Origin of the sequence: Neobacillus bataviensis LMG 21833 (assembly GCF_000307875.1) — a bacterium.
In the GTDB taxonomy this organism is placed as follows: domain Bacteria; phylum Bacillota; class Bacilli; order Bacillales; family Cytobacillaceae; genus Neobacillus; species Neobacillus bataviensis.
In genome coordinates this window covers 1-57,671 of the sequence record NZ_AJLS01000041.1, presented here as the reverse complement: position 1 = coordinate 57,671, position 57,671 = coordinate 1, and the positions used below count along the sequence as shown (strand labels likewise).

63 protein-coding genes and 1 riboswitch (1 of these 64 running past the window's edge) are annotated in these 57,671 nt (G+C 38.6%); of the genes, 28 read left to right on the top strand and 35 right to left on the bottom strand.

Annotation, left to right across the window (positions count from 1 at the left end; all coding sequences use genetic code 11):
• Positions 1-90, top strand: partial view of an antibiotic biosynthesis monooxygenase family protein gene (locus BABA_RS06150; protein WP_007084277.1) — the final stretch only. It extends 396 nt beyond the left edge of the window; only the last 90 of its 486 coding nucleotides appear in the window; its start codon lies off the left edge, out of view; its stop codon occupies positions 88-90.
• Positions 91-122: 32 nt separating this feature from the next.
• Here BABA_RS06150 and BABA_RS06145 read toward each other — a convergent pair whose 3' ends face one another.
• From BABA_RS06145 to BABA_RS06125, 5 genes are all read right to left on the bottom strand, one after another.
• Positions 123-1,550 (bottom strand): HAMP domain-containing sensor histidine kinase, encoded by a 1,428-nt coding sequence (locus BABA_RS06145; RefSeq protein WP_007084276.1) that lies wholly within the window; start codon positions 1,548-1,550, stop codon positions 123-125.
• The gene (locus BABA_RS06140) at positions 1,547-2,221 is read right to left on the bottom strand and encodes a response regulator transcription factor (RefSeq protein ID WP_007084275.1); all 675 of its coding nucleotides are present in this window, start codon (positions 2,219-2,221) and stop codon (positions 1,547-1,549) included. Before BABA_RS06140 ends, BABA_RS06145 begins: the two co-directional genes overlap by 4 nt.
• Before the next feature lie 13 nt (positions 2,222-2,234).
• Positions 2,235-2,765, bottom strand: a complete 531-nt coding sequence (locus BABA_RS06135) for a hypothetical protein (RefSeq protein ID WP_007084274.1) — start codon at positions 2,763-2,765, stop codon at positions 2,235-2,237.
• 15 nt (positions 2,766-2,780) lie between these two features.
• Positions 2,781-3,278, bottom strand: a complete 498-nt coding sequence (locus BABA_RS06130) for a phosphatase PAP2 family protein (protein WP_157273121.1) — start codon at positions 3,276-3,278, stop codon at positions 2,781-2,783.
• 785 nt (positions 3,279-4,063) lie between these two features.
• A complete protein-coding gene (locus tag BABA_RS06125) occupies positions 4,064-4,537 on the bottom strand; it encodes a hypothetical protein (protein WP_007084272.1) in 474 nt (157 codons plus the stop codon).
• Positions 4,538-4,841: 304 nt separating this feature from the next.
• On the opposite strand from BABA_RS06125, the gene BABA_RS06120 reads away from it, so the two are divergent.
• Both BABA_RS06120 and BABA_RS06115 read left to right on the top strand, forming a co-directional pair.
• Positions 4,842-6,239 carry a hypothetical protein gene (locus BABA_RS06120; RefSeq protein ID WP_007084271.1) on the top strand — a complete coding sequence of 466 codons (1,398 nt, stop codon included), beginning with the start codon at positions 4,842-4,844 and terminating at the stop codon, positions 6,237-6,239.
• Positions 6,240-6,347: 108 nt separating this feature from the next.
• Positions 6,348-7,523, top strand: a complete 1,176-nt coding sequence (locus tag BABA_RS06115) for a M20 family metallopeptidase (protein ID WP_007084270.1) — start codon at positions 6,348-6,350, stop codon at positions 7,521-7,523.
• A gap of 22 nt (positions 7,524-7,545) precedes the next feature.
• On the opposite strand, the gene BABA_RS06110 is transcribed toward BABA_RS06115, so the two are convergent.
• The 3 genes from BABA_RS06110 to BABA_RS06100 form a co-directional block, all read right to left on the bottom strand.
• The gene (locus BABA_RS06110; RefSeq protein WP_007084269.1) at positions 7,546-8,268 is read right to left on the bottom strand and encodes an EcsC family protein; all 723 of its coding nucleotides are present in this window, start codon (positions 8,266-8,268) and stop codon (positions 7,546-7,548) included.
• Positions 8,269-8,370: 102 nt separating this feature from the next.
• Positions 8,371-9,582 carry an ABC transporter permease gene (locus tag BABA_RS06105; protein ID WP_007084268.1) on the bottom strand — a complete coding sequence of 404 codons (1,212 nt, stop codon included), beginning with the start codon at positions 9,580-9,582 and terminating at the stop codon, positions 8,371-8,373.
• On the bottom strand, positions 9,575-10,315 hold the full coding sequence (locus BABA_RS06100) for an ABC transporter ATP-binding protein (protein WP_007084267.1): 741 nt from the start codon (positions 10,313-10,315) through the stop codon (positions 9,575-9,577). Before BABA_RS06100 ends, BABA_RS06105 begins: the two co-directional genes overlap by 8 nt.
• 591 nt (positions 10,316-10,906) lie before the next feature.
• Here BABA_RS06100 and BABA_RS06095 point away from each other — a divergent pair.
• The gene (locus tag BABA_RS06095) at positions 10,907-11,326 is read left to right on the top strand and encodes an HIT family protein (protein ID WP_007084266.1); all 420 of its coding nucleotides are present in this window, start codon (positions 10,907-10,909) and stop codon (positions 11,324-11,326) included.
• Positions 11,327-11,475: 149 nt separating this feature from the next.
• Positions 11,476-12,003 (top strand): tryptophan transporter, encoded by a 528-nt coding sequence (locus tag BABA_RS06090; protein WP_007084265.1) that lies wholly within the window; start codon positions 11,476-11,478, stop codon positions 12,001-12,003.
• A 70-nt stretch (positions 12,004-12,073) separates the two neighbouring features.
• On the opposite strand, the gene yhzF is transcribed toward BABA_RS06090, so the two are convergent.
• Complete coding sequence (gene yhzF / locus BABA_RS06085) at positions 12,074-12,265, bottom strand: membrane protein YhzF (RefSeq protein ID WP_007084264.1); 192 nt, start codon at positions 12,263-12,265, stop codon at positions 12,074-12,076.
• A 235-nt stretch (positions 12,266-12,500) separates the two neighbouring features.
• Between yhzF and BABA_RS06080 the strand changes: the two genes are divergently transcribed.
• Positions 12,501-13,076: an HTH-type transcriptional regulator Hpr gene (locus tag BABA_RS06080; RefSeq protein WP_007084263.1), complete on the top strand. Its 576-nt coding sequence runs from the start codon at positions 12,501-12,503 to the stop codon at positions 13,074-13,076.
• An 8-nt stretch (positions 13,077-13,084) separates the two neighbouring features.
• On the opposite strand, the gene BABA_RS06075 is transcribed toward BABA_RS06080, so the two are convergent.
• Positions 13,085-13,423, bottom strand: coding sequence for a DUF1878 family protein (locus BABA_RS06075; protein ID WP_007084262.1), 339 nt, complete (start codon positions 13,421-13,423; stop codon positions 13,085-13,087).
• Between the two features lie 204 nt (positions 13,424-13,627).
• Here BABA_RS06075 and BABA_RS06070 point away from each other — a divergent pair, with 204 nt between their 5' ends.
• A complete protein-coding gene (locus tag BABA_RS06070) occupies positions 13,628-13,807 on the top strand; it encodes a hypothetical protein (RefSeq protein ID WP_007084261.1) in 180 nt (59 codons plus the stop codon).
• A 108-nt stretch (positions 13,808-13,915) separates the two neighbouring features.
• Here BABA_RS06070 and BABA_RS26380 read toward each other — a convergent pair whose 3' ends face one another.
• The gene (locus tag BABA_RS26380) at positions 13,916-14,008 is read right to left on the bottom strand and encodes a YjcZ family sporulation protein (RefSeq protein WP_083865293.1); all 93 of its coding nucleotides are present in this window, start codon (positions 14,006-14,008) and stop codon (positions 13,916-13,918) included.
• Between the two features lie 216 nt (positions 14,009-14,224).
• Between BABA_RS26380 and BABA_RS06065 the strand changes: the two genes are divergently transcribed.
• A complete protein-coding gene (locus tag BABA_RS06065; RefSeq protein ID WP_007084260.1) occupies positions 14,225-15,100 on the top strand; it encodes a peptidylprolyl isomerase in 876 nt (291 codons plus the stop codon).
• 81 nt (positions 15,101-15,181) lie between these two features.
• Here the strand turns inward: BABA_RS06065 and BABA_RS06060 are convergent, their stop codons facing one another.
• The 6 genes from BABA_RS06060 to BABA_RS06035 form a co-directional block, all read right to left on the bottom strand.
• Positions 15,182-15,370 (bottom strand): sporulation YhaL family protein, encoded by a 189-nt coding sequence (locus tag BABA_RS06060; RefSeq protein ID WP_007084259.1) that lies wholly within the window; start codon positions 15,368-15,370, stop codon positions 15,182-15,184.
• A 114-nt stretch (positions 15,371-15,484) separates the two neighbouring features.
• Positions 15,485-16,429: a 3'-5' exoribonuclease YhaM gene (yhaM, locus tag BABA_RS06055; RefSeq protein ID WP_007084258.1), complete on the bottom strand. Its 945-nt coding sequence runs from the start codon at positions 16,427-16,429 to the stop codon at positions 15,485-15,487.
• Positions 16,430-16,480: 51 nt separating this feature from the next.
• Complete coding sequence (locus tag BABA_RS06050; RefSeq protein WP_007084257.1) at positions 16,481-19,483, bottom strand: ATP-binding protein; 3,003 nt, start codon at positions 19,481-19,483, stop codon at positions 16,481-16,483.
• 15 nt (positions 19,484-19,498) lie between these two features.
• Positions 19,499-20,719 (bottom strand): metallophosphoesterase family protein, encoded by a 1,221-nt coding sequence (locus tag BABA_RS06045; RefSeq protein ID WP_007084256.1) that lies wholly within the window; start codon positions 20,717-20,719, stop codon positions 19,499-19,501.
• Positions 20,720-20,830: 111 nt separating this feature from the next.
• Positions 20,831-22,084: an ABC transporter permease gene (locus tag BABA_RS06040; RefSeq protein WP_007084255.1), complete on the bottom strand. Its 1,254-nt coding sequence runs from the start codon at positions 22,082-22,084 to the stop codon at positions 20,831-20,833.
• Entirely contained in the window at positions 22,077-22,976 is a 900-nt protein-coding gene (locus BABA_RS06035) for an ABC transporter ATP-binding protein (protein ID WP_007084254.1), read from the bottom strand. Before BABA_RS06035 ends, BABA_RS06040 begins: the two co-directional genes overlap by 8 nt.
• A 124-nt stretch (positions 22,977-23,100) precedes the next feature.
• Between BABA_RS06035 and BABA_RS06030 the strand changes: the two genes are divergently transcribed.
• The gene (locus tag BABA_RS06030; protein WP_007084253.1) at positions 23,101-23,286 is read left to right on the top strand and encodes a YhzD family protein; all 186 of its coding nucleotides are present in this window, start codon (positions 23,101-23,103) and stop codon (positions 23,284-23,286) included.
• 38 nt (positions 23,287-23,324) lie between these two features.
• On the opposite strand, the gene BABA_RS06025 is transcribed toward BABA_RS06030, so the two are convergent.
• The 5 genes from BABA_RS06025 to BABA_RS06005 all read right to left on the bottom strand — a co-directional run bounded on the left by BABA_RS06025 (position 23,325) and on the right by BABA_RS06005 (position 29,048).
• Complete coding sequence (locus BABA_RS06025; RefSeq protein ID WP_007084252.1) at positions 23,325-24,116, bottom strand: enoyl-CoA hydratase; 792 nt, start codon at positions 24,114-24,116, stop codon at positions 23,325-23,327.
• Between the two features lie 146 nt (positions 24,117-24,262).
• The gene (locus BABA_RS06020) at positions 24,263-25,882 is read right to left on the bottom strand and encodes a long-chain fatty acid--CoA ligase (protein WP_007084251.1); all 1,620 of its coding nucleotides are present in this window, start codon (positions 25,880-25,882) and stop codon (positions 24,263-24,265) included.
• Positions 25,883-26,019: 137 nt separating this feature from the next.
• A complete protein-coding gene (locus tag BABA_RS06015; RefSeq protein WP_007084250.1) occupies positions 26,020-27,522 on the bottom strand; it encodes a coproporphyrinogen III oxidase in 1,503 nt (500 codons plus the stop codon).
• Between the two features lie 125 nt (positions 27,523-27,647).
• Positions 27,648-28,517: a Cof-type HAD-IIB family hydrolase gene (locus tag BABA_RS06010; RefSeq protein WP_007084249.1), complete on the bottom strand. Its 870-nt coding sequence runs from the start codon at positions 28,515-28,517 to the stop codon at positions 27,648-27,650.
• Between the two features lie 183 nt (positions 28,518-28,700).
• Positions 28,701-29,048, bottom strand: a complete 348-nt coding sequence (locus BABA_RS06005) for a YlbF/YmcA family competence regulator (protein WP_007084248.1) — start codon at positions 29,046-29,048, stop codon at positions 28,701-28,703.
• Between the two features lie 153 nt (positions 29,049-29,201).
• On the opposite strand from BABA_RS06005, the gene BABA_RS06000 reads away from it, so the two are divergent.
• The 9 genes from BABA_RS06000 (at position 29,202) to BABA_RS05955 (ending at position 37,689) form a co-directional block, all read left to right on the top strand.
• Positions 29,202-30,587 (top strand): YheC/YheD family endospore coat-associated protein, encoded by a 1,386-nt coding sequence (locus BABA_RS06000; protein ID WP_007084247.1) that lies wholly within the window; start codon positions 29,202-29,204, stop codon positions 30,585-30,587.
• A complete protein-coding gene (locus tag BABA_RS05995) occupies positions 30,584-31,687 on the top strand; it encodes a YheC/YheD family endospore coat-associated protein (protein ID WP_007084246.1) in 1,104 nt (367 codons plus the stop codon). The genes BABA_RS06000 and BABA_RS05995 overlap by 4 nt, the downstream gene beginning before the upstream one ends.
• The gene (locus BABA_RS05990) at positions 31,665-33,029 is read left to right on the top strand and encodes a YheC/YheD family endospore coat-associated protein (RefSeq protein WP_007084245.1); all 1,365 of its coding nucleotides are present in this window, start codon (positions 31,665-31,667) and stop codon (positions 33,027-33,029) included. The genes BABA_RS05995 and BABA_RS05990 overlap by 23 nt, the downstream gene beginning before the upstream one ends.
• Positions 33,026-34,087, top strand: a complete 1,062-nt coding sequence (locus BABA_RS05985) for a YheC/YheD family endospore coat-associated protein (RefSeq protein ID WP_007084244.1) — start codon at positions 33,026-33,028, stop codon at positions 34,085-34,087. Before BABA_RS05990 ends, BABA_RS05985 begins: the two co-directional genes overlap by 4 nt.
• 62 nt (positions 34,088-34,149) lie before the next feature.
• Positions 34,150-34,359, top strand: coding sequence for a YheE family protein (locus tag BABA_RS05980; RefSeq protein WP_007084243.1), 210 nt, complete (start codon positions 34,150-34,152; stop codon positions 34,357-34,359).
• Positions 34,360-34,437: 78 nt separating this feature from the next.
• Positions 34,438-34,629: a hypothetical protein gene (locus BABA_RS05975; RefSeq protein ID WP_007084242.1), complete on the top strand. Its 192-nt coding sequence runs from the start codon at positions 34,438-34,440 to the stop codon at positions 34,627-34,629.
• Between the two features lie 127 nt (positions 34,630-34,756).
• Positions 34,757-35,665 (top strand): PucR family transcriptional regulator, encoded by a 909-nt coding sequence (locus tag BABA_RS05970; RefSeq protein WP_007084241.1) that lies wholly within the window; start codon positions 34,757-34,759, stop codon positions 35,663-35,665.
• 106 nt (positions 35,666-35,771) lie between these two features.
• A complete protein-coding gene (locus tag BABA_RS05965) occupies positions 35,772-36,884 on the top strand; it encodes an ABC transporter ATP-binding protein (protein WP_007084240.1) in 1,113 nt (370 codons plus the stop codon).
• A gap of 598 nt (positions 36,885-37,482) precedes the next feature.
• Entirely contained in the window at positions 37,483-37,689 is a 207-nt protein-coding gene (locus BABA_RS05955; protein ID WP_007084238.1) for an alpha/beta-type small acid-soluble spore protein, read from the top strand.
• 78 nt (positions 37,690-37,767) lie between these two features.
• Here BABA_RS05955 and fumC read toward each other — a convergent pair whose 3' ends face one another.
• Positions 37,768-39,147 carry a class II fumarate hydratase gene (gene fumC, locus BABA_RS05950; RefSeq protein ID WP_007084237.1) on the bottom strand — a complete coding sequence of 460 codons (1,380 nt, stop codon included), beginning with the start codon at positions 39,145-39,147 and terminating at the stop codon, positions 37,768-37,770.
• 306 nt (positions 39,148-39,453) lie between these two features.
• Here fumC and BABA_RS05945 point away from each other — a divergent pair, with 306 nt between their 5' ends.
• A complete protein-coding gene (locus tag BABA_RS05945; RefSeq protein WP_007084236.1) occupies positions 39,454-40,074 on the top strand; it encodes an NAD(P)-dependent oxidoreductase in 621 nt (206 codons plus the stop codon).
• A gap of 98 nt (positions 40,075-40,172) precedes the next feature.
• Here the strand turns inward: BABA_RS05945 and BABA_RS05940 are convergent, their stop codons facing one another.
• The 9 genes from BABA_RS05940 to thiT all read right to left on the bottom strand — a co-directional run bounded on the left by BABA_RS05940 (position 40,173) and on the right by thiT (position 47,328).
• Positions 40,173-40,409 carry a hypothetical protein gene (locus tag BABA_RS05940; protein ID WP_007084235.1) on the bottom strand — a complete coding sequence of 79 codons (237 nt, stop codon included), beginning with the start codon at positions 40,407-40,409 and terminating at the stop codon, positions 40,173-40,175.
• Positions 40,406-40,753, bottom strand: coding sequence for a YxlC family protein (locus BABA_RS05935; protein ID WP_007084234.1), 348 nt, complete (start codon positions 40,751-40,753; stop codon positions 40,406-40,408). Before BABA_RS05935 ends, BABA_RS05940 begins: the two co-directional genes overlap by 4 nt.
• On the bottom strand, positions 40,707-41,264 hold the full coding sequence (gene sigY, locus BABA_RS05930; protein WP_007084233.1) for an RNA polymerase sigma factor SigY: 558 nt from the start codon (positions 41,262-41,264) through the stop codon (positions 40,707-40,709). Before sigY ends, BABA_RS05935 begins: the two co-directional genes overlap by 47 nt.
• Positions 41,265-41,434: 170 nt before the next feature.
• Positions 41,435-43,510, bottom strand: a complete 2,076-nt coding sequence (locus BABA_RS05925; RefSeq protein ID WP_007084232.1) for a transglycosylase domain-containing protein — start codon at positions 43,508-43,510, stop codon at positions 41,435-41,437.
• A 128-nt stretch (positions 43,511-43,638) separates the two neighbouring features.
• Positions 43,639-44,094 carry a helix-turn-helix transcriptional regulator gene (locus BABA_RS05920; RefSeq protein ID WP_007084231.1) on the bottom strand — a complete coding sequence of 152 codons (456 nt, stop codon included), beginning with the start codon at positions 44,092-44,094 and terminating at the stop codon, positions 43,639-43,641.
• 112 nt (positions 44,095-44,206) lie between these two features.
• Positions 44,207-44,362 carry a FeoB-associated Cys-rich membrane protein gene (locus tag BABA_RS05915; RefSeq protein ID WP_007084230.1) on the bottom strand — a complete coding sequence of 52 codons (156 nt, stop codon included), beginning with the start codon at positions 44,360-44,362 and terminating at the stop codon, positions 44,207-44,209.
• Between the two features lie 16 nt (positions 44,363-44,378).
• Complete coding sequence (gene feoB / locus BABA_RS05910; RefSeq protein WP_007084229.1) at positions 44,379-46,382, bottom strand: ferrous iron transport protein B; 2,004 nt, start codon at positions 46,380-46,382, stop codon at positions 44,379-44,381.
• Entirely contained in the window at positions 46,382-46,606 is a 225-nt protein-coding gene (locus tag BABA_RS05905) for a FeoA family protein (RefSeq protein WP_007084228.1), read from the bottom strand. Before BABA_RS05905 ends, feoB begins: the two co-directional genes overlap by 1 nt.
• 143 nt (positions 46,607-46,749) lie before the next feature.
• Positions 46,750-47,328 (bottom strand): energy-coupled thiamine transporter ThiT, encoded by a 579-nt coding sequence (gene thiT, locus BABA_RS05900; protein WP_007084227.1) that lies wholly within the window; start codon positions 47,326-47,328, stop codon positions 46,750-46,752.
• A gap of 120 nt (positions 47,329-47,448) precedes the next feature.
• A riboswitch (TPP riboswitch) is annotated at positions 47,449-47,556 on the bottom strand.
• A 200-nt stretch (positions 47,557-47,756) separates the two neighbouring features.
• Here thiT and BABA_RS05895 point away from each other — a divergent pair.
• The 5 genes from BABA_RS05895 to BABA_RS05875 all read left to right on the top strand — a co-directional run bounded on the left by BABA_RS05895 (position 47,757) and on the right by BABA_RS05875 (position 53,043).
• Positions 47,757-48,875, top strand: coding sequence for a histidine kinase N-terminal domain-containing protein (locus BABA_RS05895; protein ID WP_007084226.1), 1,119 nt, complete (start codon positions 47,757-47,759; stop codon positions 48,873-48,875).
• A gap of 120 nt (positions 48,876-48,995) precedes the next feature.
• Positions 48,996-49,547, top strand: a complete 552-nt coding sequence (locus BABA_RS05890) for a GNAT family N-acetyltransferase (RefSeq protein WP_040345462.1) — start codon at positions 48,996-48,998, stop codon at positions 49,545-49,547.
• Positions 49,548-49,732: 185 nt separating this feature from the next.
• Positions 49,733-51,040 (top strand): hemolysin family protein, encoded by a 1,308-nt coding sequence (locus BABA_RS05885; protein ID WP_040345457.1) that lies wholly within the window; start codon positions 49,733-49,735, stop codon positions 51,038-51,040.
• A gap of 187 nt (positions 51,041-51,227) precedes the next feature.
• Entirely contained in the window at positions 51,228-51,629 is a 402-nt protein-coding gene (locus BABA_RS05880; protein ID WP_268870146.1) for a MerR family transcriptional regulator, read from the top strand.
• A 61-nt stretch (positions 51,630-51,690) separates the two neighbouring features.
• Positions 51,691-53,043 (top strand): hemolysin family protein, encoded by a 1,353-nt coding sequence (locus BABA_RS05875; RefSeq protein ID WP_007084222.1) that lies wholly within the window; start codon positions 51,691-51,693, stop codon positions 53,041-53,043.
• 47 nt (positions 53,044-53,090) lie between these two features.
• On the opposite strand, the gene BABA_RS05870 is transcribed toward BABA_RS05875, so the two are convergent.
• The gene (locus BABA_RS05870) at positions 53,091-53,387 is read right to left on the bottom strand and encodes a hypothetical protein (RefSeq protein WP_007084221.1); all 297 of its coding nucleotides are present in this window, start codon (positions 53,385-53,387) and stop codon (positions 53,091-53,093) included.
• 124 nt (positions 53,388-53,511) lie between these two features.
• Positions 53,512-53,799, bottom strand: a complete 288-nt coding sequence (locus BABA_RS05865) for a CGCGG family putative rSAM-modified RiPP protein (RefSeq protein WP_476703715.1) — start codon at positions 53,797-53,799, stop codon at positions 53,512-53,514.
• Positions 53,800-54,045: 246 nt separating this feature from the next.
• Between BABA_RS05865 and BABA_RS05860 the strand changes: the two genes are divergently transcribed.
• From BABA_RS05860 to BABA_RS05845, 4 genes are all read left to right on the top strand, one after another.
• The gene (locus tag BABA_RS05860) at positions 54,046-54,357 is read left to right on the top strand and encodes a HesB/YadR/YfhF family protein (protein WP_007084219.1); all 312 of its coding nucleotides are present in this window, start codon (positions 54,046-54,048) and stop codon (positions 54,355-54,357) included.
• 245 nt (positions 54,358-54,602) lie between these two features.
• Positions 54,603-55,361: a F0F1 ATP synthase subunit A gene (gene atpB, locus BABA_RS05855; protein ID WP_420805980.1), complete on the top strand. Its 759-nt coding sequence runs from the start codon at positions 54,603-54,605 to the stop codon at positions 55,359-55,361.
• Positions 55,362-55,384: 23 nt separating this feature from the next.
• Positions 55,385-55,780 (top strand): ATP synthase F0 subunit B, encoded by a 396-nt coding sequence (locus BABA_RS05850; RefSeq protein WP_007084217.1) that lies wholly within the window; start codon positions 55,385-55,387, stop codon positions 55,778-55,780.
• A 3-nt stretch (positions 55,781-55,783) separates the two neighbouring features.
• Positions 55,784-56,749, top strand: a complete 966-nt coding sequence (locus BABA_RS05845) for an AtpZ/AtpI family protein (RefSeq protein ID WP_007084216.1) — start codon at positions 55,784-55,786, stop codon at positions 56,747-56,749.
• A gap of 101 nt (positions 56,750-56,850) precedes the next feature.
• On the opposite strand, the gene BABA_RS05840 is transcribed toward BABA_RS05845, so the two are convergent.
• Positions 56,851-57,671, bottom strand: an 821-nt coding sequence (locus BABA_RS05840; protein WP_007084215.1) for an LPXTG cell wall anchor domain-containing protein, incomplete at its 5' end; no start/stop codon positions are given.

Below are 57,671 nucleotides of genomic sequence, written 5' to 3'. Positions count from 1 at the left end.
TTATTTATTAAGGCAGGTACAGGTTTAGATGCACAGCAAACGATTTTCGCTAGTGCCCCTTATGTAAGCAAATATTCGATAACGAAATAGGCGTAAATCACTTGAGGAACTTAACAGTTACGTTAAGTTCCCTCTTCTTCATTTTTATAAACCGGAAAGGACAGGGATACCGTTGTACCTTTCCCCTCCGTACTCTCCAAGGAAATCGAACCATTATACTTTAAAACAAGTCTTTTGGCAATCGCAAGGCCGAGACCGTTTCCACCTTGCTTGCGTGTCCGCGCCTTATCCACCCGGTAAAAGCGGTTCAATACAAAAGGAAGATCTTCAGCCGGTATTCCAATCCCTTCGTCACGTAAGTGAATGGAAACTACCTCTTTTTCTTTAAGAGTTTCGACAGTTACCGCTGGTTGTTCTGTTCGTGAATACTTAATGGCATTATCCAATAAGATGATTAGAATTTGCTCCAAATAGTTTGCCGGTATATCAATTTGTACATCTTTTGGAAATAATTGCTGCTGTAAGGAGATGTTTGGATGCAACACCCTGAAATTATTGGATACACAGTCGATTACCTCATTTACATATGATGGATCTCCTGCCTGTGTGGGAAAATGCTCAGCTTCTGCACGTGAAAGCTCCAAAAGCTCCGTCACCAGTGTATTCAGGCGCTCTACCTCCTTTATGCTGGACTGAAGGGACTTCTCCAATACCTCAGGATCGTTTTTCCCCCAGCGATTGAGCATGGAAAGGTGGCCATGGATGATAGCGAGTGGTGTACGCAGTTCATGTGATGCATCTTCCACGAATTGCTTCTGTTGCGCAAATGCCTGTTCCATGTCATCCATTACTTCGTTGAATAATATACCGAGTTCAGCAAGTTCGTCCCGGTTCTTTGGAACAGGAACACGCTCAGTCATGCCATTTTGACGAATTCTATGCATGGTGTCGGTAACAACTTGAATCTTGCTTAACAATTGTTTGGCAATAATGTTACCACCCATAAAACTTAGTATAAGTCCTCCTACTCCTGCAGCAAGCATAATTAGAAAAATCGTATCAATAAATTCATCAAAAATATCCATACTGCGAATGACTTCAATTGTGCCGCTAAAGGAAGGAGACTTAACGGGAACACGTGCAACCAGAAATTTATCCTCCCAATGATTCACTGTCACATAATTTTTAGTGGAAGCAGATTTTGGCTGAACCAAGTTGTCAGGTATTTCACGGCTGGCAGATGCCATAATATGACCATTCTTATCCAGAATACGGATGAGTTGATGTTTCTCATTGATGCTGTTTAAGAAGGTAGTCATACTTATAGAATCCTGTGAAGAAAAGTCTGTTTGTGGATTGGTAATATAGGCATCCACTTCTTTAATGTAGCGCTCAATTTGGATTTTTTCATACCCAACGGTCCAATGGTTGATGATTACATACTGCATCACATTATAAGAAGCGAATAAGAGGAAAATGAGAAAAGTCGACCACAGTGTCAATTTCCACTTAATCGGTAAATGCTGCAACAGCTTTCGCAATTTCTTCATCTCATCACATACCCGGCACCGCGAATGGTATGAATATACGTCTCATTGTCAGAATTACTTAATTTATTGCGCAAATACCGTACATACACGTCTACGACATTGGTTTCTACTACTGAATCGTATCCCCAAACTTGCTCTAGCAGAACATCCCTTGTCAATACACGGTTTACATTTTTCATAAACATCATTAATAGTTCAAATTCTTTGTTTGTTAACTCAATAGTAGTAGAATCCTTCCGCAATACCCGTGACTCTACATCTAACTCCAAGTTTTTAAAGGACAAAACAAGCTTCTTCTCTTCACTTCGTTTTTGCTCTCTGCGGGAGATGACACGCATGCGGGCTAGGAGTTCTTCAATAGCAAATGGCTTAGCTAAATAGTCATCAGCCCCGCTATCCAGTCCTGTGACCCGATCCATCACACTATCCCGCGCTGTCAGCATAATGATAGGAGTATCCTTTGCTGCGCGCAGCCGGCGACAGACCTCCACACCGTTCAAGCGGGGAAGCATAAGATCCAGCAAGATAAGGTCATAGTCCTTCTGAAGAGCAGCTTCCAGACCAGCACGTCCATCGTGAAAAACATCTACCTTATACCCTTCGTATTTAAGTTCTAGTATTAAAAATTCTGCCAGACTTTCTTCATCCTCTATAATTAAAATGTTCTGCATACTTTGTATCTCCTTACACAATAAGATGAATGAGTAGTATTAACCCGAATAGGATTGCTGCCGCTTGATGAAACTTTCGCTTTTTAGCAAATGTTGCACCTGCTCCGTGCTTTTGTACTAAAAACCCTGCAGTGCTGACAATGACTAGAGCTGCAAACGCACCAATTCCGCTGTAAAAACTCAGCATTTTGTCCGTGCCTTTCAATAAAAAGTATACCCCATGACTGGTTGCCAAAGAAAGGACGGCATAGCCAATTAGTGTGTGATGCTTCTTAAGAAAAAGAAATACATGTCTCACGTAGTGAGCTGCAGACCACTTGTTTCTTTTTGTATACATCCAAACATGTCTTGATAACCATAAGGTACCTGTTGCAATCGCTCCGTATTCCGCGACTGAACCCAACGTTTTGTTGATTTCCTTTAATGCATCTAAATTCCCCATCAAAAGGTTTAAGAGTAAAATTGTCACACTTAGTGCGATAGCCAGAGCGCCTGCTAATTTTATTATTATAGATAATGTAGACTGCGCAGCAGTTTTTTCCATAAGGAAAGTCACCTCTTATTTGTTTATATCCCGGCTTATCCTTTTTCCTGCCGGCGTAAGTGCAATCACCTTTTCGGATGTGCTGATGATAAAAGCAGTGATTGGCCTTAATCTAGCTTCCTGGTTCACGACCAACCATCCTACCGCGGATGCGATGAATACTGATCCTATAATATCAGCCGGATAATGCACACCCACGAAAATTCTCGAAGCTCCTGTTAGTATTGCAAATGCAAAAGCTGCATATCCTAAACGCTTCATACGTTGCAAAAGCACAATGGCAACTGAAAAGGCTAATAAGGCATGGTCGCTGACAAAAGAAGATTCCGTCGCACTGTGTGCAATCAGCTGATGAACACGATGCGTGACAAACGGTCTTGCATGCCAGTAAAACAGATGGATTACGCTATTTGCAATTAGTGTCAGTAAAAATGTGACAGCTGTAAGGATGACCGTTGTTTGCTGGTAATGACCTTTGCCAAAAATAGACTCCCTAAGCCATACAATCAGCAAAGCTCCTGCAATAATGAATGGTGACTGATTGGCAATGAAAATCATCAGAGAATCGAGCCATTGATGCTGACCTGCTAGATCGTTGAAAATTTTAAAAAATGTATAATTCATAAGAAACCCCTCATATCTTGACTTGATATGTTTAGTATAGAAGCAAGCCATTTGACAGACATGAAAGAAAGCTAAAAAGTTAATGAGAGGTATATGAGAAATTTCTCATTTTGAAAATATCCAAAAAGCACTCCCATGAGGTAGAATAAAGGGTTCCGTTTTGAGGTGCTATTTCTTAAAATACGTGCCGAAATGACAGTCGTATTGGCATCGTTATTTGTATATAACTGACTCCCTTTAAATAAGATGTCTTGTCTTTTAATGGAGTAACCAGCAAAAGTAAATAAGCGGAGAGTTTCCGGTTAAATGCAGAATAGAGCTCGTTTTGGGGAAAATAAGGGGAGGTTTTCCGGTTATGCAAAGCAAAATCATCCATTTTCGAATTTTTCGGGACAATTGGCGGAATTTCTGCGTCTATTTAAGCCTTTTTTAATAATAATCACTAATTAAGCGAAATTTTTCCGTCTATTTATCAGCTTGGGTGCTTAACCTGATTCCCCAAACGGATAAGTGCGAGCCCTCATGATCCTAGATGCAGGAATCAGCAGCTTATAAAAATGTGGAGAAAAAGCGAAATAGTAGCATAAATAACCCCCTTTGAAAGCACGAAGAAATTAGCACCTAAACCTGAAATAACAGTAATTTAAGCACACAAAACTGTTAAATTGATCATATTATTTTATAGCTTTTAAATGTTGAAGATGGATTCCGATGTGTCCTACACCAAGCACTATCACCGATACAAAAAGCCAAATCACCTTCCCATAAATACTTAATAATAGAAATGCCATTATCGGAAGGCTCGCACTTGCTACAGGGAAGCCACAAAAACTGCCATAGAAGCTCTTTAAGGTATGCTTACCTTTAAAATATCGAATCCAGTTTATCTCATAAAAAAGCATAAGGACAAAGGAAATAACAAGCCAAAAACTCCATAAATTAATCGAACCAATATTAAAATCACTGAAAATCAACGCAACACACGTTACGCAAACTTGTCCAACCCGTTCAAAAAGCAACAGTGTCTTATTTTCCTTTATAACAAAACTTTCATAACCCTCTGGTCTATTTTTAGTCCATATAATGTTGGGTATAAACAACATCAATAAATAAATACAGCCTACATATGAAAATCCAAAATGCCCCATTATCTACCTCACTCCTCATGGCAAGTTCAAAGTGCATAATTTCATAAATTTAAGGAACAGAAACTCTCGAATTAAGATTACTTATAGTTCGATAATATACCTTTTTCGAAAAAATATTATAATGAAAAGTGATAATTTTTTGACTATTAATTTAACTAACCCCCATTAATTTAAGTTTTGATTCTTCCTGATGACACTCCCTTTTTTTTTCATTCCCCATCACCACTAGCTGTGATTTTCATATTCTGTATTACATCCAGCAGGGCGAATGCCCTTGTTGGGTAAATGAAAGGGGGGGAATGAAATGCTGATTGAGCTAACAGCTCTTCATTGGATATATGTGGCCTTTATTGTTCTTATTATCGGGTTCATGGTAATGAGAAGGGACACGAGCATTATTTGTATTGTGGGGATATTCTTGATTGCCCTTACCGCCACTGGCAGTTTAAGTCATTCAATTAGCAGTATTTTTAACAGTTTTAGTTATGCCATTACAGAATTATTATCTACCATACTCGTAATCTCCATTATTGTCGCGATGAGCCATACCTTAACGACCACCGGTATCAACGATGTCATGATCTCACCCTTTAGGAAATTAATACGCAATCCTACCCTTGCCTATTGGACAATTGGGATCTTAATGATGGTCATTTCCTGGTTCTTCTGGCCATCCCCTGCAGTTGCCCTATTAGGCGCCGTTCTTCTTCCAGTTGCGATTAGAGCAGGACTGCCGGCATTAGGTGTCGCCATGGCAATGAACTTGTTCGGTCATGGGATTGCTTTATCAGGGGATTTTGTTATACAAGCAGCACCAAAGCTTACGGCAGATGCAGCGGGACTTCCTATTCAAGATGTCATCAATGCCAGTATTCCATTAGTGTTTATTATGGGTCTTGTGACAACGGTTACAGCCTTCTACTTTTTAAAACGGGATATGAAGAAAGGGGTTCTCAAGACCTCTACTGGTGTTCTGCCTGAAACACCATCAGAAACTACTGACCAGCCTCACCTCTTATCACTAGCTCAAAAACGATTCTTTGCGATAGTCGTTCCACTATTATTTGCGGCTGATGTTGCAGCGATGTCTATCCTCGATTTGACCGGTGGTGATGCAACTGCCTTAATTGGCGGAACTTCCATTCTAATTCTTCTATTAATTACATTAACAAGTCATAAAAGCAAAGGGCTTGAAAAAACAACCCATTTTTTAATTGAAGGCTTCCAATTTGGATTTAAGGTCTTTGGACCCGTTATTCCAATTGCCGCATTCTTTTATTTAGGTGATAGCGGCTTTTCAAAAATCATTGGAGATTTTCTTCCAAAAGCATCTCAAGGAATTGTGAATGACTTGGGTATTGCTATTGCCAATATTGTGCCATTAAGTAAAACGGTTGGAGCCATCACTTTGACTACAGTAGGAGCCATAACAGGATTGGATGGTTCGGGATTCTCGGGAATTTCTCTTGCCGGTTCGGTTGCTGGTCTATTTGCTGTTGCCATTGGCAAAGGTGCCGCCACACTGACTGCACTAGGGCAAATTGCAGCTATCTGGGTTGGAGGCGGAACACTCGTGCCATGGGCTTTAATTCCTGCGGCAGCCATTTGTAACGTCGATCCATTCGAATTAGCCAGAAGAAACCTTGTCCCCGTATTTATCGGGCTTGTCGTCACGACAATTGCTGCTATATTTTTAATATAAATAATGGCCGGCTTTTTTGCCGGCCACTTTCGTTTAAGTAAAAGAAATACAAAATACTATAAAGATGTTAAAATAGTTTGAAAATAAACTCTTTGGGAGGAATTACATATGTTAAACGAGCTATTTACTAAATTAGAAAGTTACTATGACGAAATGGTCTCGATCCGCCGCTACATGCACCAGCATCCGGAATTATCATTTCAGGAATACAGCACCGCTAAATTCATTCAAGATTATTATGAAAAACTTCATATTGAAGTAATGGGGAATGTTGGCGGGAATGGGGTTGTTGCAAAAGTTTACGGAAAAAAACCAGGAAAAACAGTGGCATTACGGGCAGACTTTGACGCGTTGCCGATTCAGGATGAAAAGGATGTCCCATACAAATCACTTGTACCAGGAGTCATGCATGCCTGTGGACATGACGGTCATACCGCGACACTGCTTGTCCTTGCGAAAGCATTAAATGAACTTCGTGAAGAGCTTGAAGGAACCTATGTTTTTATTCATCAGCATGCAGAAGAATATGCTCCCGGCGGGGCGGCACCGATGATTGAAGATGGCTGTTTGGAAAGTGTCGATGTGATTTTCGGTACGCATCTATGGGCAAGTGAACCGACAGGCACTATCCAATATCGAACAGGCCCCATCATGGCGGCGGCTGACCGATTTGAAATTGAAATTCAGGGCAAAGGCGGTCATGGGGCGCAACCGCATAAAACAAAGGATGCCATCGTTATAGCATCACAACTTGTATTAAATCTCCAGCAAATCGTCAGCCGTAAGGTAAATCCAGTTGAATCAGCTGTTGTCACTGTTGCTTCTTTTACAGCTGAAAATGCCTTCAATGTCATCGCTGATAAAGCAAAATTAGTAGGAACTGTCCGAACATTTAATGAAAATGTAAGGCAATTGATTGAAGATGAGATGGGACGAATCATTCACGGCACTTGTTACACATCTGACAGTGCTTATAAGTATGATTTTGTAAGAGGTTATCCTGCAGTAGTCAACCATGAAAAGGAAACAGAATTTATAATTAGCTGTGCACGGGATATTGAAGAAGTGCAAATTATCGAAGAAACCGAGCCCCAAATGGGTGGTGAGGATTTTGGCTATTATTTACAAAAGGTTCCGGGTACCTTCTTCTACACCGGTGCAAAACCAGTTACCAATGATGAAGGATATCCCCATCATCACCCCAAGTTTGATATAGATGAAAAAGCGATGCTCATCGCTGCAAAAACTCTTGGAACAGCAGCAGTCCGAGTCCATAAGGAATGAACCACAAAAATCCCCTGTCTCGTTAGAGTTCAGGGGTTTTTTGCAATAACCGTATGCGGTAGGCATTCATCGCCGTTTCACCTAAATGCTTTAGCAGATTATTATTGGCATAGGCACCAACAAACGCCCCAATGCCCGGCACAAGTTGAAACAATTTTGCAAGGTCAATATAGTCCCGATATTCCTGCTGAAACTTGCGCCAATCCATTTCCACAAGAACCAGCTTGCGGCTTTCCCAATTTTCAATTTCGGATAAGGTATGTTTGCGGATTTCGTCACTTGAAAAAGCCAGTTGAAAAACATGGAGAATAAATAATCTTTCGTCATATTTTCTAGTATCAAACCCGTAAACAGATGCAGCTTCGAACAAAAATTTCATCTCAATCGTTAAAAGTAACGGGAAATCAGCAAGACCTAATAAAATTCCTCCAGCCCCAGTCCCTGCCCCCTCGACCACAGCGGTCTTTTGATAGGAAGATATCTTTTTTCGTGCCAATTCATCTCTTTCAGCAAGGGTTAACCCCTCTGCCTGATTTTTATTCGTTGTCACTTTCGAACCAAGTAACGTGGCTTTCACCATCCCTTTAATGCTCTCTGTCATGACCTCATGAACCTTTTCCAGGATCCATTCGTTAATTTTACCTTGGGCTTTTTTTGATATTCGGTTCATCATTCCTGAACGTCTGGTTAATTTTCGCTTCCATTCTTCCACTTCCTCATAAACCAATAATTCATACTCGTTCAAAATGACCAACCCCCTTTACAGATTATTCTATGCTTCCATACGATAAAAACCGCCCAATCGTGTAAAAAAATCCCCTTCATCGCAAAGGGGAAATTCATAGATTTATGCTTTTAAACGATTTTTTCCATAAAAATAAACAAAGATATAACTAAACACGAGTCCTGCGAGTAAAGTTAGCAGTGAAATAAAAATCTCACCTTTAACTAAAATAAATAATGCGAAGATAACGGCTTGAATCGTTAAGATGATCATTAACAAAAAATGGAACGAAATTGTCTTATAGTTTGACGCAACCGGGTAAATGTCAACCCAGAGTTTATTTTGATGATGATTCCATAACGGCAGCAATTGAAAACCCGTTAAATATAAAAATAAAACACAAAGTAATATTTGTCCCAGGCCAAACGAAATAAAATAGATGGCAAGTGCACCGATCACCGTTAAACGGATAAATAAACCAAGATAATCAGAGGAGCGCAAAAACGTTCGCGAAAATAAATATAAATAAGTCTTTTCTTGTGTGAACGGAATTTTACTGATGAACAAATCAAGCCACTTTCTTCTTTTTACCGTATCTTTCAATTTTGGCACATCAGTAAACATGTTCGCTAAACGATAAAAGGAAGCCATCCTTTTTTCTTCCTGGTCAATTAATTGATCCCATTTTAAGCCCATTTTTCTTGTTCGTGCCAAAAAGCTGTAGTAATAAAAAACCATAATTAATGCCATAATCAACAGAATAATTAGGTTTGCCTGTTTAAATAAAAGATAGGAAAATGCAGCATTTAGTAAGTAGCGAACAACCATATCCCATCTATGTACAGAAGTCTCGACATAATAGTGAATTTTCCAGGTAACGGCTAAATTCCAGACCTTCGCAATAAGTAACACGGCTAAGAATGGAATAAATGAATGAAAACCATTATCGCCGACATGGGCATACATCGGCATAAGGATTGCTAAAACCATTAAGAGAATATAGCCTTGAAAAACAAAGCTCGCAACTCCGGAGCGAAAAAAATATCCTTTTAATTTTTCCTCAAGCGGCAGCAAAAATACATTATCAGCCTCGAGTAAAAAGTTGTAAACTGGGCTGTATGTGAGGAAAAATCCAATGATAACAGCTAAAATAATTTCAGCAGGAAAATCAGTCGGAAGGGATTCAATCCATTTTTGATAAAAAAAGGCTCCTGTTCCAATTAAAAATAATAGGACGATTACGAGATGCCCATTGAAAATATAGCGTAAATATCTACCTAAATCTTTCATCCGGCCGCCGGCGCGATCCTTCCAAAGCTTCTTCTCATCAAACATAATTTTCTTCCTTCGTCAATTGAATATACAAATCGTCTAAAGAGGCAGTCGGCATTGAAAACTGCTCCCTTAGCTCCGTAAGCGTTCCTTTAGCACGGATCTTCCCTTCATGGAGAATCACAAAACGGTCACAATATTTTTCTGCCGTTGCAAGAATATGTGTCGACATTAAGATTCCTGCACCATTTTCTTTCATCTTTTTCATCAAATCGAGCAGGGACTGAATCCCGAGCGGATCTAAGCCGACAAATGGTTCATCGACAATATAAAGCGAAGGCTGAACGAGAAAGGCACACATGATCATGACCTTTTGTTTCATCCCTTTGGAGAAATGAGCAGGAAACCAGTTTAACCGTTTTTCCATTCGAAACTCCGACAACAGCGGGCTGATTCGCTGTTTATAGGTGGACTCGTCCAGTCCGTAGGCCATGGCAGTTAATTTTAAATGCTCGTCCAGTGTTAGTTCTTCATATAAGACAGGTGTTTCGGGTACAAACGTAAACAAGCGCCGATAGGCTTCTTTGTTTTCTGTAAAGGATTTTCCATTAATTTTGACGGTGCCGCGATGTGGTTCCATTAATCCGATAATGTGTTTGATGGTTGTGCTCTTCCCGGCTCCATTCAAGCCAATAAGTCCGACTAATTCCTTCTCACGTACTTCAAAGGAAACGTCCTTTAATACAGGGTTCCTTGTATAGCCGCCGACAAGACTTTCAATTGTTAATAAAGACATGGCAAACGTCCTTCCGTAGCATGATTATGGTTTTCATTTTAACAAATTCCTTTCAATAAAAATAGGAATTCAATTTTTCTAAACTTTTTTGTATATTTCTTTCATAAGGGGTTATCATAATATTCGAAGGGGAAATAACTTACCTCGATGAAGAAATTCATCAAAACTTGAAATGAGGTGTCTGTCAAAGACAATTTCCTTTCAAACAAGTGAGCTATCAATCGTTTCAGATAAGGGGATGGTTGTTTTGTACACAGTGCATTCAATCCATTTAGAGTTCAACACCAACTGTTTATCTTAAAAAAATAAACGGCAAATGAGGTGTTTACCGCAGATCGCTACCCGTTTTTATAAGTTGGGAAAACATATAAAAACACATATAGGGGATGGTCAGCTTGAACAAAGATGTCTCTTTATAAAAACACTCTATGAAAAATGAGGTGTTTATCAAAGAACACTCCTAAATGAACGTTAAAATTGAAGCAATTCCCCTTCGGGAAGGCGGGATTCCATGCGAATCCTGCCTTTTTCTTTTTTATCCCATGACATTATGGTAAAATAAGACAAACATTTAAAGGGGTTGTCGATAAAATGAGCGATTGTATTTTTTGTAAAATTGTTAATGGTGAAATTCCTGCCGCAAAGGTTTTTGAAAATGAGCATGTCGTAGCGTTTATGGATATCAGTCAGGTGACAAAAGGGCATACCCTTGTGATTCCTAAGGTACATAAAGAAAACGTATACGAATTAACGCCAGAAATCGCAAGAAACATTTATGAAGTTGTCCCCTCTATTGCTAATGCTCTCAAAAAGGAATTTGAGCCTGCTGCAATGAACACAATCAATAATAATGGTGAACTTGCCGGCCAGACTGTTTTTCACTTCCATATCCATTTGATTCCGCGCTATGGTAAAGGAGATGGTCTGGGAGTGGTATGGAAAAGCAATCAAAGCGATTATACACCACAATTATTACAAGAAATGGCAGCGGCTATTCATAAACAGCTGTAAACTTGTGTTGTTAAAACCAATTTTCTGAAAATTATATCTTTATGAATATTATCGTAATATGTTATAATGAATCTAAGTTTTTCGCTGCAGGCAATGAGTGTACTGCAGGAGGAACAAATTAGCTTAGGATAGCAGAGGAGAGATGAGAAATGAAAACAAAAAATCTAGTCATTTTAGCACTTTTAGCGGGGATTGGGGTTGTATTGCATACGGTAATGCCAAACTTCCTTGGTATTAAACCAGATATGATGCTGGCGATGATGTTTTTAGGAATTATTCTTGTACCAGAAGTAAAAAGTGTCATGCTAATGGGGATTGTAACTGGTGTTTTATCTGCATTAACCACGGGATTTCCTAACGGACAGATTCCCAATATAATCGATAAGATTTTCACTTCATTAATCTTTTTCGGTTTATTCCTGATCTTGAAGAAATTTGTTAAGCCTATTGTTAGTGCTGCTATTTTAACTGCAGTTGGAACATTAGTTTCAGGAACAATCTTTTTAGGTTCCGCCCTTTTACTTGTTGGATTACCAGGGCCTTTCGCAGCATTATTTTCAGTAGGGGTTTTACCTGCAATCGCACTAAATACTGTTATCATGGTTATTTTGTTTCCAGTAGCTCAATCTATTTTCAAAAGATCTAAAATATCATCAGCTTCCATCATCCAAAAGTAATGCACGGGGCTCTCTTTTTAAGAAAAGAACCCCGAGGGGTTCTTTTCTTAAATTACATACTAGAGGGCTTCTATAAAAGTTTTGAAAGTAAGAAAGCGGCTAATAGGAACATGCCGCTAACACCAGCCAAGGCAGCTGCTCTTTTCTTTAATACTCGTTTTGGCGGATACACACCGGGTCTTTTTAAATCAAATAAATATTTAGATGATCCTAAAAAAAGAATAGCACTTACGATAAATAACGTTACAGCTACGCTCTTCATCCTTTTTGACCCCCTACTTATTCGAACAATCGTTGTAACTATTTATATGTTTTACCATTCGTTCCTATGAACAAGGTCTATTTTTAGCAGGATAATTATGTGAAAACTATTCGAAAAAAATTTTTATATTGAGTTTTTTCAAAATTCAATATAAAATAAAAATTAATATCTTTATTAATTTTTATTTTATTGGCATAATGATAATAGAGAAATATAAAAGTAGGTGAAATTGGGGATGACTGAGAAACAATATTCAATGAAGGAAGCCATGATCTTTAGTCAGAGAATTACACAATTAAGTAAAGCATTATGGAAGTCGATTGAGAAAGACTGGCAGCAATGGATTAAGCCTTATGATTTAAATATTAATGAGCATCATATTCTTTGGATCGCCTATCATTTAAATGGCGCCTCCATCTCGGATGTGGCAAAATTCGGAGTAATGCATGTATCAACAGCTTTTAATTTTTCAAAAAAGTTAGAAGAACGAGGTTTGTTGAAATTTTCTAAAAAGGAAAACGACAAACGTAATACGTATATTCAGCTCACTGAAGCCGGTGAAGAGATTTTGCTTAAATCAATGGAAACATATGAACCGAATAAAAATGCCGCTTTTTCCGGTGCTTTACCGCTAAGGGAATTGTACGGGAAGTTTCCAGATATTATTGAGATGATGGCGATTATTCGCAACATTTACGGTGAAGATTTTATGGAGATCTTTGAACGTTCATTTCATAATATTGAAAGTGAATTCATTGAAGAAAATGGACAGCTGAAAAAGGCAAAAAAGACAGAGCAAGAATTAGCGTAAAACCTCCATTATAAATATTTTTCGAACTCCAGAAATAGAGGCTTGTATAAATTCTGGAGCAGGCACGCCCTTATTACCTCTTCCATTTTCAGGTTAGCTGGTAAAGCAGCTGATAATTGTTCAAAAAGCGGATGAAAGTAAACATACCCTTCCGCTTTTTGTTCTTCTAATTTCATGCTCAATTTGTCACATAAATCAAAGAACTTTTCTGTTTCCTGCTCGTTTAAACCATTTTCAATGACAAGCTTATAAAATTCAAGCTTGGGATTGTTTAGCAGTTTTACAAACAGCTTTTGGTGATATTCAAGAAGATGGATTCTTTGCCATAATACTTTATATTCATTCATAACCATAGCCCTCTTTCCAAACCTTTACATGATCCTTTTTTACATTATTCACCTTTTTGAGAGTTGGGTAAACCTCTTCTAATACTTTGGATTAGTTTACTGATGAAAAAAGTCTAACATTCTTCCATTCTTTTTGACTATCTTTTTTGTTTGATTTTTGGTATTGTATTAAGCATAACACGAACAACAGGGAGGGAATCAATGATGATCTCCGTTTTTATTGTCTTCGCTATTTTTATTTTGTTTTATGTAAATAAAATGACCAATTCTCTTTGTATTCAAAAGGAAATACCGGAAGAAAACCAGCATAAGGTCTTCCGCACCATTAATGTTCTTATCACGATCTTACTGATATCATCATACCTGGAAATTTTGTATACATAATCCACCTGTGAAAATAATACGAATGGTTTGGATTAGTAAATATGAAAACAACTAAAAAAAGCGAAGCGATGAGGAAATTCTCATCGCTTTTAGTTTACACTTTTTTTCTTAATAAACAAAAGAAGCCCCAATGATAATTAACAAGATGAAAAGGACGACAATTAATGCAAATCCTCCACCGTATGCTGCACCACCAGACATATATTTTTACCTCCTTTTCCATTTGCTAAGATATACTATTCATGCTGTATTCATTTCGTTTAGGCACTTAGCTTATTTTATGGGAAAAGTCCCGCGCCCTTTTAGACATTTTTTTAATGCTCCTAGCTTTAATTTTTGCAGCGGTTCCAATTTATGTTATAGTAAGGGATGTGGACAAATAGCCCATAAGAATTTACTGTTTAGGAGAGATACAGCATGAAAAAATGGATATTAGCCCTTTCATTAGCTGGCGGGGTTCTGGTATTAGGTGCATGTAATCAAGGTGGTTCTAAAACTGTAGTAGAGAGTAAGGCTGGAAATGTAACACAGGATGAGTTATACAACTCGATGAAGGAAAAGATCGGTGACCAAGCCCTTCAACAGCTTGTATATGAAAAAGTTCTATCAAAAAAATACAAAGTAACAGATAAAGAACTTAATGATAAGATCAACCAATTAAAATCAGACCTAGGTGCAAATTTCGAAACAACGCTTGCCCAATATGGCTATAAAAGCGAAGATGATTTAAAGAAAACAATGAAGCTTGGAATGATGCAAGAAAAAGCAGCACTGAAAGACGTAAAAGTGACTGACAAAGAATTGAAGGATTATTACGATAGCTATACCCCAGATATAAAAGCTCGTCATATCCTTGTTAAAGATGAAGCAACTGCAAATGAAGTGAAGAAAAAGCTTGATGAAGGTGCAAAATTTGAAGATGTTGCGAAAGAATATTCAACAGATACTGCTTCTGCTCAAAATGGCGGTGATTTAGGTACTATCAATAATACAAATAAAGCGCAATATGATGCTGACTTTATCAAAGCAGCCTTTGCCCTTAAGGCGAAAGAAATTAGCGCACCTGTCAAAACACAATTTGGCTATCATATTATCCAAGTAACAGAAAAACAAGAAAAGAAGCCTTTTGCTGATATGAAAAAAGACATTGAATATCAAGTGAAATCATCTAAATTAAAGACTGAAGATATCAATAAAGTCATGCAGCGTGAACTTAAAGCAGCGGATGTAAAAGTAAGCGATAAAGATTTAAAAGACGCGCTTAAGCCACAAACCTCTGCAGCACAGCAGTAAACAATAAAAGCGGAAGTGCCTGACCAGGCGCTTCCGCTTTTATTATTGGCTAGCTCCAGCACCTAGGCGCTGGAGCTTTTCTTATTCCCCTGTTACCTTTAGTTCCTCACGCATTTCCTTCTCACGTTCAAGGCGCGTAATATAGATTTCTCCCTCGCGCTCGATATTTTCCATTTCTAGCTGCCGTTCTTCCCTGCCCGTTTTGATTGCCATAAGGGCACTAATTACAATTCCAACCACGACTGCATAAATCCAAATAGGTATAGTCAACTTCTCTTGCTCCCTTCTCTAGTGGTTGTCCACTTTGTATTACAACTTATTCGGTTTTTCTAAAATTATTCGTTTCTACTTAAAAAAAATAACCCTAAAATGGGTTATTTTAATCTACTTATGAAACACTGGCTTATAAAATGACCGATTATCCAAGGCAAAAATTCGTTCAGAATATTCACCGGGCTTTACTCTTTCTAATGCACGGTCAAGCATGTTCATTTTTGCATCAAGATTATCGATATAATGAAGGATTTCTGCTTCCTTGATTAATGGCGGTTTGGGACTGCCCCATTCCGCTTTCCCATGATGACTAAGGACAAGGTGTTGTAAAATTAATACCTCTTCACCGGAGATTCCTAGTTCCTCAGCTGCCTTGCCAATTTCGGTAATCATTATCGTGATATGTCCAAGCAAATTTCCCTCTATCGTATAAACCGTTGAAACTGGCCCTGATAATTCCATTACTTTCCCCATATCGTGTAAGATCACTCCGGCATAGAGCAGATCCTTATCGAGACTAGGATATAATGATGCAATCGCTTTGGCCAGGTCAAGCATGCTGACAACGTGATAGGCAAGTCCTGAGACAAACTCATGATGGTTTTTAGTAGCGGCCGGATATTCTAAAAACGCCTTTTGATGTTTCTTTATTAAATGGCGAGTTATTCGTTGGATATTAGGATTTCTCATTTCAAAAATATACTGTGTCAGTTTGCTGACCATTTCTTCCTGACTTAGTGGAGCGGTCTCAAGGAAGTCATCCAGCTTCACCCCATCCGTAGGGCCAGTTTTCCGGATTTGACGAATTTTCAGTTGACTCTTACCACGATAATTTTGAAGATCTCCAAGAATTTTCACAATATTTTGGGGAGCATAATTCTTTATATCCTCTTCACTGGCATCCCAAAGCTTTGCCTCGATTTCCCCGCTTTGATCTTGCAGAATTAACGTCAAAAAAGGCTTACCATTACTCGCAATCCCTTTTGTTGAATTTTTTATTAAGAGAAATAATTCAACCTGTTCTCCAACCTCATAATCTAATATACCTTTTCCCAACCTATCCACGCTCCTTCCCATATTATGAGTATAACATATAGTCCTATTTCTCTAGTAAATAACCTGAACAGCACCTTTTTCTATTGAAAGAATATTTTCCCTCTGGAAAAGGGGTAGTAAGTGTGCATGGCAAGTAAAAAATAATAGTTGATTTCGCTCTAGTGTTTTAAGTAGTTCAATCACTTTACTTGTTCTTTTTGCATCAAAATTAACAAAGCTATCATCAATGATAATCGGAAACTGATATTTTTCATAAAGCGTTGTTGCCAATGCAAGTCGAATGGACACATATAACTGCTCCATTGTTCCCTGGCTTAACTCTTTTGCTTCAAATATGGTATGATCCTCTCGCTCAACAAGAAAACCGGAACCCGCCTTTTGCAGGTGAATTTTACGGTAGCTGCCATTCGTTAGAAATAACATGTATTCTTCCGCTTTGGAGAGCATCCTTGGTAAATGAACGCTTTTATACTTATCAATCGTTTGCGCCAAAATCTGTTGGGATAAACAATAGACAGACCACTCTTTCGCTGCCTCATCTAGCTCAAACTTTTTCTGCTTATAGTGATGGAGAATGTCAGAATACACGCCGCCTTCTTCCAGTATTTGAATCTCGTAGCTTATGGAAGCTTGGTGCTCTTGAAGTTCTTTTAATTTTGCCTGCAATTGCTGTGCTTCAAGATTATATCCTGAGATTACTTCATCACTATCATGAATAGATAAATAGCTTTCCCTTACCTGTTCAGGAAGAATAGAGTACTGCAGCTGACTTTGAAGATAGTCATGCCTTTCAAGAAGCTGAGCATGTTTTTCAGCCTTTTCCCCAAGTTCATAGAATAGCTGCTCTGTTTCAGTCTTAGCAATTTGGAGAAGCTTGTCATGTTCGGCTTGTAATAGCACCAATTCTTGTGACTTTTGCTTAAAGTCAGCTGTAAGGTCATCAAGCTTCCCGATCCTCTCCTGGCTCTTTATTTGCTTTTCATGCTCTTCCTTCAGCTTGTTTCTGAGAAGGTAGGCCGAATTATGCAGATCTAAGCCCTTAACCTGTAAAAAACGATTCTCATATGATTTAAGTCCTTCTCCTATTTGGGTTTGATGCTGATTAATTTGTCCCAGTCTTGTATGCAATTGATTTTTCTCGCGGTAAATAGATTTACATTGCTCGATTAACTCAAAAGCTTCTTGTAAAAACGATACAGCAATATATTCGGGTATCTTTAGTTCACTACTTATCGATAACAGCTTTTCTTTATTTTGAGCCGACTCTATTTCCCATTCATCCAATTTTGTTAATGCCTTAGTGTATTGGGGATGCTGTTGCTTTAGGCTCATTTTTAACATTTGCAGCTCTTCACGTCTTTGATTATCCAGCTGTAATTGATTCTCGAGCTTAGTAATATCCAAATATTTTGCTGACTCAAGCTTTTGCTTTAGCGTTGTTTCCTTTTCTATTAAACCATTAAGTGTCTGCTTCACTTTTTCTTCTTTTATAGGCTTTGTGCTTTTCAACATAAAAATTGCGATACCTACACAACCAAGCACACCGAAAAACAAGAGAACCCATTGCTTTGTGAACATGCCATACAATAGCAGCCCTAATAAAATGAACTCAAACAGAAAAAACTGGAGCCTTTTCTGCTTATTCATGCTTTCACTTACGGCCCTATCTCGTTCATTTGCTTGCTTAAAAATCTCAATTTGCTCCTGTAAGGATTTTAATTCCCATTCCATGCTTTTTTTATCATTATTTACACTTACTTGCTCTTCAAGCAGTAACCGCTCCTGTTTGGCAAGGACTTGCCTCTCTACAAATCGAACATCCTTTTCTATTTCTTCTAATGCGTTTTTTTCTTCCTGATACCGTGCCTCTAGCTCTTTCTTTACTTCTTCGAGTTTTTGCCGTTTTCGGGAAACGATCTCGACCTGATTTTTCATATATATATTTGTATTAATGGCAAGGATCTCTTCTTCATTTAAAGGTAAATGAAGCTTTTCTCTTATAATGGACAGTTTATCCTCTAACTCAGCTAGTTTGGCTTCACATTGCTGCTTCTCTAGATTCCATTGCTCCATTATCGGTACCTGATCAAGCAATGTTAAAATGGCCGGCTCATTTTCAAGCAAAGAAATATTTGGCTCAATTGCCGTTAATTCCTGTTTCATATTTTCAATTCTTTCGGAAATACTTATGACCTCAGCATCATAGGGGTGGATCAGTTGATTTAGTTTCTCAATTCTTTCAATCCCGCGAGCCGGAAACTCGATTTCCCCCAGTTCGTTTAACTCCTTATTTACCCGCCTGTCCTCTTTGACGATTGGTTCAATTCTCTTCCATTCATTTAATTCCCCGACCTTTTTGCTAATTTCCTGAAGCGAGTCAGTTATGGCTGCCATTTCTTGTTGCAGCCACTCTTTCTTTGTCACCAAGCTTTCATATTCCTTATTTTTTGCTGCCGCTTTTTTCAATTCTCCGCTTATTTCATGAAGGGCTTGTAATTTTTCATTCAAAAACGGTTTCTTACCTGATGGCTTAAAGCGTGAATCTAACTCTTTTTGCAGGAAGGTTTCAGCTTTTGATAATTGTTCTGTACCCAATGTTCCCGCTGAGAATAGAAATTTGCCGATGTCCTCATCCTTCAATTGGTGTATGTTTTGCAAGCCTTGCAAATTAAAGGAAAAAATGGCTTGGAATAAAATTTTATCAAAATTTGCTGTAAGTTCTTTTAAAAGTTCTTCGCCGCCAATTGTTCCCGTATCCATGACTACCTTTACATCGCCTGCCGCTTTTCCTTTAATCCGCTCAATAACTGCGTATCCGTACTCTTCATGATAAATTCTAATTTTACCGCCGTATTTGCTGTTATGTTTAGGCTCATAGCGCAGGTCAGATTGTTGCTTTGTCGGGAACCCGAAAAGAATACTATGAATAAATGCCATAATGGTAGACTTGCCTGCTTCATTTTCGCCATAGAATACTTGAAAATCACTAAGGTTCGTGATTTTTACATTTTCCAATTGTCCGTAGCCGTAGATGTGCATCTCAATAATTTTCAAACAATCACCCCTTCTTTATGATTGATAAAGTAATTCAATGAGGATTTTCTCCGCCTTTTCAAGCAGTTCATCTTTCTCTTCTAGTGATAAATGGGACAAATATTTTCTCCCTAACGGATGCTCATACAAAGGCGCTAACGCGGAATCAAACTGATCGAAATGATCAATGGTTTCAAATAGCTCTGCATAAAAATTGGCTTCTGTTTTTAATTGCTCTTTATCGATTTGCTGACCTTCCGTGATAGTTAAGTCCACAATCCAAACAAAGGACTCCTCATCCTTTTCATCTTCTAATAAGAGTTCTAGAAGTTCCCCGTTCAAGCTTCTTTTTTCACGATCATCGGGTAGATACATATTTTTCAAAAACAGTGTGACCAGTGTTCCCCTTTGATCTCTTCGAATAGTGTTAATGGTTGTTTGGCATAAATGAAGAACATCATGAAAACTGTTCGCTGCAGCAGCATCAATTATCACTTCCTCCCAGACCATATCGGATGATTCGATAAAATCCATTTTTGCATCAAGGTCTGTCAATGTGACATGATAAAATCCTTTACTGCCCAACTCTTTCTTATTTCTTCCTTGAATATTGCCTGGATAGATAATCGGGGGATTTTCAGCCAAAACAGCCCGTTTATGAATATGTCCCAATGCCCAATAATCAAAGTCTTTATCCTGTAAATCCTTGACCGAAAATGGGGCATAGTTGTCATGCTCCGTTCCGGCACTTTCATTACCATGAAGAATACCAATATGAAAATCTGCCCCCACTTTCTTTTTATAATCATCTATTTTACGATCGAACACATGCCGTGTTGTGTAACTAAAGCCATAAAGATGGACGCATCCACCGCTCTTCGTATGGAGCACCTTTGTTTCAACTTCACTATGAAACACATGAACATTCGCCGGCATGTCCAAATGCACCCAAGACCCATTCAAATGATCATGGTTTCCATGAACAACATAAACGGGTATTTCCTTTTCAGCCAGCTTCAACATTTCCTTTCGAAAACGCGATTGCGCCCGTAAGCTGCGATCCTCCCCATCGAATAAATCCCCCGCTAAGATGACAAAATCAACCTGTTGCTCGATAGCAGCGGCCGTCAGCTTGTTCAAAGCTATAAAGGTGCTTTCTTTCACCCTAGAAAAGATATTGGCCGGTAAATGTTTTAATCCGATCATCGGACTGTCCAAATGTAGATCCGCTGCATGAATAAACGATATCTTTTTCATAAAAAATTCCTTTCACCGTCTTTTCTCCATTGTATCACCTTCGAAATACGAATGCACGTTCTTATATAAAAATAATATAAGGCCTTACCGAACCCGGTAAAGCCTTAAAAACTATTTATTCTTTGTCAATTGCAATGCCTTTTTAATATCTTTATAGGAATTAGACTTCCCGTACATTAAGACGCCGCCTCGATAGACACGGGCACCAAATATGGCTAAGACTGCAATGGTTGCAACGAGTATAGCGATTCCCAAGATAGCCTCCCAAGCCGGGATTGTCAGCATACCGACACGCAAGAACATAATCATCGGTGTGAAGAAGGGAATATAAGACGTGGCGGTAATAAATGGTGCATCAGGTTTACCAAGTCCAAACATCGCAATCATAAATCCTGCCACTACCATCAGCGTCATTGGCGTAATCATCTGCTGTACATCCTCAATCCGGCTGACAAGTGAACCCAAAAAGGCTGCAAGCGTCGCATAAAGGAAATAGCCGAGAATAAAGAAAATGACGGCATAGATGATGGTGGCCGTTGGGATATCACCAAACCCGTAAACACCAAAAAAGCCTTCTTTTAATGATTCCATGTTTTTGGTTAACGAGAAGTAACCGACTATCAGAAATGCTGCTAATTGCGTCAGACTTAACAGACCGATGCCTACTATTTTCGCAAACATTTGCTTGATTGGTGAAACACTTGAAATTAATATTTCCATTACCCGTGAGGACTTTTCTGTAGCTACCTCCATCGCAATCATATTAGCGTACATAATAACCGCAAAATAAATGATAAATAGGAGTACGTAAACAAGTCCCCGAGCCTGATTCAGTTCCTCTTCTGTTTTGGCATTCTTCTCAAGCGCCACTTTTTCAAAAGAAACAGGTTCATAAAGCTTTTGAAGCTGTGCCGGTGCCAAATTAATCTGGGAAGCTGCCAACATCGTTTTGACTTGCTGCAATGCTGTTTGTAAATCATTAAATAGTGAGGAGTCCGCGATGCTCATGGCTTTATAGGTTGCTATTGGCAGTTTTTCATCATTAAGCCCCAATTGAATAACGCCGGAAACATCCCCTTTTTCTACTGCTTTCTCCGCTTCCTTCTCACTACCGTTGTAAAGTTTTAGGTTAATATCTTTGTTAATTGATTTTAGCTGTTGTTTAAAAGGTTCGTAAAGCTGCCCGCTTTCATCAAGTACGGCAACATTCTCTTTTCCGCCATTTTTATCAAATAAACCTATTATATTATTAATATTTGTTAGGGCGAGGACAATCAAAACAGTGATGACCGTCGTAACGATGAACGATTTACTTTTCAGTTTGTTTAGATAGGTATGAAATAAGATAATCCAAAAGCTATTCATAAGAATTACCCACTTTCTCGATAAAGATATCATTTAAAGAAGGCTCTTCGAGGGCAAATTTTCGGATGAATCCATTATCGACTATCTCCTTTAAAATACTTTCTGCCACTTTCTCTCCTTCTATTTGTAAAAGAATCCCTTCCATTGTTGGTGTTGCTTTTACAACCCCAGGATAATCTTTCAATGAATCTAAAGAAAAATCAGCATGGATGATGAGATTCTTTTTGCCAAACTCACGTTTAATCTCCTTTAAGGCTCCATGAACGACAGGCTTTCCTTTATGCATTATACAAAGATGCTCGCACATCTCCTCGACATGATGCATTTGGTGGCTGGAGAATACTATGGTTGCCCCATTTTGCTTAAGGTTTAAGACAGCATCCTTGAGCATTTCCACATTGACCGGATCAAGCCCGCTAAATGGTTCGTCGAGAATTAATAATTTGGGTTTATGTACAACAGCGGCAATGAATTGAATTTTCTGCTGGTTCCCTTTTGACAGCTCCTCAACTTTTTTGTTTTCATACTCCGGAATTTTAAATCGCTCCAGCCAAGATTTTAATTCAATCAGTGCCTCACTCTTTTGCATCCCTCTTAATCTCGCTAAATAGACGATTTGATCTCGAACTTTTAGCTTCGGGTATAATCCTCTTTCTTCGGGAAGATAACCGACTAAATGGCTGGTAGAATAATCAATCGGCTGCTCATCCCAGGTTATTTTTCCAGCGGTACTATCGAGTAAACCTAAGATCATCCGAAACGTAGTTGTCTTTCCAGCCCCGTTTGCCCCTAAGAAACCAAACATTTCTTTTTCAGGGATCGTTAACGATAAATCGTCAACGGCCGTAAATTGGCCAAACCGTTTAGTAACGTGTTCAAGTTTAAGAACCATTTCCCCACACTCCTTTCCTTCTTTATTACGAATATAACATAGATTGGTTTCATTTTCCTTTTTGCACTATTTTAAGAATTGTGCAAAAATAGTAATATATAAATTTTTTAAAGGGGTTTTTGTAATGAAGTTTTATAAATTAACCGCGTTTGAAGCAAATGGAGAAAAGCTTGTAGACGAAACCTTTCAGGCAGAAAATGACGATGCAGCAAAAAAACAAGGGGAACAACTATTAGCAGAGAAAAACTTATTAGAAAAGACACATCGCTGTACTTCACCTACCGGTAAGCTCTTGCTATTCCATTCGTGACACAAGCAGGCGCATGAGTCATTCATGCGCCACTATTTTTATTTTCCTATAAATCGTGGTTTCCTTTTTTCAATAAATGCCTTGATTCCTTCTTGATGGTCAATCGTTTCCCGCATTTTTTGCTGGCCAAATTTTTCTAACTCTAGCATTTTTAATAATTGCGGGCGATTCTTTTCAGCCAATATTTTTTTCGTTTTAATCATTGCCTGAACTGGACGGCTTAGCCAATCTGCGATTCTCGTATCCAAAGCCTCCTGAAGGTCATGATCTGCTACCTCTTGAATCAGCCCAAGCTTAAACGCTTCTTCAGCACCGAGCATTTTTCCATCCCAAATTACCTGCTTGGCCTTTGTCTCACCTAATCTTTTTTCTAAAAAGAAATGAGCACCGCCGTCAGGAATCAAGCCAATACCAATAAAATTCATTGCCAGTATGCTAGTTTTATCTGCGATAATATGGTCTGTCGCCAATGCTAAACTAAAACCCAAGCCCGCAGCGGCACCCGACACAGCACTTATGGTAAGTTTCGGCATGCTATAAAGAGTGATGATTAATTCACTTATGCAATCCATCACTGGAAAGAAATCGCTCTCATTCAGGTTTGAAAGCATTGTTTTAATATCGCCGCCAGCTGAAAAGGCTCTCCCCTTGCCTGTTAGGACAACAATATCGACATCATCAGAATCACTTAATTCCTTTAGTTTGCAAACAAGCCCCTTAATGACATCTGTATCCATCGCGTTTAATGTTTCCGGTCTGTTCATTTCCAGTGTAGCAACGCGGCCATCGACCCGCAAATTTACCTTATCCGTTACAAAATTGATTGACACGGCAAATTCCCCCTTTACATTCATTCAATTCCATTATATATGGAATGACCAAGAATAAAAACAAGCTTTCTTAATATATTGAATTTTCTTTCCTCATTAAAAAGCCAAAGCAAAAGGCAAAGGAAAAATCCCCTGCCCCCTTTTCATTAACTTTTTCGCGATACTTCTTTTTGAACCTGATCACGTAAGGCCATCTTCAGAAATTTTCCAACTGAAGTCTTCGGAATTTCCTCAAGGAAGAGGATTTCATCTGGAATCCACCATTTAGCAAACTGTGGTGTCAGAAATTCTAGCAATTCTTCTTTTGTCGTTTTCCCTTTAAATGCATCCTTTAAGACGACACACGCAAGTGGCCGTTCCTGCCATTTTTCATGAGGTATTGCGACAACGGCCGCTTCAAATACTGACTCATGTGCCATTAGAGCATTTTCTAAATCCACCGATGAAATCCACTCACCACCACTTTTGATTAAATCCTTTGTCCGGTCAACGATTTTTACAAATCCCTCTTCATCAATCGTGACGACATCACCTGTATGGAGCCAGCCATCGTGGAAGGCATCCTTTGTCCGTTCATCTTTATAGTATTCAGAGGCAATCCATGGACCGCGGAGGCATAATTCCCCCATTTCTTTTCCATCCCAGGAGACTTCGCCATCCTTCCCAAGGACTTTCATTTCTAACCCTGGAACAATGGTTCCTTGTTTTGCCCGCAATTCTAGTCTATCTTCATAATTTAATTCTTCTTGGTAGCTTTTTAGAGTGGAAAATAGCGCTAGCGGACTTGTTTCTGTCATTCCATATGCGTGCATGAAAGGTACATTATATTTTTGTTCAAAGGCCTTAATCATCCCTTTTGGTGCTGCCGATCCACCGCATAGAATGCCTCGTAAACTGCTCAAATCATAGGAACCTTCATCAAGTTCTTTAAGTAATCCAAGCCAGATTGTTGGAACACCGCTCGTAATGGTAACCTTTTCTTGTTCAATCAACTCCGCCAATAATTTAGGCGTGAAATATGGCCCTGGAAGCACAAGCGTTGTCCCAAACCAAACTCCAGCAAACGGCATTCCCCAGGCATTGGCATGGAACATGGGGACAACTGTCAATGCAATATCTTTTTCACTTATGGCAGCACTGTCGGCAAGGCCTAATGCCATACTGTGGAGAAAAATCGCTCGATGAGAATAGACAACGCCTTTTGGGTTTCCTGTTGTTGCAGATGTATAGCACATACCAGCCGGATCATTTTCATTAAGATCTGTTGGATAGTTGTATTCAGGATTTGCTTCTTCTAAAAGCTTTTCATAATGGTACACAGGAGAGAGTTTTGTTTCCGGCAATTCTTTTTCATCGGTCATAATAATAAAAGCCTTAACCGATTTTAATTCTGCCGCGCAGCTTTCGAGTAATGGCAGGATGTCTGAGTCAACGAGAAGAACCTTATCTTCTGCATGATTGATAATGTAGGATATATGCTGAGGTGATAAGCGAATGTTGATTGTATGCAAAACGGCACCCATACAGGGAACAGCAAAATAGGCCTCGAGGTGGCGGTGATGATTCCAGGCTAATGTTCCTACCTTTTCACCTTTCGTTACTCCTAATTTGGATAGGCTATTGGCAAGTCTCCTCGTTCTTTCGGCAACTTGTTTATAGGTAAATCTGTGGATGCCGCTTGCCGTCCTTGATACCACTTGTTTCTTTGGAAAATACTTTTCTGCCCTCTCAATCATTTGGGTCATCGTTAAAGGTGTTTGCATCATAACTACTTTCTCCCCCTCCAAAAATGAAAGCGTTTTTATTTACCCCATTGAAGTGTATGGGGCAATCCATGTAAGTATTCGACATTCGGAATAATTTATCCTTTATTAAGAACCATAAAACAAAAAAATCCCCCTGCTCATTTTAAGCAGGAGAATAACCCGTCTAGAATTTTTATTTTATCGTTAGTATAGGCTTCAAAGCCGTCATTATAGGATTTTGGATCTTTTGGATTGGCAAAGTGTGTAATTTTTCCGGTAATCGGGTCAATAAATTTGCTCGCTGCCCCGCAGCCAAGTCCAATAATCGTCTGCTGCTCTTCCATGATCATAATATTATAGATACTTTCTTGATTAGGGAATGAGTAGCCGACATTCTCAAGATTGCCAAGAATGTTCTTTTGTCTGTATAAATAATATGGGACATAGCCGTGATCTTTCGTCCAATCCTGAGCAAGCTCCATCATACTTTCGACTTCTTCACGTTCAGCAACCTTATATTTCGCTTTATTCTTAGTCATTTCCGATGCCCGCTTGAATGACAACGTATGGACAGTCAAAGACTCAGGCATTAACTTTTTCGTTTCGGCTAAGGAATGGGCAAATTCTGATATCCCTTCACCCGGCAGGCCGATAATTAAGTCCATATTTATATTATTCATACCCATTTCGCGTGCTAAATGGTATTTTTCAATTGTTTCGGTAACGGTATGATGTCTTCCGATAGCCTTTAATGTTTCTTGCGTATAGGATTGCGGATTAATACTGATTCGATCAATATGCCACTTTTTCAAGATCTCTAATTTTTCAGGAGTAATCGTATCGGGCCGGCCCGCTTCAACCGTAATTTCACGGATATTTTCTACATCTGGAAACGACAAGTACATTTCCTCATAAAGCATATCCATCTCTTCTGCTGTAATACTCGTTGGCGTACCGCCGCCATAGTATACCGTTGTAATCCGGACTCCATTTTCCTTCAGCCAGGCACCAATTTTCTTCATTTCATAATGGAGCCCGCCTAGGAATGAATCCACAGAGCCTTGCCTGCCGTTAATGGCATAGGCAGGAAATGTACAGTAGGCACATTTTGTTGGGCAAAAGGGGATGCCAATATAAATACTGACTTCTTTTTGCAGTGAATACAGATCCGGAACAACAGCAAGCTGGCGGTCAACGATTTGCTGCATCAGCTCGATTTTTTCGTCTGTAATTAAGTAATCATCCATTAATTGCTGATGAGCGAACTGTATCGGTACCCCTTCTCGCACTTTACGATGAAGTAATTTGGTTGGTCTGACTCCCGTTAAAATGCCCCATTTTTGAGTAATGCCTGTCCAATCTTGAAGAACTGTTAAATAAACATGGGCAACCGCATTTTTTATTTGTTTAAATCTTTCCTTTTCAGAACCTGACGGGAACATTTCCTTTTGATAATCAGAGGCAAGTATTTTTCCGCTTTTGTCTGTTAATTCGGCAGAAACAGAGATATCTTTCTTGACTTGCAAATTAAATATTATTTGTATATCAGCTTCTTCAGCATTTCCCCTGATAATCTTCGTTTCTTCAAAAAATAAATTGGCAATGAGCTGCAGCGGCCGGTTGAATCTTTCATCCTCTATCCCTAGTATTGAAATTCGCAATAATATCACCTTTTCAGTCTAAACTTCCTTAAGTGTACAGAATCGCGAAAACAAGGTCAATACAGTGGATTTATTTACAAAAACAAAAGATACCAAAGGCAATTGCCGATGATATCACTTTGAGGTTATTTTCTTATTATTTTCATCTTTTTTAAAAACTCAATTGGCTGCTGCTTGCGAAAGTGTTCCTTTACCATATAGGCAACACCATGTTCATTTTCTGATCTTGTTACCCAGTCGGAAGCTCGCTTTACCTCAAAGTCGGCATTCCACATTGATACACCAAGACCTGCGGCTTCAATCAAAGGAATGTCATCCAAACCATCCCCGATATAGACCATTTCACTTTTGCGAATGCCTAGTTGACTACCCAGATAGGAAAGGCCGGATAGCTTTGAGGCACCGGCAGGAACAATATCCACCCTTAAGGAATCAAGCTCGATTACATCTATCTCGGTAAACATTTTACCTAGTGCATTTTTAGCGTCTTTTAAATCCCGTTTCTCTTCAAAATAAACCTCAATCTTTGGCGGTGTAACCGGCTGGTCATGTAAATACTCGCTCAAAGAAGAGACAAATTGTTGGGAATAGAAAACAGGATCACCTGTAGTAAAAACCGTTTTTGCTAACAAATGATTGTGCAGCTTTATCTTATTGGCTAAGGAAAATTGTTCATGGACAAGGCGGATTTGACATGGTAATGCCTCTAGAAAACGAACTGTATCATAAGTGATGTCCTCATTGATTCTTTTTACATAGACCGGTTTTGATTCTACCCCAGCAATATAGGCCCCCTGATGTGTAACCAGCGGTGCTTTTATTTTTAACGCCTTAGCCACCTTTTTGGCGGAAGGAAAGCTACGCGATGTAACTAGCGTGACATAAATTCCTTTTTGCTGGACATAGTCAATGGCTTCCCTTGTTGACTTATGAATTTTTCCATTCGTTTGAAGAAGCGTCCCATCAATATTTAACGCGAGTAAGCGATAAATCATGTTGTTGCCCCCTGTTCTTGGTGAAATTGCCTTTCTTTCACTTTTATGACCTTTCACTCATTTATAGAACAGGAAAGATGGAAATGCCCTCAGAACGTAAAAAGCCCTCGATACGAATACCGAGGGCTTATCGAATTGTCCAGCTCCAGCGCCCGCTGACGAGGGCGCTGGCGCATTTCTTGTTTACATGTTTCCGTATAAATCTTCTAATGGTTTCATAATGACCTTGTTTAATTCACCGATAATCATGCTCATCCGCTGCTCTGCTTCCATAAGATGTGAAATTTTTGGATTTTGCTGTACAAGGCCTACTGTTGACTGCGCCTGTTGGATTTCTTGTTCAGAAATATCCTGGCCCATCATTTGTTTTTGCTGCAGATTCATTTGGATTTGACGGAATTGGTCAAACATTTGTTTTGCCTGCGGATCAGCATTCACTTCGTTATAGGCCTGCTGAAGTTGTGTGTACTCAGCGCTTTGACGGATCGCTGTCTCTAACGCATATGCGGAATCATATAAATTTATTGCCATTTATGGACACTCCTTTTTAAGTAAATAATTCTTCACAACTATAACAAACTATTCATTTAAATGCGAGAATGTTCATATCACCATCATTATTCTCTTTACATACATTACTATATCAATGATGAATGCCTATTTACCTGCAAATGAGGAGTGATCATGTCATATTCATTAACCCCGATAAGGATAAAACTGATCCCTAAAAAATGGACAATTAAAGATTGGCAAATCCAAATGTCCAACGTATTGGTTACCCATTTACAATTAAACAAGAACCGGAAGCTGAACATCACAGTAGGGCAAAAAACAATTTCCTCAGAAATACAAATAGCAGAAATAGCAGTTAATGAGATTCATCTTCCCGAACTTATGATAAAGGCTTTTGAGCTTCCTATTCAATGCTATACATTTCAAGCAATCGTTTTTTCTAAAAGTCACACGCTTAAACTCGGGCCAGTGATTGGTTTACTAACCGATTTCAAAAAAAATCAGTTGGACGAACCGCACTTTCGCACCATTCATTTGTTTTGCGAAGAGCTTCATCACGGTATTGTCGAGCATGGCGGCTTCTTTTACGTATTTTCATTTGACAAATTTTCAGACACAGGTTATTACCTTGTGGATGAAAAATGGGTTCCGGCAAAGCTTCCCTTGCCAGATGTCATTTACAACCGGATTCATTCCAGAAAACTAGAAAACTCAAACCCTTATAAGCAGTTTCGCCAAAAACTTGACCAATTCATGATTCCATTTTTTAATGACCGCTTTCTTTCAAAATGGGAAGTACACCAAAAGTTAAGTATTGAAAGTCAGCTATATTCCTATATTCCTGAGACAAAAATATGTTCAAAAGAACTATTTTATGATTTTGCCCAAAAATATGAATCTATTTTTCTTAAACCCATTCATGGCAGTCAAGGCAGAAATATTATCAAAGTAAGCCAGGAAGATAATCAGCATTATACCTTTCGAACTTCATTATCAGAACTGTCTGACCATTTTAATAAAAGATATTCCTTAGATGAAATATATCAACAAATCAAACCGCTGCTTCATCATCAAATCTACATTATCCAACAAGGTATTGCCTTCATAACGCATGAATCTACGACAATGGATTTTAGAGTTCTATGCCACAAAAATCGAAATGATCAATGGATCGTAACATCTACTGTAGCTAGAATTGCAGCGGAGAAGGAGTTTGTCTCCAATTTGGCAAAAGGCGGCACGCTTACAAGACCCTTGAATGCTTTACGAACATCTATGTGTGAAAAGCAATCCTTAGATGTACTTGCACTAATCAAGGAATTGGCCCTCGAAACAGCTGAGGTAATCAGCCGCCACTCAGAAGGGATAACGGGAGAACTGGGCATCGACATTGGTGTTGACCGAGAAGGAAAACCTTGGTTAATCGAGGTCAATTCTAAGCCGTCGAAAAACTTCGAAGATGGTTTAGGAAAAATAAGGCCATCTGCTAAAGCGATTATCCAATTTTGTTCGAAGCTAGCCTTTGATGCGGCTCTAGAAAAGGAGGATCCAAATTGATTATATTTGGAATCATGACATTAAATATGGAAAGTGAACGTTCTTATATAAATGAGATGGCCGGCGTTGCTGAATCGTGCGGCATGGAGGTTTTTCGATTTGTTCCATCTGCGATCAACCCCCGCACCCTTCAGGTAAAGGGGCAAAAATTCGACTCCGAAACCAAGTGCTGGATGGATGCGGAGTTACCGATCCCGAACATCATTTACGACCGCTGCTTCTACGGAGAGGATGAACATTCTAATCAATGCCTGCCAATCGTCTCTTGGTTAAAAAGCAGAAATGATATTACCTTTTTAGGTTATGGTCTGCCTAATAAACTTGACTTGTATTATGCTGTAAAAAACACGCCCTTATCATCCTATTTACCAAGATCACAATCCGTTTCTGAACCCGCGGTCGTTTTAAATGAACTCACAGCGATGAAAAAAGTCATTTTAAAGCCGATAAACGGCTCACAAGGTTACGGTATATATTACGTAAAGAAAAATGATAAAACCTATCATGTAAAAACAGAAAAGCAAAAAAAGATTATTTCACGAATTTTCCCAAATGAAACCAAGCTCATTCAATGGCTTAAACCATTGTTGAAGCAGCGAGGCTATCTTTTACAGCCGTATCTTGAACTGTCCAATAATGAACAGCAGCCTTTTGATATCCGCACTCTTCTTCAAAAAAATGAGCATGGAGCTTGGGTAGAACGAGGTAATGGAATTCGCACTGGCACCACCGGCGGGATCCTTTCTAACCTAAGTGCCGGCGGTACAGTCATCACCTTTTCAGAATGGCTTTCCTCCGTTCCACCCGCTAAAGGTGAATATATCCGTCAGGAATTAGATTATATTCTTAGCAGGCTCCCTGTTATTCTAGAAAAAGAGTTTTTGCCCTTATTTGAAATTGGCGTAGATATCGGTATCGCTAAAGATGGATCTATATGGATTCTTGATCTCAATTCAAAACCGGGTAGAAAGGTTCTGTTACAGACCCGGCCGGAGTTACAGAAAACCCTTTACCATGCACCACTTCTTTACGGAAAATACCTTTCTCAGACGGAGCAAATAGAAAGGAAGACCAATTATGAGAAAACATTATCTCATTGAAGTTGTACAAAACGATCAATTAATTATCTTTTGCCCACCGGCACTCGTTTATGATAAGCAGATCAAAGGAATTGCTTTTGGGTCGCAATCTATGGAGGTTGAATTTCTCCCTCATCCCGACCAGGATGATCGAATAGTCATCAGCAGGAAAATTCAAGAGGCGATCCAGTTTCCTCATTTTAAGGTACCACTGCATGCCTTTGTGGAAAATGAAGTTCTCTATATTGGCCCGCTTGTTGGGATCTTTACTGCCGGATTTACCTCCATACCCCAGCAGCCTATTGGCGAAAGAACATTGTTTTTTTCAAAACTGCTTTCTGTCAATAAATCAGTTGGGGTCTTGCCTTTTGTCTTTGGGGAGCAACATATTGACTGGGAGCAAGGGGTCATTGAAGGATACTTCTTTCATGACGATGGTTGGCAAACCGTCCCGGTTCCTTTCCCAAATGTCATTTACGACCGCCTTCCCAATCGTAAAAGCGAAGGAAATCCGAAATTAATCAAGGTAAGGGAACGACTACAAAAAGAATATCTCATCCCGTGGTATAATCCCGGATTTTTCAATAAACTGGATATTTATGAACGACTGCAGCAGGATGCTTCGATAACGAATTATCTCCCTGAAACCTATCCGTTTACCTCCTTTTCTGATATCGAAACCATGCTCGCAAAATATGGTCATGTATTTATCAAACCAAAAAACGGCAGCCTTGGACTTGGTGTACATCAAGTGATTTATGACAAACATACTGACGTATATTATTGCCGCTACCAAGACAACCAAGGTGTAAACCGTTTGCGAAAATATTCTAGTTTAGAACGATTGTTCCAATCAGTATTTGCTCATCAAGCACTTGAAAAGATGCTCGTACAGCAAGGGATCCACCTGCTCAGAAACGAACAGCGTGCTGTTGATTTTCGCGTCCATACGAATAAAGACGATCAGGGAAAATGGCATGTAACCGCTATCGCAGCAAAAATTGCTGGTTCTGGCAGTGTGACGACACATGCCCGCAGCGGCGGGAATATTAAAACAATCAATGAAATTTTCCCAGCGGAAGAATGTGATCTATATAAGGAAAAGCTTTCGAATGCTGCGCTTCTGCTTAGTACCGCCCTTGATGCAAATGTCGAGGGGATTATTGGTGAGATTGGCTTTGATTTAGGCATCGATCGCAACGGGGAGATATGGCTCTTTGAGGCCAATTCCAAACCAGGAAGATCTATTTTCAGCCATCCGGAATTGAAAGAATTTGATTACCTCACACGGAAATTATCAATTGGCTTTGCCGTATTTCTTACCGAGCAGTCCTTATTACATCCAGAGGAACTATTTAAATGAAAGCACATAATTTATCACCTTTGATTGGCATTATGACGTCACAGAAAGCCGATGGAACCATCGCTGGGAACGGCCCGCTTTTTACTGAGCTGCAAAAAAAGCTTATTTCATTAAATGGAATAAGCTTTGTCTTTATTCCTGAAGACGCGGCGGAAAAGTATATTATTGGGTATACGTATTCACCTGAAGACAATCGCTGGCTTAAGAAACGATTCCCCTACCCTGATCTTGTTTACAATCGGATTCCGTTTCGAAAATCAGAGCAGAACGAGCAAAGCCAGAACTTTTTTTCAATCTTAAAAGAAAGAAACATCCCCTTTTTTAACCCATGTTTTATCGATAAATATGAACTATATCAATTGTTGAAAAACCATGATCTACTTAAGCAATACTTGCCGCAAACAATCCTTGTTAATCATAAAAAGGGGTTATTTTCTTTTTTAAATAAATATAAAGAAATTTACTTAAAGCCGCGGCAATCTTCAAAAGGGAAAGGGATCTTTCGTTTAAGGATGACTGATTTTTCCCGAATTGCACTAGAGGGAATTAATAAGCAAGAGAGCTATAAATCGTTCCACCACTTTTGGGATCATTGGAACAAGATGCTTCTTGAAAAAAACTATCTGGCACAGGAGGAGATCAAATCAGCAGAGTATGAAGGAGACCGTTTTGATTTTCGAATCCTAGCACATGCCAACCATGAGGATTACGTGTTAACAGGTGTAGGGATCAGGCAGTCTCATGAGCAGGCGGTTACCACCCATATTCCAGCTGGCGGCAGACTCCTTCCCTATAAGCTTTTGCAATCAGACGAGCACGATCAGTTTTTTCAAACCATTGTCCCCCATGTCGGCAAAGCCCTATCAGATCAGTTCGGTTATTTTGGGGAATTTTCTATTGACGCCGGTGTAAGTAAAACAGGTCAATATTATCTATACGAAGTAAATTCAAAACCGATGAGTTTTGATGAAACGGAGATTGAAGAAGGTAAAATTGAGCAGCTTTGCCACTTATTCATGCAATTGGCAGGTTTCAGAAATGATCAAAATTCCATTTAACTAATTCCGCAAAAAAGGTAAGCTATAAGTATGCCGCATATAATCAAAGGGGGACTAGACAAATGCTCATGCACTTCCAATTCAAGCCGTTATTTGAAAATAAAAATATTCCGGGCTGGAATTTTTCCTTTTATCATAAAAAGCAAAGGTATACAGGCGTCTACCACCAAACGGGGAAAATTGAATGGACCACGAATACACCTGAACAAGAAGATCTAGAGGCATTAACAAGCCAAGTTCATGAGTTAATGCTTTTTCATGTTTACGAGTAAAACTAAATAACCCTACAGCGCATGAAAAATTCTCCTTTCCGCAAACTAAGTTTGAAAATTAGGAAAGGGTGATTAGTCATGGAAAAAGGAAAAGAAAAGCTAACAAATGAAGGTTCCACTTACGAAGGCAGAGATATGGTCTATTTGGATATTGACCGGATGATCAATGAGGGTATGTCCGGCGGCTCCGTTCATGCTCGTCATGATACCACAAATATTGAAGAAGCTCGCGATCTTGTTCAGGAACAACCGCCATATGAGTGTGATTAATATTTATTGCCATTACAAGAGGCTGGCCCCTATTAAATAGGCCCAGCCTCTTTTATTTTTACCCCTTTACTCACAATTGGTATAATAGAACCTATATTGAAAAAATTTGATAATGGGGAATTGAACCTTGCTGAAAAAATTAGTATCACTATATGAAAATTCCATCTTGTTTTCCAAGCGACCTAATCAACCATCTGAACAATTTTATTACTTCTTTAGTGAGGCCGAGAACGAATGGATTGGTATTCCTAAAACGGATGTGAGTGAAAAAGAATTAAGGTTGCTTACAGCTCTTTACAGTTTAGAGTCATTTCAGGTACCCAGGACCTCTACGACGGAAAAGGCATGGTATGACTTTTTATTTTCACATGCCCCTGTCCCGCCAACCCACACTGAGACATTTATACGATTGATTCAGTTCCATATTAATGGTAATGATGTTAACCAAGGGGAAATCGAATCCGCCTTAAAAGGATTTTTCACGGACAATTGTCTTATTATTTGGGAGAATGGAAGCCGGGGAATGGTTATTGAAGAGAAAAAGCAAATTACGCTTTCTGAAGAAGAATTAATTGCGATGTCGGAAACATTGGCAAGCGACTTTTATGTAAAAATATCCTTTTTCGTTGGAAAGTTACATCACCTTTCTGATCAGCTTCGCGCAAAATTTCTATTGGAAAAGGAATACTTTTCATTTGCTATGACAAAACTTACCAATCCGGCAATATTTACATTTGAACGGGTTTTCCCTGCCTATTTGGCACATCACTTGCCAGACGAATTAAATAAAAGGGGCAGCCAGGAAATCGTTGCGGTATTTCATGATGATCCTGAACTATTTTCTACAATAAAAGTGTTTCTGGAAAACAATTTAAATGCCAGTATGACGGCTAAAAAATTGTATATTCACCGCAACACACTCCAATACCGAATTGATAAATTTACCGAGAAGACTGGAATCGGGTTAAAAGATTTTTATGGAGCGTTTACCGTCTTCTTTGCCTGCCTACTTTTTGAAAATCAACAGGAAGGATGACAATGTGCCCAAAAAAGCGTTTTCATTCTTTGTGCAACCTGTCCATATGGTTTTCATGCCTATCCCTGTAAACTAAAGGTACAAGAAAACCAGGGAGGAATTCCAAATGGCAGAGTTAAAATTAGATCATATTTATAAAGTTTACGATAATAAAGTAACCGCAGTAGAGGATTTCAATTTGCATATTGAAGATAAGGAATTTATCGTGTTTGTCGGCCCATCTGGCTGCGGTAAATCCACAACACTTCGGATGATTGCCGGTCTTGAAGATATCTCAAAAGGTGATTTCTATATTGATGGAAAAAGAGTCAATGATGTAGCGCCAAAAGATCGCGATATTGCGATGGTTTTCCAGAACTACGCTCTTTATCCGCATATGACAGTTTATGATAATATGGCCTTCGGCTTAAAGCTTCGTAAATTTCCAAAGGATGAAATCGATCGCCGCGTAAAAGAAGCAGCAAAGATTCTTGGCTTAGAAGCGTATTTAACTCGTAAACCAAAAGCACTTTCAGGTGGTCAGCGTCAGCGTGTTGCCTTAGGCCGTGCGATTGTCCGGGATGCAAAAGTATTCTTAATGGACGAACCTTTATCAAACCTTGATGCAAAGCTTCGTGTTGCGATGCGTGCGGAAATTGCCAAGCTTCACCGTCGTTTGGATACGACTACTATTTATGTTACCCACGACCAAACAGAAGCCATGACAATGGCGACAAGATTGGTTGTAATGAAAGATGGAGTTATTCAACAGGTCGGTTCACCTAAGGAAGTATATGAAAAACCGGAAAATGTATTTGTTGGCGGCTTTATCGGTTCTCCTGCGATGAACTTCTTTAATGGTAAATTAGAAGAAGGAAAATTTGTAAATGGAAACGTCTCCGTTGCGGTTCCGGAAGGTAAAATGAAATTCCTTCGTGAACAAGGTTATGTTGGAAAACCAATTATCCTTGGGGTTCGCCCGGAAGACATTCATGACGAGCCTGTATTTATTGAAGCATCTATTGGAACTAAGATTAAAGCCAATATTGATGTGGCGGAATTAACAGGTGCCGAATTAATGGTCTATTCTAGTTTTGGTGGACAGGACTTCGTTGCTCGCCTTGACTCTCGTGCAGATGTCCATCCTGGCGATACTGTAGACCTTGCGTTTGACTTAAACAAGGCTCATTTCTTTGATGCCGATACAGAATCAAGAATTCGTACCCTTACTGAAAAATAATCATATTCCTGTGGTGATCCCCGTTAAGCTTTTAACGGGGATTATTCTTTTATAAAAACGACTTCATCTGATTGACAAGTAGAACATCTGTATAGATGTGGACACTTTTCCCCTGAATTCGTATCCGGATACCCATCTTCCATTTTCATTAAATTTATCTCCATATATGGACTATAATCATCGTAATAATCCATAAGTCTGCCGCTTTCCATCATAGGTTCTCCGCAATTTGTACAAAATAAGTTGAGCTCCCTTAAACCATTGCAGACCGGGCATATCGCCATACATTTCACCCTTTGAGTTATTTGATAATCTTAGTTTATGTTAATATACCCGACCTATGTAGCGGAATTAATTACCAAATAAAATCTCGAATAGATCTTTAAGAATGATTCATAATAAAGATTACAAAGCATCAACAAGCAACAATTACACCGATGGATGAAGCCAACCAAAAAGGGTCTTAACCGGTGCAAATCCGGATCATCCAACCATATTACTAAAAGGATACAATAATAATATGGGTTAGGCCTAGAGGCAATCATATGGTTCAATTCCATACTGACCCCAAACTTATTAAGAGGAGTGTTATTCAACTATGCCAAGTAACAACAACAACTCTAACCAACTTTTAGTACCAGGTGTTCAACAAGCACTAGATCAAATGAAATTCGAAATTGCTTCAGAATTTGGCGTAAACCTTGGTGCGGATACTACTTCACGTGCTAACGGTTCTGTCGGTGGAGAAATTACCAAGCGTCTTGTTCAAATGGCTGAATCTCAAATGGGCGGTTTCGGACGCTAATATTAAGCAAAAACACTTATAACAAATAAATAATTTGGCTTAGCCCCCTCCTTTATCGGAGGGGGCTTTCATTGTTGTTTATACCATTTTTTCTGGCTTCAACCATTCTGCAAATTGTTCGGCCGTAACATATCCGGTTTTGAGGGCTGCTTCCTTCAACGTACTATTTTCCTTAAACGCAAGTTTGGCAATCTCCGCCGCTTTTTCGTAGCCAATATGCGGGTTTAACGCTGTTACCAGCATCAACGACCGTTCTAGGTGCCCCTTAATGATTTCCACATTTGCCTCAAGACCCACCGCACAATTATTATTAAAGGAGTTTATTCCATCCGTAAGAAGCCTAATAGATTGGATTAAATTATAAATGATGACAGGTTTAAATACATTCAGCTCAAAATTCCCTTGACTGGCAGCAAAGCCAATGGTGGCATCATTGCCAAACACTTGGCATGCGATCATGGTTAATGCTTCGCTTTGTGTTGGATTCACCTTTCCCGGCATGATTGAGCTTCCAGGTTCATTGGCCGGAATGGATAGTTCTCCAATTCCGCTTCTTGGGCCGCTTGCAAGCCAGCGGACATCATTAGCAATTTTCATTAGATCAGCGGCTAGAGCTTTTAGTGCTCCGTGTACGTAGACAATCTCATCATGACTTGTCAATGCGTGAAATTTGTTTTCTGATGAGCGAAAAGGGCAGCCCGTAAGTGATGAAATCTGCTCAGCGGTTTTATTGCCAAACTGCGGGTCGGCATTAATTCCTGTGCCCACTGCGGTACCGCCAATCGCTAAATTGAGGAGATAGGCACTAGCTTCCTGGATCATTTTTTCGTTCTTCTCAAGCATTGCCCTCCAGCCGCTTATCTCCTGCCCAAGTGTAAGTGGTGTGGCATCTTGCAAATGCGTCCGGCCGATTTTAACAATGCTTGAAAAAGCTTTTTCTTTGTCAAGTAGTGTGTTTTTTAATTGTTGTAGGGCTGGAATTAACGTTTCGGTAATTTTTATATAGCCGGCAATATGCATCGCCGTTGGAAACGTATCATTGGAGCTTTGCGACATATTGACATCATCATTTGGATGAATTCTTTCTGAGCTGACCTGTTCATTCAATAAATGGTTGGCTCGATTGGCAATTACTTCGTTGACGTTCATATTGGTTTGGGTACCGCTCCCCGTCTGCCAGACAACTAATGGAAAATGTTCATCATAGTCGCCATTATGAATATCATCACAAATCTTATGAATCACCTTCATTTTTGCTTCACTCAGTTTTCCTAATTGAAAATTTACGGTCGCAGCTGCTTTTTTAATAAAGGCCAAACCATAAATGAGCTCCAAAGGCATTTTTTCGGTGCCAATTTTAAAATTTTGCTTACTCCGCTGTGTCTGTGCCCCCCAATATTTGTCTGCCGGGACACGCACCTCACCAAGCGTATCTTTTTCAATTCGATCATTCTCCACGTAGATATCCACCTCACATTTTCATACTCCTTCCATATATATACCCAATCATCCCCTTTTTATAATAAAATAGGAAAGTTTCCTAATTAGGCAAAAAAAACTGCAGACATTTTGTCTGCAGTTTATGCTTTGAAAAGGGTATATCCGATATAATAAGAAAGGATTAAAAAACTACCGATGCCTAAGACAACTGAGTACTCTGACATATACATCCACCTCTATATTAGTGTAACTTTAAAATAACATAAGGGTCAGGATGAATAAGTGATAGAAATAACACTTTAGTGACTAAGGAGTGAATTTTTTGTGAACATTTGCCTTTTGGGGACAACAGGAAGAGTGGGTTCGGTTATTCTTGAAAATGCCTTAGCACATCAACTTTCGGTCAAAGCCGTAGTGAGAAATCTAAATAATTGTCCCATTGAGGCTCCGGGGCTCACCGTGATTGAAGGAAATGTCCTTGATGAAGCAGTTCTTGCTGAGACGATTAATGGAACAGATGCAGTCATCAGTGCGCTAAATACGGATGGGAGTACAACACTTTCTGATTCCATGCCTATTATTATCAGGTATATGCGGGAAACTGGAATCCGGCGGATTATTACGATTGGAACAGCTGGTATCCTGCAGGCTCGATCTGCCCCGCATTTATATCGTTTTCAATCGGCAGAGTCAAAACGCAAGAGCACGAAGGATGCAGAGGAACATTTAAAAGCTTATTTGTTATTAAAAGAGTCTGGGCTTGATTGGACAGTCGTTTGCCCCACATATTTGCCTATCGGTGAACGAATTGGCAGGTACCGATACGAAAAGGACGTCTTACCGGAAAATCCTTCGTCCATCTCGATATTTGATACCGGCGATTTCGCGTTTCAACAGCTTTTTAGCGATGAATTTATTGGTTCACGAATCGGGCTTACCTATTAAAAGTTCGCGGGATTTTTCAACGAATCACAAACTAATAAAGAGCCGGTTCTCTAAAATGAGAGGAGCCGGCTCTTAACTTATCATGTAAATTTGTAAACTCAGTCGTACCAATCATCATCGTTTGAGTCGCTCTTTTTCTGATTATTCTTGCGGAAGATTTTTCTGACAAAAATTAAGTAAAATAGGGTTGGCATTGGTGCCTGAATTAGACCAACAATTCCCCAAAGCCAATAATTATGATTGCGTTTTCTGGCATCGATAAATAAATATATGCTTTGCATCATTAAAATTAGGACAACAATGATAACCGTATTTAAAGAAAGATCCTTATTCATATATGATTCGCCTTCTTTATGAGCCGAACACTAGTGTAAACCACGATGAAGATACTGGTGATGATTTGCACAATGATAAAAATTGCCGGCATTTGATAAAGGGATATAATCATCCCACTTAAAATGATAAATGCGATAATGGAAAAAATTGATAAGTCCCTGATCAATATTTTCTTCTTGTTTTGCTGCTCCTGTATCACAAATTGTTCAAACCATTGTAAATTGGGCGTATAGACAGGGAATTGATCGATCCTTTGTAATCCCTCTTGCAGTTCGGCAATCGTATCTAAGTCTTGTTTATTTTGTTGTTCGCTGTTCAGTATGATGACTTTCTGTTTCTTCACCCAGCTTCAGCTCCCTTCTGACTGACTTTATTCCATTATGCACCCGTGATTTTACTGTTCCAGAAGAAATTTTCATCCATTCTCCGATTTCTTCATAGGAATATCCATAGTAATGCTTCAAAATGATAGGAACCCTAACATCCTCTGGTAGTTTTCCAAGCGCCTCAAGAGCGTCATTCCACTCCTCATTCCTGCTTTCAAAATGCCATTTCAACTTACGGTATACTTCCTCTTGTCCTTGCCAATTTTTCTCTCGTTTCATTTTTCGGCATTGGTCAATATATGTATTGGTCGCAATTGAAACCAGCCATGTACTAAATTTGCTTTGACCATTATAAAGGTGAATCTTTTGCACACATTTCGCCATTGTTTCCTGTGCTAGTTCTTCAGCTGTATCGGGATTCATTGTAATTTTCATTAAATATTTTACAAGGAAAGGATAATTCTCTTTAAACAACATGGCAAAAGCTAGATGATCCCCCTTTTTCGCATTTTTAATCAATGCATCCATTCGGCAATAGCCCTCTCTTTCCCCATCATCCTTGCTTATCTCTATTTATTTGTTAGACGCATGAAACAGCAAATCGTTCATTCTATTTTTTAGATTCTAGCTTATTTCGTTAAATGTCAATATTTGTTCATAGGAAAAAGGCACGAACTTCGCCGTGCCTTTCCAAGGAGTTAATGCCCATGCCCCTTTTCCTTTTCCTTTTCCTTTTCCTTTTCCTTTTCCTTCCCCTTGCCTTTCCCCTTGTTCTTCCATTTCTCTTTCTGTTTGTTCCACTTTTCTTCCCATTTTTGCACTTCGTTGTTAAATTTCTCCCCAAAATTACTCTTTTCTTCTTCCTTTTTCCGTTGTTCAATCAAAGATGCAATATGCGGTACCTTAAAGCTTTCGTTTGGTGAATTTATCAAAGCTTCATTCATGACTTCACGGAAAATAACCGATGAACCTGTTCCGCTAGTAGGCGTTATATAATGGTCGGCATCGGTTTTATCATAACCCACCCAAAAAGCTCCCACTAACTGCGGGGTATAACCGACAAACCATTGATCCTTCAAACCGTTAATTCCTTTAATTGGTACCTGAGTTGAGCCGGTTTTTCCTGCCGTTTCCCGGCCAGGTATTTGCGCCGATTTCCCTGTCCCCTGCTCTACAACACCAAGAAGCATTGTCGTCATGTTGTCTGTTACAGCTTTGGTTGTTACCCTCTCTTTTTCAACCTTCCATTCCGCTACAACCTTTCCGCCCGAATCAACAATTTTCCTAATAACATGTGCTTTAATCCTAACACCGCTATTTGGAAAAACCGAGAAGGCTTCAGCCATACTTAAGGGTGAAACACCTTTATGTAAACCACCAAGGGCAAGTGATAAATTATTGTCTGCTTTATCTAAAGGAATACCAAACCGTTTAACCGAATCCAAACCTTTTTCAATTCCAAGCTCATTTAGCAGCCATACAGCGGAAACATTTTTCGATTCCTTTACCGCCTCATACATTGGCACTTCGCCTGCATATTGATGGTCGTAGTTACTTGGTTGATAATTTCCAAAGTTCATTGGCTCATCTTTTAACATATCCGTTATTTTCCTGCCGTCTTCAAGTGCCGGAGTATAGACAGCTAGTGGTTTAAAGGAAGAACCAGGCTGTGCTTTTAATTGAGTGGCCCTATTATAACCTCTAAAGGTATGCTCGCCTCTGCCCCCTACAAGCGCCCTGACCCCTCCCGTTTTTGGATCCACTAAAATACCGCCACTTTGCACAAGACGATCGTTACTAGAAGGAAATAAGGTATCATTCGTATAAGTATTTTCTATTGCCGTTTGCATCAAAGGATCAAGCTCTGTATAAATTTGATAGCCGCCGGTCAATAATTCGTCCTGGGTAAACCCATACTCATGAATGGCTTCATCTAATACCTGATCTACATAATATGGGTATTTCCCGCGGAACGGATCGCCGCCCTTATCATTCAAGACGACTTTTTCCTGTTTTGCTTTTTCAAATTGCCCCGCAGAAATAAAGCCTTGCACCTTCATTTGCGCTAACACAAGGTCGCGCCGCTCCGTTGCTTTTTCCATATGTTCGTATGGATTAAGCGCTGATGGCGCTTTTACCAATCCTGCTAGCATGGCAGATTCACTTATGGATAGATCTTTAACGTCTTTTGCAAAATATTTACCAGCAGCTTGTTTAATTCCATATGCACCATTTCCAAAGTAAATTTGGTTTAAATACATTTGCAGGATCTCTTGTTTCGTGTATTCCCGGTCAACCGCAATCGCTAAAAATACCTCTTGGAGTTTCCTCTTAACTGTTTTTTCAGAAGTGAGGATTGTATTTTTCGTCAATTGCTGCGTGATAGTACTCCCCCCCTCAACCATTCCGCCTGCCTTAATATCACGGAGCAGCGCTCTCGAAGTACCAATTAAATCCACCCCATTATGCCGGTAAAAACGATGATCCTCTATGGCAACGATGGCATTTTTCATGGAATCGGGCACTTCCTTAATTGGCACCCCTTCATTTTTATTGGCAGACACCTTACTGGCCACATTCCCGCCGACATCATAAAAAACGGTTGGTTGTGGAAGCTCATTTTTCAGTTCTGAAATATCTGCATCCTTAGAAAAATAATATAGAAGACCAAAAAAACTTAAAATCATCAATAACATAACTAACATGATTATTTGGAGTAAATGCCATTTTTTCCAATTCTTAAAAATGCCACTCACTTTCTTTTTAAATACCAATTTGATGACATCCTTTATCTGTAATCTCTATAACAGGTATACTTTTCGAAATTCGGCCTGTTTTTATGTCGGTTCAGATATGAAAAAAAGATGAGCGATAGGAGCCCATCTTTTCCAAATCTTGATTATTATTCGCTCTTTGTTAGTTCTTTATAGCGCTGTTTTGATAGCTTTTCATCGAAACTGCTAAAGATCCGATAATTTCTTTCATCTAAAATCCGAAAATGTTTACTTAAAATATTTTGCTGGAGAATGAATCCATTCTTCTGGGTTAGGACTTTCCACCAAACCCTGCCGCCCAACGTTTTTGTCTTACGAAGATCAATTCCATTAAGGGCCACCGTTTCTAATACCTCTAGGGGCTCGTTTCCAAATAAAAATTGGACTGTTTCCGTTTCGCGAAAGAGGGCACAAATCGATACAACAGTAGACCAGTTGGCAAGAACTCTTCCTTTTTCAATTTGCACCAGTGTTTTCTTCGATAAACCAATAATGTCCGCCATCTTATCCTGTGTATAACCTGCTTCCGTCCGGATTAGACGAAGCTTTTCGGAAACCTGCATGATAATTTCTTCTCTGGTCACTTTTAAGCCCTTCCTTCAAATGCATCTAGTGTAATTTTACACAAGATCTCACCATCATTCAAATTTTATGATAAAAAAACTGCTATCCTTTTCAGATAGCAGCTTAAAATAACTATTTCACTTGCGGGGGAAGGCCGCACTGGCTGGAACAGGAATTTTTCAAATCACACGCCGCACATTTTCCCTTTTTCGATTTATTAATAAACTTCACTAATGAAAAGCTCGCATATCCAAAAATCGCCACACCGATGACCACACTGGCAATCATTTTCTCCACCTCTTTTTTAAATTAGTCCAAATAACTTTCCGCCTTGGAAAATAATCAAAGACAATACATAGGCAATTACGAATGCATAAATCATGGAAAAAGCCGTCCATTTTTTCGATCCTGTTTCTTTATAAATGGTTGCCACGGTTGCTAAGCATGGGATATATAAAAGGATAAATACCATAAAGCTATACGCAGCAAGCGGGGTATAATAATCGGCCAATAATCCTTGCAAGCTGGCATCATTTGGAACAAAGTAAATAATATTCATCGTGGAAATAATCGCTTCTTTAGCCAAGAAACCAGTAATTAATGAAGCAGATGCCTGCCAAGTACCAAAACCAATCGGATCAAAAATGGGGGCAATCACATTGCCAATCGCTGCTAAATAACTATCATCCATATCTACTTTTAATCCTTGTGGTCCCGCATATGATAACAGCCAGATAAAGACAGAACCGGCAAAAATAAACGTTCCTGCTTTCCTTACGAACCCTTTTCCCTTGTCCCAAGTGCTTCTCCATAATGACTGGAACTGCGGAAGCCTGTACGGTGGAAGCTCGATGACAAATAAGGATGTTTCTGATTTTAATAAAGTAGTAGAAAAGATTTTTGCTAGAATTAAAGCAACTACAATCCCTAGAACATAAAGGCTTAAAACAACGAATGCCTTATGGCCTGCAAAAAAAGCTCCTACAAATAAGGCATACACGGGCAAGCGGGCGGAACATGACATTAACGGCGTCAACAAAATGGTCAACAACCGCTCCCGAGGAGTTTCAATCGTTCTTGCTGCCATAATTCCAGGTACATTACAGCCAAAGCCGATCATCATCGGAATAAACGCCTTGCCATTTAATCCAACCGATTCCATGATTCTATCCATGACCAAAGCAACACGAGCCATATACCCTGAATCCTCTAATAATGAAATAAAGAAAAACAGAATAAAGATTTGCGGTACGAACACAAGAACCCCGCCGACCCCTGCTACTAATCCTTCAATGATTAAAGCATGAATAAAATCTGAGGCGTTTATAGCTGTTAAAACATTTTCGAATCCAACAGTTACAGGCCCTGTTAAAAAGCCATCTAATACATCCGATAACGGTGTGCCAAGCCAATCAAATGTCAGCATAAACATCAAGTACATAAGCAGCAAAAAAATCGGCATCCCCAGATAGCGATTGGTTACAATGGAATCAATTTTTTCAGATAACGGGATGTTCGTATCACTTTTTTTAGCGACCTCTGCGACTATTTTTTCTATTACTTCTTTTCTTTTTTGATAAATGAAATTAGATAATGATTTACTATCAACTTGTTTCTGCAGTTTTGCTTCCAGGTTGGCCATTATCGTATGCAGTCGTTGTTTGTCTGCAATCCTATTTACATAGTCTATTACATATTCATTTCCTTCAAAATATTGAATCGCCAGAAAGCGTAGCGAGTGATTGGTTTTACCGCTTAACTCGCCTGCTAGGGAAGTTATCGCCTCTTCCACCTCTTTGCCATAGTAGACAAGATTCTTTTTGGCAGGCTGAATTGATTTCGTGGAAATGACATCTACTAGTTTGTCACAGCCTTTTCCGCTCCTTGCCACGACGGGGACGACAGGAACGCCGAGAACCTTTGATAGTTTGGAAGAATCGATTTGAATCCCGCGTTTACTCGCTACATCCATCATATTAAGACCGATGAGGGCAGGCTTCTCAAACTCTAGCAATTGCAGGGTCAAATGTAAATTCCGTTCTAATTGCGATGCATCTAAGATATTGAGCAACCGATCAACCGACTCATTCAAAAAGAAAGAGGTCACAACACCTTCATCCTTTGAAAGTGGATTTAGTGTATAGACTCCGGGTAAATCAATTAATTGGCCGATATTATTTTTAAAAACGCCAACTTTTTTTTCAACTGTCACACCGCTCCAGTTACCAACATACTCATAGGAACCTGTTAGATTATTAAACAATGATGTTTTCCCAGTATTGGGGTTTCCAATAAGAGCGATTTCCATTATATTCTCTCCACTTCAATCTGAACTGCCTCTTTACGGCGAATGCCGACGCATTGTCCACATGATTCAATCATAATCGGGCCGCCAAATGGCATAACACATTTCACACACACTTCTGAACCTTCCGTAATACCTAAATCAAGCAAGCGTCTTTGTACTAGGCGACCAACATGTGAAAGGTCTGTAATTTTCCCTTTATCTCCTGTTTTTAAAGAACCAAACATGTATATCACCCTACCCTAGGTTAATTGAGAATGATTATCTTTCTATATTGACATTTTAACATTATTTTTAGAAAAAAAGGATAGTAATTTTGTGACAAAAGTTAAAAAAAAAAAAAGAAAGCTTTTCGCTTCCTTTTTTGTCCCTATGAAAAAGTCTTCTTTGGCATTGCGCTCATCACAAGAATGACAATAATTGTACTGATAATAAAGCTTGGGAGCATGTATGTTCCATTATAAAGCAGGGAGTAGATGGCTACTGGCTGACCCTTTGGTGCATACTCGCCGAAAAAGACCGCCCCGGCAATAACATGACAAAAATAGCGCAGCAAACTTCCAATAAAGGAACCTAATACAACATAGGAAATCCATTTGCCTTTTACTCCTTCATGAAGGGATTTCCTAATCTGCCCGGCAAAAACACCTGCTAAACCAACTACAGTAAAGGCAATAAAGTAATCAAGAAAACCCTGTACAATGAAATAAATTTTGCCGAATCCCAAAACTACCTGTAATACCCCAAGTAAAAATCCCGTTAACAGCCCACCTTTTATCCCCCAGCGGTACGCCATTAGAAAAATCGGAACCATAGCGATGGAAATGGAACCACCCTGTGGCCAAATTTTTAGTGAAAGTAATTCTGCGGCCATGTCCAATAACAAGGCAAGTGCTGAAAAAACAGCTACCTCGGTAATAAATAGCGTGTTACTTCTCTTTTTGTTCATTCTTCCTTCCCCCTATTCTTATAAAATTCATTTGATTTCTTCCTAAAACCAATAGGGTGCCGTAAAAAAGAACAATAAAAAAAGCAATGCAAGACGAAAAGGATTGTCTGCATTGCTTTAATATCCGGCAAACCACATCCCTACGCTAGTGTTAACTAACAGGTTCATAGGGTCAGAACTCTTACGTTCACTCTCAGCCGCCTTTAGGCAGCCCCCCCTGTGGAAGTATTCAATTGATTCCATAAAAAATATACTATTGTTTATAGGCTTTTACAAGGAAAATATTACAATCCTCTTGCGATTCTGTCTAAAAGAATCGACTTTTCATATTGGGATATTTATTAATCTTCCATTTTAAAAAGGATTTTTGCCTTTATCAGCGAATTAACATGATAATCAGTTTTGTGAATACCATGGGGGGAAACAACATGTTTACGGGAGAACAAACGGATTTAATCGCCTTTTTTAATCAAAACAAGGAGAACTTAGTTCAAGAATGGGAAAATGCTATTGTGGTCAATCATGGAGACCCCTTTAAAATGAAAATTCGTGAAAACGGTGAAGCTTTATTAAATGTATTACTTACAATGCATTTAAGATCTAAATCAGAGCTCCTAGGAATTATTGAAAAAATTGCGATAGAGGTATCTGAAGAAAGAGTTTTAGCCGATATTAACATCGGTGACTTTGTTTATAATGTAAATCTTGGAAGAACGGTTTTATTTAGCTATTTAGGAAAATCAGGTACATCCTGGTCTGAGATGCAGGTAGCAATCAATATGATCAATTTTTGCTTCGATAAATTTCTCTATTATGCTGTATCCCATTTTTCGGAAGCAAAAAATAGAATCATCGAAGAAAAGACAATGTTCATTGATTCAACACACCAAGACCGGTTGACCCTTCTTGGTCAAATGACTTCGAGCTTTATTCACGAATTTAGAAATCCGCTTACATCTGTACAGGGATTTATTCAATTACTTAAGGCTGATTTTCCAAACATGAGATATTTGGATATTATTTCAAGTGAGTTAGATCAGCTGAACTTTCGAATATCACAGTTCTTATTACTTTCTAAAAAAGAATTAATTGGGAAAGAGAAAGTTCGCTATGAACTAAATCAGCTTATTGATGAGGTATTAAATTTCCTTTATCCAAGTATTTTAGACGGTAAAGTAAAGGTCATTAAAAATTTAAGTGAGGACTTTACCCTAAATGGCTATGCTGACGAAATTAGACAGGTTTTCATTAATATCATTTTTAATGCGATCGATGTATTGAACCATCATGAGGTTCCTAATCCCACCATCGAGATTAGCAGCTGTATAGTGCCCAACGAGCAAATTAAAATCAGTATTTCCAATAATGGCCCAGTAATCCCTGCAGAATTACAAAAGACCATTTTCGAACCCTTTTTCACAACAAAAAAACTAGGGACAGGTCTAGGATTATTTGTATGTAATGAAATAATCGAAAAGCATAAAGGGAATTTAACCTGTGATTCTTACCTAGGTAAAACCACCTTTTCAATATACTTACCCATGTAATAACCGAAGACTGTCAAATCCCACTTTTATTAAAGAGGGATTTTTTATTTGATTCTTCTCCCGACAGTACATTCTTTTGCATATGATGTACTAAAAATTTTTTATTGGGAGAATAAGCTTATGTTTACATTAAAGGTGGATCACGAAATTGAGCTTCAATTATTTCAACGACATCATGCCTTACAACTTTATCAGCTTGTGGAGGAAAACCGGGAACATTTACGCGAATGGATGCCATGGGTTGAAAGTATGACTTCCCTCTATCAATTTGAGGCAATTATTCCAGTGTGGCTTTCACAATTTGCAGAGAATAGTGGAATGAACGTTGGGATTGTTTACAAAGGTGAACTTGTTGGCTCTTTGGGATTACATCAAATTGATTGGTATAACAGCATGGCTAGCATCGGCTATTATCTTGCCAGAAATGCAGAGGGTCATGGGGTTATCACCCGTTCTGTTCAAGCCTTTTTAAATTATGCCTTTTTCCAATTAGGATTAAACCGAATAGAAATACGCTGCGGTGTAAAAAACAAAAAAAGCCGGGCAATTCCTGAAAGACTTGGTTTTGTAAAAGAGGGGAAACTTCGGGACGGAGAGCATTTAAATGGTTCTTTCCATGATCTTATCGTCTACAGTATGCTTGCCCGAGATTGGGGTTCCTTACACATTTAAAGGTTTATCATACCGCCAGTTTGACGGCATTTTTTCATGAAGCTGCTGCACTATTTGCTAAACAATACTTTTTTTGGAATAATAATAATAATACTACGGTCGTTTATTATGAAGTAGGAATTAATGAAAGTATAGCGCTAATCGTAAGTGAGGTGGCATACCTTACTCAGGAAGTAAGGGTTCCGATGATTTGGATGAATGTTTTCATTATAGCTGTATTAATTGCCTTAACTGCTTTTTTTGTTGCATCAGAATTTGCCATCGTAAGGGTAAGAACAACACGAATCGACCAATTAGTTTCAGAAGGGAACACAAAAGCTGAAGCCGCAAGAAATGTCGTCTCTAACATGGACGGGTACCTTTCCGCCACACAAGTGGGTATTACCATCACTTCCTTAATATTAGGGTGGCGGGGTGAGCCTACTGTCCGAGAGATTTTGGAGCCAATCTTTTCTTGGATTCACATTCCGTTATCTTTGGAACCCATTTTAGCGACGTTTCTTGCATTTGCCATTATTACTTTCTTCAATGTGGTCATTGGTGAATTAGCACCGAAAACATTTGCCATTCAAAAGGCCGAAGAAATTATTTTGTTATTTGCGGGGCCATTAATCTTATTTTATAAAGTTTTATATCCGTTCATTTGGATTCTTAATCGGTCTGCTCGATACATTACAGGACTATTCGGAATTAAACCTGCTTCTGAACAAGATCTTGTCATGTCCGAGGAAGAGTTACGGATGATCCTATCCCAAAGCTATGAGAGCGGAGAAATCAATCAATCTGAGTACAAGTATATGAATCGAATATTTGAGTTTGATGATCGGATTGCGAAAGAAATCATGGTGCCAAGAACTGAAGTTATCACGCTTTCCAAAACGGCAAAAATGGATGAAATTATCGAAACCATTAAACAAGAAAAGTATACAAGGTATCCTTTAATTGATGGTGATAAAGATAATATTTTGGGTATTGTCAATATTAAAGAGGTTCTAACTGATTGTATTGAGCAAAAATGTCTCGGTGAAGAACCACTTATCCCCTATTTAAAGCCTGTGATTCATGTGATTGAAACGATCCCAATTAAAGAGCTTTTAGTGAAGCTGCAAAAAAACCGAACCCATTTAGCTATATTATCTGATGAGTATGGCGGTACCGCAGGGATTGTGACGGTCGAAGACATTCTTGAAGAAATTGTCGGTGAAATACGGGATGAGTTTGATATGGATGAAATTCCTTTAATCCAGAAAAAAGGAAATGAGAATTTTATTTTGGATGGAAAGGTTTTAATTGGTGAAGTAAATGACCTCCTTGGCACGACACTTGAAGAAGATGATGTCGACACAATTGGCGGTTGGTTTTTAACACAAAAGTTTGATGTCCATGAAGGTGATTCCATTGAAACAGACGGTTTCATCTTCCAAATAAAAGAAATTGAAGGTCACCATATATTATATATTGAGGTAAGAAAAGCGGAAGCGCCTCCTAATTAGGAGGCGTCGTTTGCACAATTAAATTTTTGTAATATTTTGATTTACCAAATCATATTTACTGTTATTTTCCATAATATATTGTTATCAAGTATTATTCTAACCAGAACGTTTGACTGTACAGTTTAAATTCTTTATAATTAAGGTTAATTTATAGATGTTGAGGTGGTAAGATGGGGCTGTCTATCGAATTGGTGAAATAGCAAAAATAGCTCATGTTTCGAAACGAACAATTGACTATTATACGTCTATTGGCTTATTGAAGGCAGAGCGCTCTAAGTCAAACTACCGCATTTATTCGGATGAATCATTGGACGATTTAAAGTTTATTGAAGAATGCAAGAGTCTGCACTTTCCATTAGACGAGATTAGAAGAAAACTAGAAATGAAGAAATCAAGAAACATTCGTGAATCAGAGGTAGAAAAACATGTAAGTGCTGTTACACAGCAAATGAAGCAGCTTCACAGCGACTTATTTGATCTTCAACCTATTTTGGAAAAATTGGATGATCAGCAAAAAGAGAAGCTAACAAACAATCTTAGCCTGCTTCGCACAGCGCTCATGAATTCCCTTCTGAATGTAACGAGTTAATTTTTTTAAATTACTGGGAGGTGACACCTTACCCGTCTAATATCGGGATAAGGGAACTTATTTGGACATATTTAACTTGGTTATTATAGCCATTTTAATTGCCTTAACTGCTTTCTTTGTAACTTCGGAATTTGCTATTGTTAAAATTAGAAGTTCACGAATCGATCAGTTAATAGAGGAAGGAAATTCGAAGGCTGTTTCAGCAAAAAGGGTCATTTCAAACCTTGATGAATATTTGTCTGCCTGTCAATTAGGTATTACGATCACGGCTTTGGGCTTAGGTTGGATTGGGGAATCGACCATTGAGCATATGCTTGGGCCAGTCTTCCAAAGGCTAAACGTTCCTGAGAGCGCAACACAAATATTATCAATTGGAATTGCGTTTGCGACCATTACATTTTTACATGTGGTCGTTGGAGAACTCGCACCTAAAACACTGGCCATCCAAAAGGCTGAACTAATTACGTTACTTGTCTCACGCCCGCTTATCCTATTTTATAAAATCATGTACCCGTTTATTTGGGTGCTTAATGGGTCTGCTCGGATTGTTTCAAGTATGTTTGGGTTAAAGCCCGTTTCCGAAAATGAAATTGCCCATACAGAGGAAGAGCTTCGAATTATCCTATCTGAAAGCTATAAAAGTGGTGAAATTAACCAATCAGAGTTTAAGTATGTAAATAAAATCTTTGAATTTGATAATCGAATTGCCAAAGAAATCATGGTTCCGCGAACAGAAATGGTTTCATTGTCAAAGGATGATTCATTAGAAACTTTTCTAGAGGTTTTACGTGAAGAAAAGTTTACACGATATCCTGTTATTGATGGAGATAAAGATCATATCATTGGCCTGATCAATATCAAAGAGGTCATGACCGATTTAATTGGTAATGAAAATTTATCATCTCAAACATTAGAAAACTATTCGCGACCAATCATTAGAGTAATAGAAACGATTCCCATTCATGATTTGTTAGTAAAAATGCAAAAAGACCGTGTGCATATGGCAATCTTAATGGACGAATATGGCGGGACATCAGGGCTTGTTACGGTTGAAGATATTCTTGAAGAAATCGTCGGCGAGATCCGTGATGAATTCGATATGGATGAAATTCCAGAAATCCGCAAAATTAAAGAAAACCATTATATTATTGACTCTAAAGTATTAGTAACCGAAGTGAATGATTTATTAGGTGTAGAAATTGACGATGAAGATGTAGATACCATTGGCGGTTGGATTTTAACTGAAAATTATGAGGCAAAAGAAGGCGACTTTATTCACCATGATTCATACACCTTTAAAATCCTTGATATGGAAGAACATCATATTAAATATGTGGAAGTAACGAAAAATGTTCATAATGAAGAAACAACGTCCCTAAAGATTGCTGTATCAAAATCTGAGGTTTTATCATAATAAATGAAAATAGACCGTATCGCTCGGTCTATTTTTTTTGCCTATCCTTATTTTGTTTTTAAAATAATTAACTCCTCTTCTACCTTTGCGATCTTTACTAAATGAGAATCAAGGCGGCGATTGATATGCTGAATTTCTTTGCTTTGTGTTTCTTCAATACGTTGAAGGGAATCTTTAATATCAGATAAATCTATTTGGTTGACTTCAACTCTATGTTCAATGCTGTCCATTTTCTCTAATCTTGCCAACCTTTTTTCAATGTTATCCAGTGTGGTATTAAAAGTATGGATTAGACTTTTAATATCATCGACATTTTCGGAAATCTTTTCGAATTGTTTTTCCATGGTCAAAAACTCCCTTTTTCTATTTCCTTTATTTTATCATCGTTTTCACTATAAACATGTTACAAAAACGGTAACAATAAACGTTAAAAACCAAAAATAAATTTAGAAGTTTTTGTGAACAACATTAAATTTTCCAAACCCTCAGCACATATCCCCCACAGCCACACTGGTCAATGAATTTTATCCTTACCTTATCCGGAAACATTTCTTCAATTAATAGCTGCAAATAATCAGTAGGATTTCCAAATACTGAGGAAGTCACAAGGTTTACAAAACAGCCGGTTCCTGTTTCTTCCACTGCCTCTAATGCATCATTTATTATTAGGTCGATATCCTGTTCATATTCATCGTGTTCCAAATTTTTCGTCCAATCTTTATTCATATGATCCCCCTGGGTGAATGGATTTGTAATATTTATTAAAACACTTTTTAAACCAAGTTATGTTGATTTTTCGCACAGATGTGAACAATTAGAAGCGAAAAAATGAACATTTTTTAAATTCCCTCAAATCCCTCTTTGACCGTGAAAATTGTCACATGCAAAACTTATGAAAAGTTATAATCTTTTATTATAAGGAAATGGGAAACTGCTTCTATTATAGATTCATATTTTCTGTCCTTATGACATAATCAACTAGGAAAAGGTTGGTGTATAAATATGTTCATATCTATCGATGAAAAGGCTTCCTCGTGGTTCACAAGAGAATTCGAGTTCAATAAACCATTCAGCATTCGGATGTTTCCTCAATATGCCGGGTTTGGACAGAAACATAAAGGATATAGTCTAGCTTTTTCTGCTGAATGCCCTGCAAACGTAGGTTTTACAAAAGAAGTAAATGGCATTACGTTTTATGTTGAAGGGAACGATGTTTGGTTCTTCGAGGATACCGAAACCTGCTTGACTATTGATGCTCACCTTGATGAAATCAAAGTAACCTACAAAGAGGAAAATTGCCCCGCAATTAATTAATGTCGATAATTTATTTATTTAAAGGTAAAAAAACAGGCTGGATGATTTATCATCCAGCCTGTTTTCTTATTATTACTATTCTACACAATAAAATATGTAAAACACACCTAAAGCTAACAACCTTTCCCACCTTGGTAACTAAATTATTCAGAAAATTAAGTAATTACTGTGAACTATGTTACAATAATTTCTTTTTTTGTATATAATATATATGACACGAGTATTCCCTCACACTCAACTGTTCCTTGCCATTCGAAATCCATACTTTTCATAGAAAGGGGTTGGACATCACGGAACACTCGAGGCCTCAAATAGTTTTGTATCATTTAACGTTTGATTTATCCATCATTTTAACCACAACCATTGCTGCAATTATTGTTTTTCTCATTGCCTACTTATTTACAAGAAACCCCGCTATAGGTACACCAAATAGGCGGCAGAATTTTATGGAGTGGATTCTAGAGTTTGTTAAGGACATCATGAATTCATCAATGGTCGCCTCCAACAATTTATTTATATTGTCAACCGGGGTTGCACTCTTAATGTACTTATTCATTGCAAATCTAATGGGAGTTCCCTTCTCTATTATTACTGTTGAAGAACATCCCGTTGCCTGGTGGAAATCTCCTACTGCCGACGCACATGTTACCATGACGCTCGCCATCATGATCATTGCTTATACCCACTTCATCGATATCCGCTTACACGGCTTCAAACATTTTTTTATAAGCTTTTTCAAACCATTTAAGATCCTATTCCCTATCAACGCCATCGAACAACTTGCTACAACATTAACGCTCGGTCTTCGGTTATTTGGGAATATTTATGCCGGGGAGGTTATGCTTGCCCTCATAGCAAATACTGTAACCCATGGATTCTTCATCAGCCTTCTAGCTTCTGTACCAATGATAATCTGGCAGGCATTTTGTATTTTTATCGGTGCAATTCAAGCTTATATCTTTGTCACTCTTACAATGGTTTATATTGCTCATAGAATAACCTAAAAATGTGAAGGGAGTAATATGGTATGGGGGATATTACGTTATTTGGTCTGCCAATTTCATTAGGTACCATGATCTATCAGGCCAGTATTTTTACTATTTTAGTTTTAATTTTAAAGAAGTTTGTTTTAAAAAAGCTTGTGGATATTCTCGACAAAAGAAAAGAGCGTATTGAAGATCAGTTAAAATTAACGGAAAAATGTAAGTTCGATGCAAAAGTCAACCTTGAGGCTAGCGAAGCAATCCTCAAACAAGCTAAAATAGAGGCAAGGGAAATCATAAAGCACAGTGAAATAAAAGCAAAACTGATAATTCAAGAGGCGAAAGAAGAGGCAAAAGAAATTAAAAAGGACGCTAAAGTGGAAGCATTTCGAACAAATACACACACTTTTCCCCAAAACACTCAAATAAAGGGGGCATAACTGATGAAGCACAAGTTTACTAAATACTTGGGCAGAGTAACAGAAAATCTCGAGTTAGATTTTGAAGAAAAGTGGATTTATGTTCATTACACAATAGGATCGAGTGAAAAAACGGCTTGTTTGCTGAAAAATGAGAATAAATCCGAGATAGAGTATCTTGACAGCTTTTTCGAAGAAAACAAGGTGTCGGAAGAAATGCAAAATGAGGTTAAGAAATTTTTAATAAATGAAAAGAATCGCAATGAAACACATTGGAATGAGTTCACTACCTTTCTAATGAAAACCCTCTCTTTAAATATGGTTTTTGGGATTGCCATTGCTTTATCCGTTTATGGCGGGTTTAGGCTCGGATCTTTTCTTGACAATCGATTTGAGCTATACCCTACATTTACATTAATTGGTACATTTTTAGGGATTGGTATAGGCGGATTAACTGTTTATTCAATGGTTCAAAAATACTTTAAATCCCCCAAACAGGAGGAACGAAAAAATAAGGATCCTTTAAGGATGGATTTGACCGATAACAAAAATCACCCAATCATTGATGTATCTATTGAAGAAGTACGGAAAGCAGTTAGGTCGTTTTCCGATAATTTGCCAAAGGGAGTTTTCCGGACGATTCTAGTCCAGGAAGATAACAGTATCGACTTTAAACAGCTTGCCCCACTTCTTGGCGGTATCCCTTCTAAAAAATTCTATATGTCAAAGGAAACCTATGATTTATTTGAAGACGGTGAAAAACAAATTCCGATAGAAATGGATATTGTGCAGAAGGCTGTTGATCTTTATGTGAAGGAGCAAAAAGAGTATCCAATGTTGAAATTTGATCCACAGCGCAGAGTGAATTATTATCAGCTTTTACAAGAGCACTACCTTAAAGCAGCTCCGGAAACACAATTTTACATTACTGACCTGGACGGTCTAATCACACATATCAAACCACAGAAAAAGAACTCCTCACTTAGCTGAGGGGTTAGCGCCATTTCAAAAAGAAGCTGTATTTAAAATCATGACTATCGATTTTAAATACAGCTTTTTAATTACTTATCTTTTTCTAAATATCTGTTGTTTTAAGCTTGTTTCCGCCATTTTATAAAGAACAATATAGAACCAAGTAACAGAAGTAGTAATCCAGCAGCTAAAAGATTAAAAGAATTTGTTGCAGTATTTGGCAACCCATTACCGTTCTGGGAAATAGGGGCTTTGACCTCAAGCGATGTTTGGTCTCCTTCAACCTCGAATACAGTAAAAGTGCTAAAGTGATTTGTATTTACTGTAACCTTGCCATTTTTATATATAGCACCAGGTACTAATTCCCATTTCATGGTTTGCTCATTAAAATAGAAAACCTTCAAATTATTTGTGTTTTTAATCTTATTCATATTAACATCAAATACCAGCGTAACTGGGTCAGCGAATTGATGGATAACTTTGCCATCAATGATGATTGTAAAATCATAAACTGAACCTTTAGCATTACTAATGTTGGCTACAGGCTTCAAGACAACATCCACAGTTCCCTTGGTAAAGATACTTGTAGGGATTTTTAGGGTTACTTCATCATTTTGAACAGTAAGCGGAATATCGTTAGCCTTCAAAAGCTCCACTTGTTCTTTTGTCAATTTCAACTCAATATTATGCTCTTTTCCTAAATCAATAGAAAGCTCACCATTATTCCCAGATATTTTGTCAATAACAGCTTCAAAATCCTTTTTATCAATCGTTGCTTTACCATTTTTCATTTTAGGATTTACAATCTCGACACGTTTCGATTTGTCCTTATCTGGTTTTGTGCCGCTATCTCCACCATTGTTATCTCCTGGCTTCGTGCCGCCATTTCCACCATTGTTATCTCCTGGCTTCGTGCCGCCATCTCCACCATTGTTATCTC

What these genes read in the sequence shown, in the direction of transcription:
- BABA_RS06100 (WP_007084267.1), bottom strand. Translation starts at nt 10,315, where the DNA reads ATGTCTTTATTAACAATTGAAAGTCTTGTCGGCGGCTATACAAGGAAC.
- BABA_RS06020 (WP_007084251.1), bottom strand. Translation starts at nt 25,882, where the DNA reads ATGATGCAAACACCTTTAACGATGACCCAAATGATTGAGAGGGCAGAA.
- BABA_RS06090 (WP_007084265.1), top strand. Translation starts at nt 11,476, where the DNA reads ATGAAAACAAAAAATCTAGTCATTTTAGCACTTTTAGCGGGGATTGGG.
- BABA_RS06070 (WP_007084261.1), top strand. Translation starts at nt 13,628, where the DNA reads ATGATCTCCGTTTTTATTGTCTTCGCTATTTTTATTTTGTTTTATGTA.
- BABA_RS26380 (WP_083865293.1), bottom strand. Translation starts at nt 14,008, where the DNA reads ATGTCTGGTGGTGCAGCATACGGTGGAGGATTTGCATTAATTGTCGTC.
- thiT (WP_007084227.1), bottom strand. Translation starts at nt 47,328, where the DNA reads ATGAACAAAAAGAGAAGTAACACGCTATTTATTACCGAGGTAGCTGTT.
- BABA_RS06120 (WP_007084271.1), top strand. Translation starts at nt 4,842, where the DNA reads ATGCTGATTGAGCTAACAGCTCTTCATTGGATATATGTGGCCTTTATT.
- BABA_RS06045 (WP_007084256.1), bottom strand. Translation starts at nt 20,719, where the DNA reads ATGAAAAAGATATCGTTTATTCATGCAGCGGATCTACATTTGGACAGT.
- BABA_RS06030 (WP_007084253.1), top strand. Translation starts at nt 23,101, where the DNA reads ATGAAGTTTTATAAATTAACCGCGTTTGAAGCAAATGGAGAAAAGCTT.
- BABA_RS05860 (WP_007084219.1), top strand. Translation starts at nt 54,046, where the DNA reads ATGTTCATATCTATCGATGAAAAGGCTTCCTCGTGGTTCACAAGAGAA.
- BABA_RS06080 (WP_007084263.1), top strand. Translation starts at nt 12,501, where the DNA reads ATGACTGAGAAACAATATTCAATGAAGGAAGCCATGATCTTTAGTCAG.
- BABA_RS05975 (WP_007084242.1), top strand. Translation starts at nt 34,438, where the DNA reads ATGGAAAAAGGAAAAGAAAAGCTAACAAATGAAGGTTCCACTTACGAA.
- BABA_RS06040 (WP_007084255.1), bottom strand. Translation starts at nt 22,084, where the DNA reads ATGAATAGCTTTTGGATTATCTTATTTCATACCTATCTAAACAAACTG.
- BABA_RS05870 (WP_007084221.1), bottom strand. Translation starts at nt 53,387, where the DNA reads ATGGAAAAACAATTCGAAAAGATTTCCGAAAATGTCGATGATATTAAA.
- BABA_RS06145 (WP_007084276.1), bottom strand. Translation starts at nt 1,550, where the DNA reads ATGAAGAAATTGCGAAAGCTGTTGCAGCATTTACCGATTAAGTGGAAA.
- BABA_RS06095 (WP_007084266.1), top strand. Translation starts at nt 10,907, where the DNA reads ATGAGCGATTGTATTTTTTGTAAAATTGTTAATGGTGAAATTCCTGCC.
- BABA_RS06005 (WP_007084248.1), bottom strand. Translation starts at nt 29,048, where the DNA reads ATGGCAATAAATTTATATGATTCCGCATATGCGTTAGAGACAGCGATC.
- BABA_RS05985 (WP_007084244.1), top strand. Translation starts at nt 33,026, where the DNA reads ATGAAAGCACATAATTTATCACCTTTGATTGGCATTATGACGTCACAG.
- BABA_RS06115 (WP_007084270.1), top strand. Translation starts at nt 6,348, where the DNA reads ATGTTAAACGAGCTATTTACTAAATTAGAAAGTTACTATGACGAAATG.
- feoB (WP_007084229.1), bottom strand. Translation starts at nt 46,382, where the DNA reads ATGGAAATCGCTCTTATTGGAAACCCCAATACTGGGAAAACATCATTG.
- BABA_RS05990 (WP_007084245.1), top strand. Translation starts at nt 31,665, where the DNA reads ATGAGAAAACATTATCTCATTGAAGTTGTACAAAACGATCAATTAATT.
- BABA_RS05955 (WP_007084238.1), top strand. Translation starts at nt 37,483, where the DNA reads ATGCCAAGTAACAACAACAACTCTAACCAACTTTTAGTACCAGGTGTT.
- BABA_RS05915 (WP_007084230.1), bottom strand. Translation starts at nt 44,362, where the DNA reads ATGATTGCCAGTGTGGTCATCGGTGTGGCGATTTTTGGATATGCGAGC.
- BABA_RS06125 (WP_007084272.1), bottom strand. Translation starts at nt 4,537, where the DNA reads ATGGGGCATTTTGGATTTTCATATGTAGGCTGTATTTATTTATTGATG.
- BABA_RS05940 (WP_007084235.1), bottom strand. Translation starts at nt 40,409, where the DNA reads ATGAATAAGGATCTTTCTTTAAATACGGTTATCATTGTTGTCCTAATT.
- BABA_RS06140 (WP_007084275.1), bottom strand. Translation starts at nt 2,221, where the DNA reads ATGCAGAACATTTTAATTATAGAGGATGAAGAAAGTCTGGCAGAATTT.
- BABA_RS05890 (WP_040345462.1), top strand. Translation starts at nt 48,996, where the DNA reads ATGTTTACATTAAAGGTGGATCACGAAATTGAGCTTCAATTATTTCAA.
- BABA_RS05895 (WP_007084226.1), top strand. Translation starts at nt 47,757, where the DNA reads ATGTTTACGGGAGAACAAACGGATTTAATCGCCTTTTTTAATCAAAAC.
- BABA_RS06035 (WP_007084254.1), bottom strand. Translation starts at nt 22,976, where the DNA reads ATGGTTCTTAAACTTGAACACGTTACTAAACGGTTTGGCCAATTTACG.
- BABA_RS05905 (WP_007084228.1), bottom strand. Translation starts at nt 46,606, where the DNA reads ATGTTTGGTTCTTTAAAAACAGGAGATAAAGGGAAAATTACAGACCTT.
- BABA_RS06135 (WP_007084274.1), bottom strand. Translation starts at nt 2,765, where the DNA reads ATGGAAAAAACTGCTGCGCAGTCTACATTATCTATAATAATAAAATTA.
- BABA_RS05845 (WP_007084216.1), top strand. Translation starts at nt 55,784, where the DNA reads ATGAAGCACAAGTTTACTAAATACTTGGGCAGAGTAACAGAAAATCTC.
- sigY (WP_007084233.1), bottom strand. Translation starts at nt 41,264, where the DNA reads ATGGATGCATTGATTAAAAATGCGAAAAAGGGGGATCATCTAGCTTTT.
- BABA_RS06010 (WP_007084249.1), bottom strand. Translation starts at nt 28,517, where the DNA reads ATGATTTATCGCTTACTCGCGTTAAATATTGATGGGACGCTTCTTCAA.
- BABA_RS06075 (WP_007084262.1), bottom strand. Translation starts at nt 13,423, where the DNA reads ATGAATGAATATAAAGTATTATGGCAAAGAATCCATCTTCTTGAATAT.
- BABA_RS05980 (WP_007084243.1), top strand. Translation starts at nt 34,150, where the DNA reads ATGCTCATGCACTTCCAATTCAAGCCGTTATTTGAAAATAAAAATATT.
- BABA_RS05885 (WP_040345457.1), top strand. Translation starts at nt 49,733, where the DNA reads ATGATTTGGATGAATGTTTTCATTATAGCTGTATTAATTGCCTTAACT.
- BABA_RS05965 (WP_007084240.1), top strand. Translation starts at nt 35,772, where the DNA reads ATGGCAGAGTTAAAATTAGATCATATTTATAAAGTTTACGATAATAAA.
- BABA_RS06065 (WP_007084260.1), top strand. Translation starts at nt 14,225, where the DNA reads ATGAAAAAATGGATATTAGCCCTTTCATTAGCTGGCGGGGTTCTGGTA.
- BABA_RS06000 (WP_007084247.1), top strand. Translation starts at nt 29,202, where the DNA reads ATGTCATATTCATTAACCCCGATAAGGATAAAACTGATCCCTAAAAAA.
- BABA_RS05850 (WP_007084217.1), top strand. Translation starts at nt 55,385, where the DNA reads ATGGGGGATATTACGTTATTTGGTCTGCCAATTTCATTAGGTACCATG.
- BABA_RS06105 (WP_007084268.1), bottom strand. Translation starts at nt 9,582, where the DNA reads ATGTTTGATGAGAAGAAGCTTTGGAAGGATCGCGCCGGCGGCCGGATG.
- yhzF (WP_007084264.1), bottom strand. Translation starts at nt 12,265, where the DNA reads ATGAAGAGCGTAGCTGTAACGTTATTTATCGTAAGTGCTATTCTTTTT.